Origin of the sequence: Streptomyces sp. NPDC013187 (assembly GCF_042899705.1) — a bacterium.
Classification (GTDB): domain Bacteria; phylum Actinomycetota; class Actinomycetes; order Streptomycetales; family Streptomycetaceae; genus Streptomyces; species Streptomyces hawaiiensis_A.
The window spans coordinates 392,585-447,716 of record NZ_JBIBAF010000008.1 but is presented as its reverse complement, the minus strand read 5'-3'; the positions used below and the strand labels follow the sequence as shown (position 1 = coordinate 447,716).

General features: G+C 71.5%; 52 protein-coding genes and 1 pseudogene (2 of these 53 cut by a window edge). 28 read left to right on the top strand and 25 right to left on the bottom strand.

Annotated elements, in window-relative coordinates; all coding sequences use genetic code 11:
• The 3 genes from ACFY5B_RS19840 to ACFY5B_RS19830 all read left to right on the top strand — a co-directional run.
• Positions 1-1,093: the 3' portion of an AI-2E family transporter gene (locus ACFY5B_RS19840; protein ID WP_389970781.1), read on the top strand. Its footprint begins 38 nt before the window's first position; the window shows 1,093 of its 1,131 coding nt (coding positions 39-1,131); the start codon falls outside the window, past its left edge; it ends in the stop codon at positions 1,091-1,093.
• A gap of 91 nt (positions 1,094-1,184) precedes the next feature.
• On the top strand, positions 1,185-1,871 hold the full coding sequence (locus tag ACFY5B_RS19835; protein WP_389970778.1) for a DUF4389 domain-containing protein: 687 nt from the start codon (positions 1,185-1,187) through the stop codon (positions 1,869-1,871).
• 82 nt (positions 1,872-1,953) lie between these two features.
• On the top strand, positions 1,954-2,883 hold the full coding sequence (locus ACFY5B_RS19830; RefSeq protein ID WP_389970865.1) for a DUF5829 family protein: 930 nt from the start codon (positions 1,954-1,956) through the stop codon (positions 2,881-2,883).
• A 130-nt stretch (positions 2,884-3,013) separates the two neighbouring features.
• Here the strand turns inward: ACFY5B_RS19830 and ACFY5B_RS19825 are convergent, their stop codons facing one another.
• The 3 genes from ACFY5B_RS19825 to ACFY5B_RS19815 form a co-directional block, all read right to left on the bottom strand.
• The gene (locus ACFY5B_RS19825) at positions 3,014-3,775 is read right to left on the bottom strand and encodes an SDR family oxidoreductase (protein WP_389970776.1); all 762 of its coding nucleotides are present in this window, start codon (positions 3,773-3,775) and stop codon (positions 3,014-3,016) included.
• 150 nt (positions 3,776-3,925) lie between these two features.
• On the bottom strand, positions 3,926-4,309 hold the full coding sequence (locus ACFY5B_RS19820; RefSeq protein ID WP_389970773.1) for a VOC family protein: 384 nt from the start codon (positions 4,307-4,309) through the stop codon (positions 3,926-3,928).
• A gap of 149 nt (positions 4,310-4,458) precedes the next feature.
• Positions 4,459-5,499 carry an NAD(P)-dependent alcohol dehydrogenase gene (locus tag ACFY5B_RS19815; protein ID WP_389970770.1) on the bottom strand — a complete coding sequence of 347 codons (1,041 nt, stop codon included), beginning with the start codon at positions 5,497-5,499 and terminating at the stop codon, positions 4,459-4,461.
• 180 nt (positions 5,500-5,679) lie between these two features.
• Here ACFY5B_RS19815 and ACFY5B_RS19810 point away from each other — a divergent pair, with 180 nt between their 5' ends.
• Entirely contained in the window at positions 5,680-6,594 is a 915-nt protein-coding gene (locus ACFY5B_RS19810; RefSeq protein ID WP_389970767.1) for a helix-turn-helix domain-containing protein, read from the top strand.
• Positions 6,595-6,763: 169 nt separating this feature from the next.
• On the opposite strand, the gene ACFY5B_RS19805 is transcribed toward ACFY5B_RS19810, so the two are convergent.
• The 5 genes from ACFY5B_RS19805 to ACFY5B_RS19785 form a co-directional block, all read right to left on the bottom strand.
• Positions 6,764-10,078 (bottom strand): S8 family serine peptidase, encoded by a 3,315-nt coding sequence (locus ACFY5B_RS19805; protein ID WP_389970862.1) that lies wholly within the window; start codon positions 10,076-10,078, stop codon positions 6,764-6,766.
• Positions 10,079-10,285: 207 nt separating this feature from the next.
• The gene (locus tag ACFY5B_RS19800) at positions 10,286-10,969 is read right to left on the bottom strand and encodes an ABC transporter ATP-binding protein (protein ID WP_389970764.1); all 684 of its coding nucleotides are present in this window, start codon (positions 10,967-10,969) and stop codon (positions 10,286-10,288) included.
• Between the two features lie 79 nt (positions 10,970-11,048).
• Positions 11,049-12,503, bottom strand: coding sequence for an ABC transporter permease (locus ACFY5B_RS19795; RefSeq protein WP_389970761.1), 1,455 nt, complete (start codon positions 12,501-12,503; stop codon positions 11,049-11,051).
• A 143-nt stretch (positions 12,504-12,646) separates the two neighbouring features.
• Positions 12,647-13,894 (bottom strand): Ig-like domain-containing protein, encoded by a 1,248-nt coding sequence (locus ACFY5B_RS19790; protein WP_389970758.1) that lies wholly within the window; start codon positions 13,892-13,894, stop codon positions 12,647-12,649.
• Between the two features lie 279 nt (positions 13,895-14,173).
• The gene (locus ACFY5B_RS19785) at positions 14,174-14,503 is read right to left on the bottom strand and encodes a hypothetical protein (RefSeq protein ID WP_389970755.1); all 330 of its coding nucleotides are present in this window, start codon (positions 14,501-14,503) and stop codon (positions 14,174-14,176) included.
• 109 nt (positions 14,504-14,612) lie between these two features.
• On the opposite strand from ACFY5B_RS19785, the gene ACFY5B_RS19780 reads away from it, so the two are divergent.
• A complete protein-coding gene (locus tag ACFY5B_RS19780) occupies positions 14,613-14,927 on the top strand; it encodes a hypothetical protein (RefSeq protein ID WP_389970752.1) in 315 nt (104 codons plus the stop codon).
• Positions 14,928-14,973: 46 nt separating this feature from the next.
• Here the strand turns inward: ACFY5B_RS19780 and hutH are convergent, their stop codons facing one another.
• The 3 genes from hutH to ACFY5B_RS19765 form a co-directional block, all read right to left on the bottom strand.
• Entirely contained in the window at positions 14,974-16,512 is a 1,539-nt protein-coding gene (gene hutH / locus ACFY5B_RS19775; RefSeq protein WP_389970859.1) for a histidine ammonia-lyase, read from the bottom strand.
• A 120-nt stretch (positions 16,513-16,632) separates the two neighbouring features.
• Entirely contained in the window at positions 16,633-17,781 is a 1,149-nt protein-coding gene (locus tag ACFY5B_RS19770) for a diguanylate cyclase domain-containing protein (RefSeq protein WP_389970749.1), read from the bottom strand.
• A gap of 87 nt (positions 17,782-17,868) precedes the next feature.
• Complete coding sequence (locus tag ACFY5B_RS19765; protein WP_389970746.1) at positions 17,869-18,669, bottom strand: enoyl-CoA hydratase/isomerase family protein; 801 nt, start codon at positions 18,667-18,669, stop codon at positions 17,869-17,871.
• Positions 18,670-18,900: 231 nt separating this feature from the next.
• Between ACFY5B_RS19765 and ACFY5B_RS19760 the strand changes: the two genes are divergently transcribed.
• A complete protein-coding gene (locus tag ACFY5B_RS19760) occupies positions 18,901-19,905 on the top strand; it encodes a hypothetical protein (RefSeq protein WP_389970743.1) in 1,005 nt (334 codons plus the stop codon).
• Positions 19,906-20,032: 127 nt separating this feature from the next.
• On the opposite strand, the gene ACFY5B_RS19755 is transcribed toward ACFY5B_RS19760, so the two are convergent.
• Together ACFY5B_RS19755 and ACFY5B_RS19750 are read right to left on the bottom strand one after the other, a co-directional pair.
• Entirely contained in the window at positions 20,033-21,139 is a 1,107-nt protein-coding gene (locus tag ACFY5B_RS19755; protein ID WP_389970740.1) for an adenylate/guanylate cyclase domain-containing protein, read from the bottom strand.
• A gap of 420 nt (positions 21,140-21,559) precedes the next feature.
• Entirely contained in the window at positions 21,560-22,426 is an 867-nt protein-coding gene (locus tag ACFY5B_RS19750) for a biotin--[acetyl-CoA-carboxylase] ligase (protein ID WP_389970737.1), read from the bottom strand.
• A 110-nt stretch (positions 22,427-22,536) separates the two neighbouring features.
• Between ACFY5B_RS19750 and ACFY5B_RS19745 the strand changes: the two genes are divergently transcribed.
• The 4 genes from ACFY5B_RS19745 to ACFY5B_RS19730 all read left to right on the top strand — a co-directional run bounded on the left by ACFY5B_RS19745 (position 22,537) and on the right by ACFY5B_RS19730 (position 25,317).
• Positions 22,537-24,141, top strand: a complete 1,605-nt coding sequence (locus ACFY5B_RS19745; protein WP_053675481.1) for an acyl-CoA carboxylase subunit beta — start codon at positions 22,537-22,539, stop codon at positions 24,139-24,141.
• A gap of 25 nt (positions 24,142-24,166) precedes the next feature.
• A complete protein-coding gene (locus ACFY5B_RS19740; protein WP_344458318.1) occupies positions 24,167-24,376 on the top strand; it encodes an acyl-CoA carboxylase epsilon subunit in 210 nt (69 codons plus the stop codon).
• Positions 24,377-24,535: 159 nt separating this feature from the next.
• Positions 24,536-24,664, top strand: a complete 129-nt coding sequence (gene mmpB / locus ACFY5B_RS19735; protein ID WP_142160211.1) for a morphogenic membrane protein MmpB — start codon at positions 24,536-24,538, stop codon at positions 24,662-24,664.
• A 32-nt stretch (positions 24,665-24,696) separates the two neighbouring features.
• Complete coding sequence (locus ACFY5B_RS19730) at positions 24,697-25,317, top strand: nucleoside triphosphate pyrophosphatase (RefSeq protein ID WP_389970732.1); 621 nt, start codon at positions 24,697-24,699, stop codon at positions 25,315-25,317.
• Here the strand turns inward: ACFY5B_RS19730 and ACFY5B_RS19725 are convergent.
• Positions 25,286-25,762, bottom strand: coding sequence for a hypothetical protein (locus ACFY5B_RS19725; RefSeq protein ID WP_389970729.1), 477 nt, complete (start codon positions 25,760-25,762; stop codon positions 25,286-25,288). The two genes, ACFY5B_RS19730 and ACFY5B_RS19725, sit on opposite strands and share 32 nt — an antisense overlap.
• 337 nt (positions 25,763-26,099) lie before the next feature.
• Here ACFY5B_RS19725 and ACFY5B_RS19720 point away from each other — a divergent pair, with 337 nt between their 5' ends.
• Positions 26,100-27,872: an acetyl/propionyl/methylcrotonyl-CoA carboxylase subunit alpha gene (locus ACFY5B_RS19720; protein WP_389970726.1), complete on the top strand. Its 1,773-nt coding sequence runs from the start codon at positions 26,100-26,102 to the stop codon at positions 27,870-27,872.
• 588 nt (positions 27,873-28,460) lie between these two features.
• Here the strand turns inward: ACFY5B_RS19720 and ACFY5B_RS19715 are convergent.
• On the bottom strand, positions 28,461-29,450 hold the full coding sequence (locus tag ACFY5B_RS19715; RefSeq protein ID WP_389970723.1) for a DeoR/GlpR family DNA-binding transcription regulator: 990 nt from the start codon (positions 29,448-29,450) through the stop codon (positions 28,461-28,463).
• A 165-nt stretch (positions 29,451-29,615) separates the two neighbouring features.
• Positions 29,616-31,073 (bottom strand): annotated as a pseudogene (locus tag ACFY5B_RS19710) (NAD(P)H-quinone dehydrogenase); the annotation flags it as partial.
• Positions 31,074-31,159: 86 nt separating this feature from the next.
• Between ACFY5B_RS19710 and ACFY5B_RS19705 the strand changes: the two are divergent.
• From ACFY5B_RS19705 to ACFY5B_RS19695, 3 genes are all read left to right on the top strand, one after another.
• Positions 31,160-31,597: a gamma-glutamylcyclotransferase gene (locus ACFY5B_RS19705; RefSeq protein ID WP_389970720.1), complete on the top strand. Its 438-nt coding sequence runs from the start codon at positions 31,160-31,162 to the stop codon at positions 31,595-31,597.
• Between the two features lie 107 nt (positions 31,598-31,704).
• Positions 31,705-32,529 carry a purine-nucleoside phosphorylase gene (locus ACFY5B_RS19700; protein ID WP_053675495.1) on the top strand — a complete coding sequence of 275 codons (825 nt, stop codon included), beginning with the start codon at positions 31,705-31,707 and terminating at the stop codon, positions 32,527-32,529.
• A 456-nt stretch (positions 32,530-32,985) separates the two neighbouring features.
• A complete protein-coding gene (locus ACFY5B_RS19695; RefSeq protein ID WP_389970717.1) occupies positions 32,986-34,638 on the top strand; it encodes a phospho-sugar mutase in 1,653 nt (550 codons plus the stop codon).
• Positions 34,639-34,694: 56 nt separating this feature from the next.
• On the opposite strand, the gene ACFY5B_RS19690 is transcribed toward ACFY5B_RS19695, so the two are convergent.
• Both ACFY5B_RS19690 and ACFY5B_RS19685 read right to left on the bottom strand, forming a co-directional pair.
• Positions 34,695-35,054, bottom strand: a complete 360-nt coding sequence (locus tag ACFY5B_RS19690) for a DUF6204 family protein (RefSeq protein WP_389970714.1) — start codon at positions 35,052-35,054, stop codon at positions 34,695-34,697.
• 148 nt (positions 35,055-35,202) lie between these two features.
• A complete protein-coding gene (locus tag ACFY5B_RS19685) occupies positions 35,203-35,907 on the bottom strand; it encodes a PH domain-containing protein (RefSeq protein WP_389970712.1) in 705 nt (234 codons plus the stop codon).
• 125 nt (positions 35,908-36,032) lie between these two features.
• Between ACFY5B_RS19685 and deoC the strand changes: the two genes are divergently transcribed.
• From deoC to ACFY5B_RS19670, 3 genes are read left to right on the top strand one after another with little or no spacing between them, the layout of a single operon-like run.
• Positions 36,033-36,995: a deoxyribose-phosphate aldolase gene (gene deoC / locus ACFY5B_RS19680; protein WP_104777909.1), complete on the top strand. Its 963-nt coding sequence runs from the start codon at positions 36,033-36,035 to the stop codon at positions 36,993-36,995.
• A 21-nt stretch (positions 36,996-37,016) separates the two neighbouring features.
• Positions 37,017-38,453 carry an aldehyde dehydrogenase family protein gene (locus ACFY5B_RS19675; RefSeq protein WP_389970709.1) on the top strand — a complete coding sequence of 479 codons (1,437 nt, stop codon included), beginning with the start codon at positions 37,017-37,019 and terminating at the stop codon, positions 38,451-38,453.
• Complete coding sequence (locus ACFY5B_RS19670) at positions 38,446-39,333, top strand: aldehyde dehydrogenase family protein (RefSeq protein WP_389970706.1); 888 nt, start codon at positions 38,446-38,448, stop codon at positions 39,331-39,333. The genes ACFY5B_RS19675 and ACFY5B_RS19670 overlap by 8 nt, the downstream gene beginning before the upstream one ends.
• 99 nt (positions 39,334-39,432) lie before the next feature.
• On the opposite strand, the gene ACFY5B_RS19665 is transcribed toward ACFY5B_RS19670, so the two are convergent.
• Positions 39,433-39,834, bottom strand: a complete 402-nt coding sequence (locus ACFY5B_RS19665; protein WP_389970703.1) for a hypothetical protein — start codon at positions 39,832-39,834, stop codon at positions 39,433-39,435.
• 57 nt (positions 39,835-39,891) lie between these two features.
• Here ACFY5B_RS19665 and ACFY5B_RS19660 point away from each other — a divergent pair, with 57 nt between their 5' ends.
• Positions 39,892-40,596 (top strand): uridine kinase, encoded by a 705-nt coding sequence (locus ACFY5B_RS19660; RefSeq protein ID WP_389970700.1) that lies wholly within the window; start codon positions 39,892-39,894, stop codon positions 40,594-40,596.
• A gap of 313 nt (positions 40,597-40,909) precedes the next feature.
• On the opposite strand, the gene ACFY5B_RS19655 is transcribed toward ACFY5B_RS19660, so the two are convergent.
• The gene (locus tag ACFY5B_RS19655) at positions 40,910-41,665 is read right to left on the bottom strand and encodes a SigE family RNA polymerase sigma factor (protein WP_389970697.1); all 756 of its coding nucleotides are present in this window, start codon (positions 41,663-41,665) and stop codon (positions 40,910-40,912) included.
• A gap of 238 nt (positions 41,666-41,903) precedes the next feature.
• Between ACFY5B_RS19655 and afsQ1 the strand changes: the two genes are divergently transcribed.
• From afsQ1 to ACFY5B_RS19630, 5 genes are all read left to right on the top strand, one after another.
• On the top strand, positions 41,904-42,581 hold the full coding sequence (gene afsQ1 / locus ACFY5B_RS19650; protein ID WP_053675520.1) for a two-component system response regulator AfsQ1: 678 nt from the start codon (positions 41,904-41,906) through the stop codon (positions 42,579-42,581).
• The gene (locus ACFY5B_RS19645; RefSeq protein ID WP_389970694.1) at positions 42,578-44,182 is read left to right on the top strand and encodes an ATP-binding protein; all 1,605 of its coding nucleotides are present in this window, start codon (positions 42,578-42,580) and stop codon (positions 44,180-44,182) included. The genes afsQ1 and ACFY5B_RS19645 overlap by 4 nt, the downstream gene beginning before the upstream one ends.
• The gene (locus ACFY5B_RS19640) at positions 44,179-44,799 is read left to right on the top strand and encodes a hypothetical protein (protein ID WP_389970691.1); all 621 of its coding nucleotides are present in this window, start codon (positions 44,179-44,181) and stop codon (positions 44,797-44,799) included. The genes ACFY5B_RS19645 and ACFY5B_RS19640 overlap by 4 nt, the downstream gene beginning before the upstream one ends.
• A gap of 86 nt (positions 44,800-44,885) precedes the next feature.
• On the top strand, positions 44,886-45,470 hold the full coding sequence (locus ACFY5B_RS19635; RefSeq protein WP_389970688.1) for a VanZ family protein: 585 nt from the start codon (positions 44,886-44,888) through the stop codon (positions 45,468-45,470).
• Between the two features lie 64 nt (positions 45,471-45,534).
• Positions 45,535-45,747, top strand: coding sequence for a PspC domain-containing protein (locus ACFY5B_RS19630; protein WP_389970686.1), 213 nt, complete (start codon positions 45,535-45,537; stop codon positions 45,745-45,747).
• An 80-nt stretch (positions 45,748-45,827) separates the two neighbouring features.
• On the opposite strand, the gene ACFY5B_RS19625 is transcribed toward ACFY5B_RS19630, so the two are convergent.
• Positions 45,828-46,169 carry an ATP-binding protein gene (locus tag ACFY5B_RS19625; RefSeq protein WP_389970683.1) on the bottom strand — a complete coding sequence of 114 codons (342 nt, stop codon included), beginning with the start codon at positions 46,167-46,169 and terminating at the stop codon, positions 45,828-45,830.
• A 144-nt stretch (positions 46,170-46,313) separates the two neighbouring features.
• Positions 46,314-47,465, bottom strand: a complete 1,152-nt coding sequence (locus ACFY5B_RS19620) for an adenosine deaminase (protein WP_389970680.1) — start codon at positions 47,463-47,465, stop codon at positions 46,314-46,316.
• Positions 47,466-47,588: 123 nt separating this feature from the next.
• Between ACFY5B_RS19620 and ACFY5B_RS19615 the strand changes: the two genes are divergently transcribed.
• Positions 47,589-48,347, top strand: a complete 759-nt coding sequence (locus ACFY5B_RS19615) for an alpha/beta hydrolase (RefSeq protein ID WP_389970677.1) — start codon at positions 47,589-47,591, stop codon at positions 48,345-48,347.
• 96 nt (positions 48,348-48,443) lie between these two features.
• On the opposite strand, the gene ACFY5B_RS19610 is transcribed toward ACFY5B_RS19615, so the two are convergent.
• A complete protein-coding gene (locus ACFY5B_RS19610) occupies positions 48,444-49,406 on the bottom strand; it encodes a LysR family transcriptional regulator (RefSeq protein ID WP_389970674.1) in 963 nt (320 codons plus the stop codon).
• Between the two features lie 63 nt (positions 49,407-49,469).
• On the opposite strand from ACFY5B_RS19610, the gene ACFY5B_RS19605 reads away from it, so the two are divergent.
• The 3 genes from ACFY5B_RS19605 to ACFY5B_RS19595 all read left to right on the top strand — a co-directional run bounded on the left by ACFY5B_RS19605 (position 49,470) and on the right by ACFY5B_RS19595 (position 53,224).
• On the top strand, positions 49,470-50,744 hold the full coding sequence (locus ACFY5B_RS19605; RefSeq protein ID WP_389970671.1) for an MFS transporter: 1,275 nt from the start codon (positions 49,470-49,472) through the stop codon (positions 50,742-50,744).
• A gap of 135 nt (positions 50,745-50,879) precedes the next feature.
• Positions 50,880-52,055: a DNA polymerase III subunit beta gene (gene dnaN, locus ACFY5B_RS19600; RefSeq protein WP_389970668.1), complete on the top strand. Its 1,176-nt coding sequence runs from the start codon at positions 50,880-50,882 to the stop codon at positions 52,053-52,055.
• A 152-nt stretch (positions 52,056-52,207) separates the two neighbouring features.
• Positions 52,208-53,224, top strand: coding sequence for a sigma-70 family RNA polymerase sigma factor (locus ACFY5B_RS19595; RefSeq protein WP_389970665.1), 1,017 nt, complete (start codon positions 52,208-52,210; stop codon positions 53,222-53,224).
• On the opposite strand, the gene ACFY5B_RS19590 is transcribed toward ACFY5B_RS19595, so the two are convergent.
• Positions 53,108-53,494 (bottom strand): STAS domain-containing protein, encoded by a 387-nt coding sequence (locus ACFY5B_RS19590; RefSeq protein ID WP_389970662.1) that lies wholly within the window; start codon positions 53,492-53,494, stop codon positions 53,108-53,110. The two genes, ACFY5B_RS19595 and ACFY5B_RS19590, sit on opposite strands and share 117 nt — an antisense overlap.
• Before the next feature lie 157 nt (positions 53,495-53,651).
• Here ACFY5B_RS19590 and ACFY5B_RS19585 point away from each other — a divergent pair, with 157 nt between their 5' ends.
• Positions 53,652-54,572, top strand: a complete 921-nt coding sequence (locus tag ACFY5B_RS19585; RefSeq protein WP_389970659.1) for an AEC family transporter — start codon at positions 53,652-53,654, stop codon at positions 54,570-54,572.
• Position 54,573: 1 nt separating this feature from the next.
• Here ACFY5B_RS19585 and ACFY5B_RS19580 read toward each other — a convergent pair whose 3' ends face one another.
• On the bottom strand, positions 54,574-55,132 hold the 3' portion of the coding sequence (locus ACFY5B_RS19580) for a Uma2 family endonuclease (RefSeq protein WP_389970656.1). It continues 26 nt past the right edge of the window; 559 of the gene's 585 nt are visible here — the last part of the coding sequence; its start codon lies beyond the right edge, outside the window — the gene reads right to left on this strand; its stop codon occupies positions 54,574-54,576.

The window sequence follows — 55,132 nt, the reverse complement described above, 5'->3', positions numbered from 1 at the left end:
GCTGCGGACATCCGCGCGGGTTTCCGCCGAGTTGCTGCTGGTGCTCGCCATGTCGGCCGTGGCGTTGTGGTTGCTGGGCCGGATGTGGTCGGTGGTGTGGCCGCTCGTGGTCGGGCTGCTGCTGACCACGCTGACCTGGCCCGCGGCCCGGTCGCTGCGCCGTCGCGGGTGGCCGCCCGCGCTGGCCGCGTCCGTGGTGACCGTGCTGTTCCTGCTGGTCGCCGGCGGTGTGGTGGCGTTGATCGCCGTGCCGGTGGCCTCCCAGTCCGGGGAGCTGACCGACGGTGTCGTGGAGGGGATCCAGCGACTGCGCGAGTGGGCCGCCGGGCCGCCGTTGAACATCGGGGACGCGCAGATCAACCAGGCCTTCGACAGCGCGGTCTCCCGCGCCCAGGAGGGCGTCGGCAGCATGGTGGGCGCCGTCGTCACCGGGGTGAGCACCGTGGTGAGCGGCGTCGTCACCGCCGTCCTCGCGCTCTTCCTGATGTTCTTCTTCCTGAAGGACGGCCCGCGGTTCCTGCCGTGGCTGTCCCGTCAGCTGCCCGGCCGGCTCGCCACCGACGTGCCGACCGTGTGCGCGCGGAGCTGGGACACCCTGGGCGCGTTCGTACGGTCCCAGGCGGCCGTCGGTCTGCTCGACGCCGTCCTGATCGGGCTCGGCCTGTGGATCCTGGGTGTCCCGCTGGTGCTTCCGCTCGCGGTGCTGACCTTCGTCTCGGCGTTCGTGCCGATCATCGGCGCCCTGTTCGCCGGCTTCGTGGCGGTGCTCATCGCGCTCGTGTCCAACGGTCTGACGGACGCGGTGATCGTGCTGGCGATCATCGTCGTGGTGCAGCAGCTGGAGGGCAACGTCTTCCAGCCCATGATCCAGAGCCGTGGTCTGGGTCTGCACGCGGCCGTCGTCCTGCTGGCGGTGACTCTGGGCGGCAACCTGGCCGGCATCGTGGGCAGCCTGCTCGCCGTGCCCGTGGCCGCGCTGATCGCGGTGGTGTGGAACTACGTGCGCGAGCAGCTCGTCGATCCGGCGGGGGAAGCGGCGGCCGACGAGCCGGGCACCGACGAGCCGGATGCCGGAGTGGCCGTCCCCTCGTAGCGGCCCGGGGGCACCGGCGCGCGAACGGCCCTGCCCGGGTCGCGGGGCTCTCCCTCGCTTGCGAGTCTGCAGGCGAGAGGAGAGCCGCCCCATGATTGCTGTCGCCGCGTCACCCGTGCGTCTGGAGGCGTCCGTCGATCCCCGCCTGTCCCGGTGGATGTGGCTGGTGAAATGGCTGCTCGCCATCCCGCACTACATCGTGCTGGTGTTCCTGTGGATCGCGTTCACCGTCGTGACCGTGATCGCCTTCTTCGCCATCCTGTTCACCGCCCGCTACCCGCGGCCCCTCTTCGACTTCAGCGTCGGCGTACTGCGCTGGAACTGGCGGGTCGGCTACTACGCGCACACCGCGCTGGGCACCGACCGGTACCCGCCCTTCACCCTCGCCGACGTGCCCGACTACCCGGCGCGCTTCGACGTCGCGTATCCCGGGCGGCTGTCGCGCGGACTGGTCCTGGTGAAGTGGTGGCTGCTGGCGATCCCGCAGTACATCGTGGTCGCGATGTTCGTCGGGGGCGGCTGGGGCGGGGACGACTGGCGGGGCGGCGGGCTGCTGCCCTTCCTCTCCCTGGTCGCCGTCGTCATCCTGCTCTTCACCGCCCGCTACCCGCGGCACCTCTTCGACTTCCTGATCGGCCTCGCCCGCTGGGCGGCCCGGGTGACGGCCTACGTCACCCTGCTGACGGACCAGTACCCGCCGTTCCGGCTCGACCAGGGCGGGCAGGAGCCGTCACCGGCGGCATCACCGCCACCTGCGGACCCACTGGCCAAGGCCTGACCCCGCCCAGGGAACAATCCGCAGCGGAATCGTTTCCTCCCGCCCTACGCTCCCTCGCATGGTTCTCAGACGAGCGTTACAGCTGATCATGGTCATCGCTCTGGCCCTCACGGGGGCGGTCCAGGGCGGCGTGAGCACGGCACGGGCGGCGGAGGACGGAACCTCGGACGGGCGGCAACTGCTGTTCTACAACCACGCCTACGGCGTCTTCGACCGGCAGACCGCGGACGCCATCGAGCACTCCTCCTATCTGCGGGACTTCGCGAACTTCCAGGTCCGCACCACGACCGGCTCCGGCGGGCAGACCTGGACCGGCCGCTATCTGATGGGGCGCGAGACCTACTTCGAGCTCTTCGGAGTGGGAGACGTACCGGGCAAGGACGGCACCCTCGGCGCCGCAGGCCTGGGCGTGTCCACCGAGCGCGCCGGCGACCTCCCCACGGTGGTCGAGCGGCTGCGGAAGGCCGGGGTCGGCGAACCGGTCGAGTTCCCGCAGACGCGCGATTTCGGCGACGGCGTCCCCGTGCCCTGGTTCGACGCGGTCTTCACCACCGGCGAGTACGACCTCTTCGGCGCCTGGGGCATGGAGTACCGGCCGGAGTACTTCGCCGACCCGCGCAGCAACACCGAGCCCGCCTCCCACCCGGGTGACGTGGGCCGCGAGCGCTACCTGTCCGACGCCTACCGCGACCACCTGATGCGGGACGTGACCGGCATCCGGCTCGCGGTGACCGCAGGCGACCTCGCCGCCACGGTGCCGCTGCTGAAGGCCGGCGGTTTCGCGGTCCGGTCCCTGCCGGACGGGGGCGTCCTCGCGAAGGGCGGCGGCACCACGATCCGGTTCGACTCGGTGCCCCTGGACCAGGTGGGCCTCAAACAGATCGACATGACGCTGAACCACCCGGTGTCGTACCGGCACGTGGAGCGGATCGGCCACTCGGCTCTCATGGTCGGCCCGGGGTCCCGGGCGGTGTGGACCTTCGAGGAGCAGGACCGGCCGGACGCCGGGTAGGGCCGGGGCCCCGGGGGCGTCTGGTGGATCTCGGCAAAGGAAGGAGCAGCTGCCGGTGCGTGCCAAAGGCGTGCGGCGAGCGTGCGTGCGTGCCGGGCGTCGTGACGCCGCGGAGGTCCATCAGCAGCCCCTAGCCCAGCCTCTCCGCCAGGAACTCCTCCCAGGTCCGCTTCCCCGCCTCCGCTCCCGCCGGTGTCAGGTTCTCCCCCGCCCGGTACGCCCGCCCCGCCTTCCCGGGGATGCGCACCGGCAGCATGGGGCGGCGCCTGCCGGTCAGGCGGAGGTAGGGGCGGGCCAGGGCGGCGAGGTCGTAGAGGTGCGGTCCGGCCAGGTCCGGGACCAGGCCGGAGGGGGCGCCGAGGGTCAGCTCCGCGAGGCGGGCGGCGACCTCGCGGGAGTCCACCGGCTGGAGCCGGAGGCCGCCGGGGACCGGGAAGACCGGCAACCTGGCCATCTTCTCGACCATGGTCAGCGTGAGGTCGTGGAACTGGGCCGCGCGCAGGGTCGTCCACGGGATGCCCGACTCGGCGACGGCCCGCTCCGACTCCAGCTTCGTCCGCATCCAGGCCAGCGGGACCCGGTCGGCGCCGACGACCGAGACGTAGACCAGGTGCCGTACACCGGCCCGGGCCGCGGCGGCCACCAGGGCCCGGGTCGCCTCGTCGTCGCCCTTGGGGCCGCCCGCCAGGTGCAGCACGGTCTCCACCCCGTCGACTGCGGCCTCGGCGCCCTCGCCCTTCAGCAGGTCCCCGGTGACGTGCTCGACGCCTTCCGCGGCGGGGCGGGCGCGCCGGGTGAGGATCCGCACCTCGTGGCCGGACGCGCGCAGCAGTGGGACGACGTGGGCTCCGAGGGTGCCCGTGCCGCCGGTGACCAGGATCGGTGCTGTCATGACTGCTCCCCAGCTCTTCGTCACTTGTCAGCTCTTCGTCAGCGAGCCGTCGGCGCTTCGTCGACGCCGTCGGTGTGTCGCCTTCGCCGGTATGACGGGCGGCGGCGCGACGATGTGACGAGCCGGGGTGCGGGCGGGGGCGCGGGCGGTTCAGCCCCCGCTGCCGTAGGGCCTCGTGATGATCTCCAGGCGGTGCCCGTCGGGGTCGTCGAAGTAGGCCCCGCGGCCGCCGTCGTTGTGGTTGATCTCCCCGGGGCGGCTGTGGAACGGATCCGCCCAGTAGGTCAGACCGGCCTCCTGGATGCGGCCGAAGATCTCGTCGAACTCGTCTTCCGAGACGAGGAAGGCGTAGTGCTGCGGCGTGATGGCGCCGGGGCTGTCCATGAAGTCGAGCGTCACGCCGTTGGGGATCTCGACCGGGAGGAACGGGCCGTAGGGCGGGCTGACGTCGAGACCCAGGAGGTCGGCGAGGAACCGGGCCGAGGCGCGCTTGTCGTGGGTCACGACGATGGTGTGGTTCAGCTGCACGGTCATGACGGGCCTCCCGTGACGCACCCGGCGAACCCCTGCGGTGCACTCCCCCACGTGTACCCCGCGTGCGGCCCGCCGTGCATCACGAAAGCCCTGAGGGCCCCGGCGGCACGCGGCCGGGGCCCTCAGGGCTGCTGCACACGGGTCCGAGGTCAGATCGTCGCCGTGTCGATCACGAACCGGTAGCGCACGTCGCTGCCCTGGACCCGCTCGTACGCCTCGTTGATCTGGTCGCCGCGGATCAGCTCGATCTCGGCGCCGAGACCGTGCTCGGCGCAGAAGTCCAGCATCTCCTGCGTCTCGGCGATACCGCCGATCATGGAACCGGCGAGGGTCTTGCCACCGCCGATCACCGAGAAGAGGTTGAGGGAGACGGGCTCCTCGGGGGCGCCCACGTTGGCCAGCGTGCCCTCGGTCTTCAGCAGGGACAGATAGGCGTTGAAGTCCAGCGGGGCGGACACCGTGGACACGATCAGGTCGAACGTGCCGGCCAGCTCCTCGAAGGTCTTCGGGTCGCTGGTGGCGTAGTAGTGGTCCGCACCGAGCCGCAGGCCGTCCTCCTGCTTGCGCAGGGACTGCGACAGCACGGTCACCTCGGCGCCGAGCGCGTGGGCGATCTTGACTCCCATGTGGCCGAGGCCGCCCAGGCCGACGATCGCGACCTTCTTGCCGGGGCCGGCGCCGAAGCGGCGGAGCGGGGAGTAGAGGGTGATGCCGGCGCAGAGCAGCGGGGCCGCGACATCGAGGGAGAGGCCGTCGGGGATGCGGACGACGAAGTTCTCGTCGACGACGACGCTGCGCGAGTAGCCGCCGTAGGTGGGCTCGCCGTCACGGCCGATGCCGTTGTACGTCGGGACGTTGCCCTGCACGCAGTACTGCTCGCGTCCGGCCTTGCAGTTCTCGCACTCGCGGCAGGAGTCGACCATGCAGCCGACGCCCACGCGGTCGCCGACGGCGAACTTCGTGACGCCCGGGCCGACCTCGGTGACGACACCGGCTATCTCGTGGCCGGGGACCATGGGGAAGATCGCCTCGCCCCAGCCCTCCTGGGCCTGGTGGATGTCCGAGTGACAGATGCCGGCGAACTTGATGTCGATCAGGACGTCGAACTCGCGGACCTCGCGGCGCTCGATGGTGGTGCGCTCCAGCGGAGCCTTGGGGGCGGGAGCGGCGTACGCAGCAACAGTGGTCATGCCGGGGGTTCTCCTAGCGGGGTTGTGCGCCCGGCTGCCTTCTGGATCTTGTGACCGGGCACGATCACCAGCGTGCCCGATTCGGGCGTGCTCACCCAGACCACGGTTTTGCGTACGCACACGGTGCGTACCACTGGCGGGGTCAGGCTGGTGTGCGTACGACCGTGAATACTGGACCGCATGGACGAACAGCCCGAACCCGCACGGACGGCCGGCGGCGGCCTGGACCGGCGCGCCGAGCTCAGCGAGTTCCTGCGCACCCGGCGGGCCCGGCTGAAGCCCGAGGACGTGGGGCTGCCCGACTTCGGGCGGCGGCGTGTGCCCGGGCTGCGCCGTGAGGAGCTCGCGCAGCTGGCCGGGGTGTCCGTGGCGTACTACACGCGGCTGGAGCAGGGCAACGGCCGCAACGTCTCGGCGGCGGTGCTGGACGCGATCGCGCGCGCCCTGCGGCTGAGCGACGCCGAGCACGCGCATCTGATGCATCTGGCGAAGCCGAAGCAGCACAAGAAGAAGCCGGTGGCTCGCAGCCAGCAGGTGCGGCCGACGCTGCGGCATCTGCTGGACTCGATCGAGGGCGTCCCGGCGTACATCGTCGGACGTCGCTCCGACATCCTGGCCTGGAACCGGATGGCGTCGGCCCTCTTCGGCGACTGGGCGGAGGTGCCGGCCCAGGAGCGGAACTGGGCACGGATGGTGTTCCTGCGGCCGGAGTACCGCGAGCTGTACCTGGAGTGGGAACAGAAGGCGGCCGACATGGTCGGCTACCTGCGCATGGACGCGGGCCGCCACCCGGACGACCCGCGGCTGTCGGCGCTGGTGGGCGAACTGTCGGTGAAGAGCGAGGACTTCCGCCGGCTGTGGGCCGCCCACGACGTCAAGGAGAAGAGCTACGGCGTCAAGCGCATGCGCCACCCCCTGGTCGGCGACCTGACCCTCTCCTTCGAGACGTTCCGCCTGGTCGACGACGCCGAGCAGTCCCTGATCACCTACCACGCGGAGCCGGACACCCCGTCGGCGGAGGCCCTGCGCCTGCTGGCGAGCTGGGGGGCGGACGCGACGCGCTCCGGGACCCGGGCTTCGACACCGTCGGAGTGAGCGGGCCGGCGTGTCAGTCCGGTACGCCGAGGACGCCCACCACGGCGGTGATCATGGCGGTCACTGCGGCGGTGATGCGAGGACCCTACTGACGCGACGGGCCCGCCGGAAGCCGAAGCTTCCGACGGGCCGTCGACGCGTGTGCGTCACTGCTTGCTTGCCCCGCGTGCTACTTGCCGTAGTACGCGTTGTAGATCGAGATCGTCGACTTGTTGCCCTTCTTGTCGGCGATCTTGGCGTGGAAGGAGATGCCCTTGCCCTTCGCCGGGTTCTTGACGCTCACCTTGCCGTCCTTGACGGTGAGCTTCTTCCAGGTCTTGCCGTAGTCGTACGAGGCGTAGACCGACAGCGACTTCAGGTTGCTGCCCTTGGCCGCGCCCTCGACGGTGACCGGGATCTTGACGGTCTTGTCGGCCGGGGCCTTGCTGTCCAGGCCCGTGGCCGCGAGGAAGCGAGCCGTGGAGACGGGCAGCTTGGTGATGCCGGTGGTCTTCTTCGAGCGGAACGTCCAGCTGGCGTCGACGCGGGTGGAGGCCGCGGCGACCTTGACGCTGCGCTTGACCGACGTCGTCAGCTTGTACTCGGCGTCAGCGGCCGGGACCTTGAACTGCTTGTCCCCGAACAGCGGGTCGTCGTTGCTGCCGACCTTGGTGCCGTTGCGGTACAGGGTCGTGTCGACCGCGGAGAACTTCGAGTAGCCCACGTTGCCCTTGCCGTCGGCGAACAGCGGAAGGGAACCGTAGATCTCGTTGCCCTCGCGGATGACACCGAAGTCGCCGGCCAGGCGAGGCCCGAAGACAGCCGTGTTGACGGTCTTGGAGTAGCTCTTGCCGGCGGCGAACTTGTGCGTGCCCATCGCGTAGGCGGCCTCGTCGACCGGGAAGCCGTCCGCGTCCACACCGCCGGACTGGGCGAACTCGAGCTGCCACTGCACGCCGCCCTGGGCGGACAGGTGGATCGTCCGGGTGCCGGGCAGGGCCTGCTGCATGCCGATCGAGGAGGCGCCGGAGCTCCACGGCATCCATCCCACCGCGTTGACCGAGCCCTTCTTGCCGCTCGCCGAGGCACCGAGGCCGGCCTTCACCGTGGCGAGCTCGCTCGCCTTGTAGTGCTTGGTGAAGCCGGTGGCGAGCTGCTTCACCTTGCCGCCGTCGACGGTGTTGTACTCCTCGTCGGCGCCCTTGGACCAGTGGCCGTCCCACTGCTGGGTCACCGAACCGTCGGTGATCTGCGGGCCGACGTGGGCGCTGCGGAAGCCGTCGTAGGAGTCCAGCCACCAGCCGAAGCCCCAGCTGCTGTCCCCGCTCTCCACCGTGTAGTCGGCCGAGGCGAACTCCGACTTGACGCCGGTGGCCGGGACGGTGATGTCCACCGGCTTGGCCTTGCGGGCGTCCAGCGTGACCGTCGTGTTCTTGGTGAGGTTCAGCTTGGGCTGAGCGAGCCAGTCCACGCCCTCGAACTTCTCCGGGTCGTCGCCCACGAAGATGCTCGTGTTGAGGATGTAGGTGCCCTTGGGGAGGCGGGCGGTGACCGTGCCGTCCGCGTCGTACGGCATGGCCCCCTTGCCCTTGCCCAGGCCGGCTATGCCGGTCAGGTCGGCGCTGTAGTTCTTCGCCGCCTTGCCGTCACGGTCGAGGAACTTCAGCGTCACGTCGTACGACTCGACCTCGCGCTGCACCGCCGCCGCCGTGCGGACGGTCTGGCCGTCGCCCGTCGCCGTCACGTACGCCGAGTACGCGCCGTCGACCGTGCCGCCCAGCTTGGTGTCGACGGTGAACGGCACGGAGGCCTTGCCGCCGGCCGGGACCGTCACCGAGGTGGCACCGAGCTTGAAGAAGCCGGCCGGGACGGCCTGGCCCTTCGGGTTGGTGGCCGTCGACGCCAGCTTCAGCGTGACGTCCTTCGTACCGAGGTTGCGGTACGTCAGCTCCTTGGTGACCGGCTTGTCGTCGGTGTGCGGCCACTGCTGCACACCGAAGCTCACCGAGGCCGGCTCGGCGATCACGGTCTGCTTGATGGCCTTGTCGACCTGGATGCGGCCCGAACCCTGCTGGAACGGGGTGTACTTGCCGCCCTTGGTGGAGCCGGTGAGGGCCCCCTTCAGCTCGCTGTACTTCCACTCCGGGTGCTGCTGCTTGAGGATCGCCGCCGCGCCCGCGACATGCGGGGTCGCCATCGACGTACCGGAGATCGTCATGTAGCCGGCCGGCTTCTCGCCGACCTCCTGGGCTATCTGGTTGCCCGGGGCGGAGGCCGCGGTGATGTCCACGCCGGGCGCGGTCACGTCGGGCTTGAGGGCGCCGTCCATGCCGGGGCCGCGGCTGGAGAAGTCGGCGAGCTTGTCCTTGTCGTCGACCGCGCCGACGGTGAGGGCCGCGGCGGCGCTGCCCGGGGAGCCGATGGTCTGCTCGCCGAAGTCGCCCTCGTTGCCGGCCGCGATGGCGAACAGGACGCCCTTCTCGTCGGACAGCTTGTTCACCGCCGCTTCCAGCGGGTCGATCGCGGGCGTGTCGCCGCCGCCCAGGCTCATGTTGATGACGTCGGCGCCCTCGGCGACGGCCCACTCCATGCCGGCGAGGATCTCGGAGTCGCTGCCGAATCCGCCGTCGTCGAGGACCTTGCCGTTGAGGATCTTCGCGCCGGGCGCGACACCCTTGTACTTGCCGCCGGACTTCTTGCCCGTGCCGGCCGCGATGGAGGCGACGTGCGTGCCGTGGCCGACCTTGTCGGTGGCGTCGGGCGAGGCGGTGAAGTTCTTGGCGCCGGCCACCTGACCCTTGAGGTCGTCGTGGGTGGCGTCCACACCGGTGTCCAGGACGGCGATCTTGGTGCCCTTGCCGTCGTAGCCGGCCGCCCAGGCCTTGGGCGCGCCGATCTGCGGGACGGACTTGTCGAGGCTGGCCTTGCGGACGCCGTCGAGCCAGACGTGCGCGATGCCGGAGGCGGTCTTCTCGCCGTTGGTGACCGCGTCCCAGAGCTCGGGCGTTTCGGCCTGAGGCGTCTGCACCGCGTCCGCGTTCACGGACTTCAGCGTGTGGCGCAGGGTGCCGGCCTCACGGACGTCGGCCTTGGTGGAGGCGGCGTTGCCCTGGTAGCCGACGATGACCTTCAGGCCCTTCTTCTGGGCCTTCCGGGTCGTGGACTTGTTGAGCTCGGTGACGTCGAAGAGCCGCTGGTCGAGCTTGCCGGTGGCGACCAGGCGGGCCGCGTCGGCCGGGATGACGAGGGTGTGGCCGTCGACCTTGCGGATCTGGACGGGTACGTTCTCGCGGCCCTTGGCGTGCTCCAGGCCGATGACACGGCCCTTGGCGTCCAGGACGACGCGGTCGCCGGTGATCAGTGTGATGCGGTGCTTGGCGGTAAGGGACGCCGGCTTGGCGGACGCTGCCGCCTGCTCGCCGTTGGCCGACGCCGGGCTGGTCATACCCGCCGCCAGGGCCACGGCGGCCGCTGTGGCGACCGTGGCCGCGCACGCCCTTTTCACTTGTCTGCGCAAGTTTCCCCCTTGCAGAAGAACCGGGTGAATTCCCCGTTCACCCGGCCGGGGGTGGTCTCGTACGCATGCACGTACACCCCCCGGAATACGCAGTATGCCGAGGGGTGATCAGGTGCTCAATAGATGAGAGGACGATAAGAAATCCGTCGGCCGACTGTTACACAGCCGTCGGAACTCCGTTACAGGGCTGCGTGGTTACGCACGCGCGTTCTCCTTGACAGTGATCCGGCCCTTGCGGATGGTCGCCAGGCGCGGGGCTTTCTGCGCTATCGCCGAGTCGTGCGTGACCATCACGAAGGTGAGGCCGAGCTCCTCCCACATGCGTTCGAGTACGTCCATGATCTCGTCGCGCATCGATTCGTCGAGATTGCCGGTGGGTTCGTCGGCGAGGAGCACCTTCGGCTGCTTCACCAGGGCCCGGGCGACGGCCACGCGTTGTTGCTGACCACCGGACATCTCGCCGGGCAGATGGGCGAGGCGCTCGCCGAGGCCGACCGACTTCAGTGCCTCGGCGGCCTGTTCGCGTCGCTGTTTCGGTTTCACGCCGAGCGGGACGAGGGCGGTCTCCACGTTTTCCTGCGCGGTGAGCGTCGGGATGAGGTTGAAGGACTGGAAGACGAAGCCGATGCTTTCGCTTCTGACCCGGGTCAGTCGTGCCTCCGGCAGCGCGGCGAGATCGGTGCCGTCCAGGACGACCTGTCCGGAGGTGGGGCGGTCCAGACCGCCGAGCATCTGCAGCAGGGTGGATTTGCCACCGCCGGTGGGGCCTTGAATGACCAGCCGGTCACCGTCGGGAATGGTCAGGTCTATGCCGTCCAGGGCTTGGACGGTGTCTTTGGAGCGGGTGTAGTGCTTGGTGACAGCTCTGAGGTCGTACATGGCCGGGCTCCTTGCATCGTCTTTTCGGGTGCGGGCCGTGGGGGCTGGTCGCGCAGTTCCCCGCGCCCCTGTAAGGCCACTACTCGACTCGGCGTAGTGCATCCGCAGGCCGGAGTCGCGAAGCCCTCCAGCCTCCGAAAGCACCGGCGATCAGACCGCCCGCAACGGCGAGCCCCACCGCGAGCGCGATCGTCGTCAGGGCGACCGGAGCAGTGAGGGCGACGTCGAGGGTCCTCCCCGCCGCCTCACGGCCCGGGCCGCCCCTGAAGTCCCCGAAGCCGCCACCGCCGGCCCCACCACCCCCGCCCAACTGCGCCTGCAGCGTGGGGCTGACGGCTGTCACGGCGTACGCTCCCGCCAGTCCCAGCGCGATCCCCAGCGCACCGCCCACCAGGCCGTTGACGACCGCCTCGCCGACCACCTGCCGTGTCACCCGGCTCGACTTCCAGCCCAGTGCCTTGAGCGTGCCGAACTCGCGGACCCGCCGGGAGACCGCCGAGGACGTCAGCAGGCCCGCGACGAGGAACGCGGCCGCGAGCACCGTGATCGAGAGCCACTTCCCGACACTCGCGGCGAGGGAGGAGGCCGTGGACAGGGAGCCGGAGACGGAGTCGGCCAGGTCGGCGGAGGTGGTGACCGTCGTGCCCGAGATGTTCTTCTGGATCTCCGACTTGACGCCGGCGATCCGCTGCGAGTCGGTGGCCTTGACGTAGATCGTGGTGACCTTGCCCTTGGCGCCGGCCAGGGTCTGCGCCTGCTTCAGCGGGACGTAGAGGTTCGCGGCCGCGTCCCCGCTGTCGGCCGTGGCGATGCCGATCACCTTGAACGTGCTGCCCTTGATGGTGACCGTGGAACCGGTCTTGAGCTTCTTCTCCTTGGCGTACGCCGAGTCCGCGACGGCGGCCTTCGCGTTCGTCTCGGCCGTCGTGAACGTACGACCGCTGGTGATCTTCGAGGAGGTCAGCGGGCCGAGGGCCGGCTTGGTGACGTCGGTGCCGTAGACCGAGTAGTTGTTGACGTCGAAGTCGGCGCCGCCCCCCTCGACCCGGCCCTGCGGCGAGGGCAGGGCCCCGCTCCGGCCGCGGCCCTGCCCGCCGACGCCCGCACCCTGCTCGAACCGGCCCCGCGTGAACGCACCGCTGACCTTGACGACCTGGAGGCTCAGCCCGCCCACGGCGTCGGCGACGCCGCTCTGCGCGTCGACCTTGCCCACCGTCGAACTCGCCAGCGTCTGCAAACCCCGCACCATGACGCGGTCGCTGCTCTGCGCACCGGTCGAGCCGTCGTCCTGGGCGTCGAAGCGGAAGCGCGGCCGCTCGGAGCTGCTCGCGGCCGGTGCCGCGGCCTTGGTGACGGTCATGTCCGTACCCAGTCCGTACAGCGACTGGAGGACCTTGTCCTGCGCCCTGCCCATACCGGCGGACACGGACGTGACGACGATGACCAGCGCGATACCCAGCGCCAGTCCGGAGGCGACGACGAGAGCCGCCCTGCTGCGGCGGCGCAACTCGCGCCTCAGGTAGGTGAAGAACATGGCCGCAAGCTAGGGACCCTCTGTGATGAGGGCTTGAGCCACGCATAAGAGGTGGATGAGAACAGCCGAAAGGCCGCTGCCCACCCCTCGTCCGGGGTGGGCAGCGGCCTTTCGTCAGCGGTGCGGTGCGAACCGGCGCGCCGTCAGACGGCCGAGCCGGCCTTCCAGTCGGCCCAGCTCATGTTCCAGCCGTTGAGGCCGTTGTCCGGCGCGATGGTCTTGTCGCCGGTGTTCTGGACGATCACCACGTCACCGAGCATCGAGTTGTTGAAGAACCACGCGCCCGGCGTGTTCGGGTCGTTGGCGCCCTTGGCGTCCTGCAGGCCGACGCAGCCGTGGCTGGTGTTCACGCTGCCGAAGATGGACTTCGCGCCCCAGTAGTTGCCGTGGATGAACGTGCCGGAGCTGGAGAGGCGGATGGCGTGCGGCACGTCCTTGATGTCGTACTCGCCCTTGCCGTCGTCGTCCGTGAAGCCCACGGTCGCGCCGTTCATGCGCGTCTCCTTGAACTTCTCGGACATCACCATGATGCCCTCGTAGGTCTTGTTCTCGGGCGAGCCGGCGGAGATCGGGATCGTGCGGACGGTCTTGCCGTCCTGCGTGATCTTCATCTTCTTGGTCTTCGCGTCGACGTACGAGACCTGGTTGCGGCCGATCTTGAAGGTGACCGTCTTCTGCTGGACGCCGAAGACGCCCTTGGCTCCCTCGACGCCGTCGAGCGCGAGCTTCAGCGTGACGGTGGAGCCTTCCTTCCAATAGTCCTCAGGCCGGCAGTCCATGCGGTTGGCGTTGAACCAGTGGCAGGCGACCTCCTGGCCGCTGGTCGTGCTGACCTTGACGCCCTTCTGGACCGCGGCCTTGTTGGTGATCGCCTTGTCGAAGTTGATCGAGACGGGCATGCCGACGCCGACGGTGGTGCCGTCGTCCGGCGTGAAGTTGCCGATGAAGCTGTTGGCCGGGGAGACCGTGGTGAACGAGGCGTTCTCGTGGGCGACGCGACCGTCGGAGTCCTTCGCCTCGGCCGACAGCTTGTAGGTGGTGGACCGCTCCAGCTGGGTGGTCGGCTTCCAGCTGGTCTTGTCGGCGGATATCTGGCCGCTCACCTCGGTGCCCTCGGACGTCGTCATCTTGACGTCCGTGAGCGTGCCCTTGCTCACCGTGACGGCGGCGGAGTTGTTGATGGAGGCGTTGTCCGAGCCGTCCTCGGGTGTGATCTTGATCTGGGCCTCGGAGGTCTTCTTCGCCGCGGCCTCGTCGACCTTCGACTGGGAGCTGTCGCCGCCGCCCCCGGAGGCGTCGTCGTCGCCACCCGAACACGCCGAGAGCACCAGCACTCCGCCGAGCAGTGCGGACGCGACCGTCAGGCCCTTGCGCCGCTTACTGACCGTCATCACACGCTTCTCCATCGTTGCCGATTTCCCCAAAACCCCGAGTGTCCCCGTCACCACCGAGTGCCCCGTCACCACTGAGTGCCCCCGCCGGAACTCGTGAGTCCTCATCCGGAACTTTCAACGCTACGGCCGGCTCGTCCGGTTCCCCAGGTCGCGCAGGTGTGGGGATCACCACGTCCACGACGGCGATGCCGGCGATACGGGTGCGGTCGGTGCGCCGCTTGAGACGCGAAAACCCGGGCGGCGGTTGCCACCCGGGGTCACGAATTCCCGGACGGTTCAGCCGTCGCTGTCCTCGCCATCATCCTCGTCGAGGTCCCAGTCCGGCGAATCGGGGTCGTAGTCGACCCGCTCGCTGCTCCACGAGGCCTGCTGGAGCTCCACCCCGGGCACCTCGCTGACCAGGTCGATCGGATCCACGAGGTAGGCGAGGGCCTCCGCGGTGTCTTCCGTCACAGCGCTCTCGGCGTGGGCCCGCTCCGCCGCGGGCAGCTCCGCCTCGTCGGCGATCCGGCGCAGCGCGGACTTGGTGACCGCGTCCGCGTCGTCGACCTCGAGAACGAGCTCCACCCGAAGCCGTACAAAACGTGATGTCTCTGGAGTGCTCATGTCGGGAGCGTACGTCCGGGCCCTCCCGTGACTTTCCCGTGACCCGCGACTTTCACTAACATCGCCCCACACGGCCAATTCGCCGACGTCACAAGGGGATCGATATTCCGTGTCATCCGCTCGCCGCCCGTTGCTGACCGCCACCGCCGCGGCGTCCCTGCTGGGCGCCATGTGGTTCGTCCCGTCCGCGAACGCGACGCCGGACTCCCCGGTGAGAGACGCGGTCTCGACGAGCCCGTCGCCGCAGGTCACTGAGCAGGCCCGGATCGCGGCCACGACCGCCGACGGCTCCGTCACCGGCGCCCGCCTCGCCGACACCGGCACGTTCGACAGCACGCCGTACGTGATCGGCGGGACCTTCTGCCTGACGCTGGGCGCCGGGTTCGTCGTGTACTCGGTACGCCGGGAACGCCTCGGATTCTGACGGTCGTTGAGGCGGGGCCCCGCCGGACGACGGGGCCCCTGCCGTCCTACTGGAGCGGCCCGGTGACCTTCTCCACAGCGGCCAGCAGCCGCCCGTCGCGCACGAACGCGTCCGCCGCGGCGAGGTCGGGCGCGAGGAACCGGTCCGGCCCGGCCCCCTCGACTCCGGCCTCCCGCGCGGCGTCGATGGCCGCCCGCGTCGCGGGCGCCGGGGTCAGCCCCTCGCGCAACTCCACCGCGCGCGCGGCGGCGTAGAACTCGATGGCGATCACGCGCGTGAGGTTGTCGACGGCCGTGCGCAGCTTGCGCGCCGCCGACCAGCCCATCGAGACGTGGTCCTCCTGCATGGCGGAGGACGGGATCGAGTCGGCGGACGCCGGTACGGCGAGCCGCTTCAGTTCGCTCACCAGCGCGGCCTGCGTGTACTGAGCGATCATCAGGCCCGAGTCCACACCGGCGTCGTCGGCGAGGAACGGCGGCAGGCCGTGGCTGCGGTTCTTGTCGAGCAGCCGGTCGGTGCGCCGCTCGGCGATGGAGCCGAGGTCGGCGGCGGCGATGGCCAGGAAGTCCAGGACGTAGGCGACGGGCGCCCCGTGGAAGTTGCCGTTGGACTCGACCCGGCCGTCGGGCAGGACGACGGGGTTGTCCACGGCGGAGGCCAGCTCGCGGTCGGCGACCAGCCGGGCGTGGGTCATGGTGTCCCGCCCCGCGCCGGCGACCTGCGGGGCGCAGCGCACCGAGTAGGCGTCCTGCACGCGCGGGGCGTCGTCCTGGTGGTGCCCGGTCAGGCCCGAGCCCTTCAGCACGGCCAGCATGTTGGCGGCGCTGGCGGCCTGCCCCGGGTGCGGCCGGATGGCGTGCAGCTCGGGCGCGAGGACCTTGTCGGTGCCGAGCAGGGCTTCCAGGGACAGGGCGGCGGTGACGTCGGCGGACCGGTAGAGCGTCTCCAGGTCGGCCAGGGCCATCACCAGCATGCCGAGCATGCCGTCGGTGCCGTTGAGGAGGGCGAGACCCTCCTTCTCGCGCAGTTCGACCGGCTGGATGCCGTGCGCGGCGAGGAGATCGGCGGCCGGGCGCACGACACCGTCGGGGCCCTCGGCGTCACCCTCGCCCATCAGCGCGAGGGCGCAGTGGGACAGCGGCGCGAGGTCGCCGGAGCAGCCGAGGGAGCCGTACTCGTGCACGACCGGGGTGATCCCGGCGTTGAGGAGGTCGGCCATGGTCTGCGCGACCTCGGGACGTACGCCGGTGTGACCGGAGCAGACGGTCTTCAGCCGCAGGAACATCAGGGCGCGGACGACTTCGCGCTCCACGGCCGGGCCCATCCCGGCGGCGTGCGAGCGGACGATGTTGCGCTGGAGCTGCGCGCGCAGTTCCGGGCTGATGTGCCGGGTCGCCAGGGCGCCGAAACCGGTGCTCACGCCGTACACGGGGTCCGGCTTGGCCGCCAGCGCGTCCACGATCTCGCGGGCCGCGGCGAGGGCGGCCACGGCCTCCTCGGAGAGCTCGACGCGAGCGCCGCCGCGCGCCACGGCGAGCACGTCGGACGCCGTCACCCCGGCCGTCCCCACCACCACAGTGTGCATATCCATATTCAGGAGCGTACGCAGTGAATTCGATGATGTCACCACTGGGGGCGGCGTTCACCCCTTACCGAATGCGTCACACCGCCCGTGCCCGAGCACGGCATGCCACCCGGACGGGGATCAGGGCGCGTGCCGGCCGCGGAACCGCCGGCGCTCTCCGCCCGCCTCCGTGGACGGTTGGTCCGCGAGCCGTACGACGGGGTCGTCCGGCCCGGCCCGGCCCGCGACGACCGGCCTGGCCGCCCGCTCGGCCTTGGCCCGGTACTGGGCGGCGTCGGCGAGCCGGAACAGCCGACGGGCGGAACGCACCGGCCCGATCGGGTCCTCGGTGGAGGCGACCCCGCAGGCCACCCCGTCCCCGAGCTCCAACTCGGCGGCTCTGCGGCACAGTTCGCCGGCCGCCTTCACGACCTGGTCGGCGGGCGGCCCGACCGCGAGCAGACAGAACTCGTCCCCGCCCAGCCGCGCGGCCAGCGCCCCCGGCAGCATGGCCCCGCACAGCGACAGCACCGACCCGAACCGCTCCAGGAGCCGGTCGCCGGCGGCGTGCCCATGGGTGTCGTTGACCCGCTTGAGCCCGTTCAGATCGCAGACGACGAGACTGACCACGGCGTCGTCCCGGCGGTGCCGCTCGATCGCCCGCTCCAGGCGTACGTCCACGGCGCGGCGGTTGGCGAGTCCGGTGAGGGAGTCGGTGAAGGCGAGCCGCCGGACCTCCTCCAGCCGCTCCGTCTGGGCGAGGCCGGCGGCCACGACGGAGGCCAGGACGGTGGCGAAGTCGGCGTCGTCCCGCCCGAAGACGGCCTCACCGGCCGGGCGGGCGACGTACAGCTCGCCCCAGGCCCGCCCGTGCAGCACGATGGGCGCGACCACGCAGCAGCCCCGGCCGCGGCGCCGCAGGGCGGCGACCCGCTGATGGCAGTACCCGGGCCGTCCGGCGGCGGGCCCCTGGGCGGTCTCCACCCATGCGTCGGGCTCCCCGCCACCGGCCCACTTCTCGTGCAGGAACTCGGTGATCTCGGCGAACTGGTGCACCGGGTAGGCCTCGTCCTCCGGGAACTCCTCCTCCCCCTCCGCCAGCTCGCCCACGTTCACCAGGACCCGCAGCCGCCCGAGCTCGCGCTCCCACACGGACAACGCGGCGAAACTCCCGCCCAGCGCCCGGCACGCCCCGGCGGCCGCGGCACGCCACGCCTCACGTGACCCGTGCGCGGCCGCCATCCCCTGAGCCAACGCGACGACGGCCGCGAGCCGTCTGTCCTCACCCATCCCTCCAGGCTAGGGAGTTTCCAGCCAGACTGACGTGTTTACGACGCGAACGGGGACGACTTGCGGCGCCCGGGCCCGCCCCGGCCACTACTCCCCCGGCCACTGCGGCTTGCGCCGCTCGTTGAAGGCCGCGACCCCCTCCGCCCGGTCACCCGAGAAGGCCGTCGCCCGCCACGCCGCGTCCTCGACCTCCAGCCCGGCCCGCAGGTCGAGCCCCTGCCCGAGCCGCAGGGCCCGCTTCGCCGCCCGCAGCCCCACCGGAGAGTTCCCGGCGATCCGCGCCGCCAGCGCCAACGCCTCCTCCCGGGCCCGCCCCTCCTCGACCAGCTGATCGACCAGCCCCAACTCGCCCGCCTCGACGGCCTCGACCCGCCGCGCGGAGAAGATCAGCTCGGCCGCCCGGGCCGCCCCGACGCGCCGCGGCAGCAACTGCGTGCCCCCACCCCCGGGGATCACCCCGACCGACACCTCCGGCAGCCCCACCACCGCCGTGCGGTCCGCCACGATCACGTCGCACGCCAGCGCCAGCTCGAACCCGCCGCCGAGCGCGAATCCGTGGACCGCCGCCACCGTCGGCACCGGCAGCTCCAGCACGCCGGTGTACGCCCCCCGCGTCACCGGCCGCTGCCGCAGCAGGTCCGCGTCACTGAAGGAGTTCCGCTCCTTCAGATCCGCCCCGACACAGAAGGCCCGCTCATGCGTCGAGGTCAGTACGACCGCCCGTACGTCCCGGTCCTCCGCCAGCGCCGTACAGGCCCCGGCGATGGACCGCGCCATCTGCGTCGACACCGCGTTCATGGCCTTGGGCCGGTCGAGGACGAGCTCCGCGACATGCCCCTGCTCATGCCGCCGCACCAGCACGAACTCCCCGAACCGTTCCTCACTCATGACACCCTCCGGTTAACGCGGGTTAACAAGGTCGACGCTCCGATCATCGCAGTCGCACCCCACCCGCGAAAGGGCGGACTCGCCCGGCTTCCGCTACGCCCCGTCCACCCGTTCGGGTGACATCACCCCAACTCCGACCCAACCACCCATGAGAGCGCATAGCGTGCATGCCCCGCGGCGCGCAGGGGGCGCATGCGCTGCGGGGAGGGACCGTTTCGGGGAGGGACCGTGATGACGACGAACACGCCGACGAGGCCACGAGGGGACACCAGAGCCCCCACGGCACCACACCGCCCCGAGGCCACGCCCGACCAGGCCGCCACGGCACCGCACCGAGGCGAGCCCTCGCCCCGCCAGCGCACGACGGCACCGCACGGGGGTGAGCCCTCGCCCCACCCGGCCGCCACGGCACCGCACCGACGTGAGCCCTCGCCACACCAGGGCACCACCACACCGCTCCGACGTGAGCCCTCGCCCCACCAGGGCACGACGGCACCGCACGGGGGTGAGCCCTCGCCCCACCAGCGCACGACGGCACCGCACGGGGGTGAGCCCTCGCCCCACCAGGGCACCACCACACCGCACCGACGTGAGCCCTCGCCACACCAGGGCACGACGGCGCCACACCGCCCCGAGCCGGGCCCGGCCGAGAGCGGCCCCTTCGCACCGCGGGTCCGGGGCCGTCACCGCAAGCCCCGCCCCCGCAAGGTCCTGCTCGCCGCCGGTGGCCTCGCCCTCGCCGCGGGCGCCCTGAGCCTCCTGCGCCTGAGCTCCGGCCCGGGCTCCGAGGCCGGCACCCTCGAGGCCGGACCCCGCCCGGACCCGGCCACCACCTCCACGGACTCTGCGGACGACGCCACCCGCACCTCCGCGAGCCTCCCGGCCGCCCCCGACGCGAGCCCCTCCTCGCCCACGGCCCTGGGCGGCCTGACCCCGTCACCGGTCACCAAGGGCGCCCGGCCCTCCCCGTCCGCCACGGCCCACACCCCGGGGACGGCCACGATCGCCGCCCCGGTACCCACCACCATCCCCGGCAGGCCGAACGCCCCCGCCTCCTCACCGACGGCACCGGAAGGCGACGACGCGCCGCGCCCGGCCCCTTCTCCGCCCGCACCGCCGACCCGGGCCACACCGGCCCCGGGCCCCGCACCCGAGGAGCCGAAGAAGCCCCATGACCCGGACCTGTGCGTGCCGGTCATCGGCCTGTGCGTGGACTCGCCGGTCGACAGCCCCTGACGAGCGAGGCGAGGCACCCCGGCCAGACATCCGACACCCCGGCACGGGGAGAGCCGGCACCCCGGCGCAGGAACCCGACACCCCGGCACGGGGACCCGACACCCCGGCACAGAGCTTCGACGAGCGGCTACGGTGTCCCGTCGCGCCGCGTGAGCAGCCACGGCTCCACGACGCCCAGCCCACGCACCGGCCGCTGCCACATCGGCTGCAGCCCGAACCGGTACGACGGGGGCTCCTCGCCCTCCTTCTCCGCCGCCGCGGCCTCCTCGGCCGCCTCCGCCTCCGAGGCCGGGGCGTCCTGCGTACGGATCAGCTCCTCGGCGAACGCGGTGTCGACGAGGACGGCGTCCTTGGGAGCTATCGAGGTGAGCCGGGAGGCCAGGTTCACGGTCGTACCGAACACATCACCCATACGGGTGGTCACCGTGCCGAACGCCATGCCGACGCGCAGTTCCGGCATCGTCTCGTCGTGCGCCATGGTCTCGATCAGCCGCAGCGCGATCTCCGCGGCCGTGCCGGCGTCGTCGGCGGCGTAGAGCACCTCGTCACCGAGGGTCTTGATCAGCCGCCCGCCGTTCGCGGCCACCAGGTCCGCGGCCGTCGTCTCGAAGGCCTCGACGAGCTCGCCGAGCTCCTCCTCCTCCATGCGGCGGGTCAGCCGCGTGAACCCGACCAGGTCGGCGAAGCCGACGGCCAGGCGCCGGTCGACCATCTCCTCGTCGTCGGCCGCCTGCACGACCCGTCCCGCCGAGGCGGCGAGCTGGCGACGCCAGACGTAGACCAGGAACTCCTCCAGCTCGGGCAGGAGCAGCTCGACGATCGGGTACGTCACCTCGGTGCGGGTCATGCCCGGCTCGGGCGGCTCGGTCAGCCCCTCCAGGAAGGAGTCGATCTGCCACTCGGCGAGCCGCGCGGTGGTCTGCCCGGTGGACCGGGCCACCTGCACGGCCATCGCCTCGCTCAGCAGCCCCGCCTCGACCAGGCCCGCGAGGCGCCGCAGCGCGAGTACGTCGGCCTCCGTGAGGGCCTTGGCCTGGCCGATGTCGGCGAAGCCCATGGCCCGCCAGAAGCGGGAGGCCAGTTCCATGGAGACACCGGCGCTGCGGGCCGCCTGAAACGGGGTGTAGCGGCGCTCGGCGCCCAGGATGAGCCCTTCGAGGCGCAGGGCGAGCGGATCCTCGCCGGAGTCGGCGCCCTGCGCGTCCTCGCCGGAACCCGAGTCGTCGACGGTCACGCGTGTTGCCCTTCCGATCTGTCACGGTCATGTATCGACCGGCCTCAACTCTACGGCAGGTGTGCGCCAGCTCACTCCGTCAGGTCCAGCCGAGGGGGGGAGGTGCCCGGCGTTCGGCTCGGTACTCGGCGTCGGTGCCGGGCCCCCTGGGGGCTGCCGCCCCCAGCCCCCCGCTTCGGCCTGAACGGCCTCGTCCTCAATCGCCGGACGGGCTGGAAGCACCTGGACCGCGGCCGGCTCAGCTCCGGCGCCTCTCCCTCAGAGCTGCGGGCAATCGTGCCGCTGGGGGCGACGGGGGGTCCCTCTGCTCGAGCGACGCCGAGAGTCTCTTTGGGGGGGTGGGAGTGGGGTCCCCCTGCGCCACCGAAGCCGAGAGCTCGGAGGAGGCATGCCGCTCCGCGGTCCCACCCCGACAGCGACTCACGCAGGCCGCAAGTGCACGATGTCCCCAGCACCCACCGGCTCCTGCACCCCGTCCTCCGTCGCCAGTACGAGCCGCCCGTCCCCGTCCACAGCCACCGCTTCCCCCACGATCGCCCGATCCCCCGGCAACTCCGCCCGCACCACCCGCCCGAGCGTCGCACAGCCCGCCGCATATGCCTCCTGCAACCCGCACACCCCCGGGTCGCCCTCGGCCGCACGCCACTTGCCGTACCAGTCCTCCAGGGAACGCAGCACCCCGCGCAGCAACGGATCGCGGTCGGTGCTCACTGCCCCGGCCAGCCCCAGGGAGCCCGCGGTCGGAACGGGCAGCTCGTCGTCCTTCAGCGAGACGTTGATGCCGACGCCGATGACGACCCCGCCGTCACCGGCCCCTTCGGCCAGAATGCCCCCGGCCTTGCGCTCCGCGCCCCCCACCGTGACCAGCAGGTCGTTCGGCCACTTCAGGGCCGTGTCCACACCCGCCGCCCGGGACAGCCCCGTCGCCACCGCCACACCCGTGAGCAGCGGCAGCCAGCCCCACCGCGCCACCGGCACCTCGCCCGGCGTGAGCAGGACCGAGAAGAAGAGACCGGACCTCGGCGGTGCCGTCCACTGCCGGTCCAGGCGCCCGCGCCCGGCCGACTGCTCCTCGGCGACCAGCACCGCGCCCTCGGTGGCCTCCCCCTTCGCCGCACGGGCCACCAGATCGGTGTTCGTGGAGCCGGTGCGCTGCACCACGTCCACCTCCGACCACAGCCCTCCCGGACGCACCAGACCACGGCGCAGGGCGGTGACGTTGAGGGGCGGACGGTCCAGGTCGGACCAACGGCTCCCGTTCGGCTCTGATGCATCTCGCGGCGTCATGCAAGCCACCCTAGGTGTGGTAAACGCCGCACTGCCGATGCGGAGGCACCCCACTAGTCTACGGATGAGTAACCGTCCCCCCTTTTGAGCAGGCAGGGAGCCGCATCCCGATGTCCGAGCCGGAAGAGCAGCAGCAGCCCGACATTCACACGACCGCGGGCAAGCTCGCGGATCTGAAGCGACGCATCGAGGAAGCGACACACGCCGGCTCCGCACGCGCCGTCGAAAAGCAGCACGCCAAGGGCAAGCTGACGGCCCGTGAGCGGATCGAGCTCCTGCTCGACGAGGGCTCCTTCGTCGAGCTCGACGAGTTCGCCCGGCACCGCTCCACGAACTTCGGCCTCGACAAGAACCGCCCCTACGGCGACGGCGTCGTCACCGGGTACGGCACCGTCGACGGCCGCCCGGTCGCCGTGTTCTCGCAGGACTTCACCGTCTTCGGCGGTGCCCTCGGCGAGGTCTACGGCCAGAAGATCGTCAAGGTCATGGACTTCGCCCTGAAGACCGGCTGCCCGGTCATCGGGATCAACGACTCCGGCGGGGCGAGGATCCAGGAGGGCGTCGCCTCGCTCGGCGCCTACGGCGAGATCTTCCGCCGCAACACCCACGCCTCCGGCGTCATCCCGCAGATCAGCCTGGTCGTCGGGCCGTGCGCGGGCGGCGCGGTCTACTCCCCGGCCATCACCGACTTCACGGTCATGGTCGACCAGACCTCGCACATGTTCATCACCGGCCCCGACGTCATCAAGACCGTCACCGGCGAGGACGTCGGCTTCGAGGAGCTGGGCGGTGCCCGGACCCACAACGCGACCTCCGGAGTCGCCCACCACATGGCGGGCGACGAGAAGGACGCCATCGAGTACATCAAGCAGCTGCTGTCCTACCTGCCGTCCAACAACCTCTCCGAGGCACCGGTCTTCCCCGAGGAGGCCGACCTGGAGGTCAGCGACGAGGACCGCGAGCTGGACGTGATCGTCCCGGACAGCGCGAACCAGCCGTACGACATGCACGCGGTGATCGAGCACGTCCTGGACGACGCCGAGTTCTTCGAGACGCAGCCGCTGTACGCGCCGAACATCGTCACCGGCTTCGGGCGGGTCGAGGGCCACCCGGTCGGCATCATCGCCAACCAGCCGACGCAGCTCGCCGGGTGCCTGGACATCAAGGCCAGCGAGAAGGCCGCCCGCTTCGTGCGGACCTGCGACGCCTTCAACGTCCCGGTGATCACGTTCGTCGACGTCCCCGGCTTCCTGCCCGGCGTCGGCCAGGAGCACGATGGCATCATCCGCCGCGGCGCCAAGCTGATCTACGCCTACGCCGAGGCGACCGTCCCGCTCATCACGATCATCACGCGCAAGGCCTTCGGCGGCGCCTACGACGTCATGGGCTCCAAGCACCTGGGCGCCGACCTCAACCTCGCCTGGCCCACCGCCCAGATCGCCGTCATGGGCGCCCAGGGCGCGGTCAACATCCTGCACCGCCGCACCATCGCGGAGGCCGAGGCGAACGGCGAGGACCTGGAGGCGGTCCGCGCCCGGCTGATCCAGGAGTACGAGGACGCCCTCCTCAACCCCTACGTCGCGGCGGAGCGCGGTTACATCGACGCTGTGATCATGCCGTCCGAGACCCGCCGGCACGTCGTACGGGGTCTGCGTCAACTGCGTACGAAGCGGGAATCCCTGCCTCCGAAGAAGCACGGCAACATCCCCCTCTAGCCCGCAGCGAGCCCAGGAGGCCCACATGACGATCAAGGTCGTACGGGGCAACCCGACCCCGGAGGAGCTGGCCGCCGCCCTGGCGGTGGTCAGGGCGCGCGCCGCGGCGGCGGCGGCCGCCCCGCCCGGCGCGCCGACATCCCGCGATTCCTGGTCCGACCCGTCCCGCATCGCGGCCCACCGCCTGCCCCAGCCGGGGCCGTCGGCGTGGGGCCGCACCTACTGGCCGGGCTAGACCTCCCGTCCCGACGGGCGCGGGGAACCGCGCACGGTGGAACGACGCGGGGCGCCGTCCCGACGGGCGCGGGGAACCGCGCACGGTGGAACGACGCGGGGCGCCGATTTGAGTACCGCTACTCAGGCGCCCCGCCCCGCCAGGCCGCACGCTGGTGGCATGCTGTGGTCCGACCCCGAGAACGAACCGCCCGAAGAACTGCGTGACATGCAGGACATGCTGCGGCGGCTGAGCGTTCTCCTGGCCCTGGCCATGGTGCTGGCGATGATCGTGATCGGCGTGAGGTGAGCCGCGCCCGGTGACGCCGATACGCTGAACGCATGACAGATCAGCCGCGCCGCCGACTCGTCCTCGCCTCCCAGTCCCCCGCCCGGCTCGGACTGCTCCGCCAGGCCGGCCTCGCCCCCGAGGTGATCGTGAGCGGCGTCGACGAGGAAGCCGTCACCGCTCCCACCCCGGCCGAGCTGGCGCTGGCCCTGGCCGAGGCGAAGGCGTCCGTCGTGGCGGCCCGGCCGGAGGTCAAGGGCGCGCTCGTGATCGGCTGCGACTCGGTGCTCGACCTGGACGGCGAGGCGCTCGGCAAGCCCGCGGACGCCGAGGAGGCCACCGCCCGCTGGAAGTCGATGCGCGGCCGCGCCGGCACCCTCCAGACCGGCCACTGCGTCTACGACACGCTCACCGGCCGCTACGTCTCCGCCACCGCCTCCACGGTCGTGCACTTCGGCGACCCCACCGACGAGGAGATCGCCGCCTACGTGGCCTCCGGCGAACCCCTCTACGTCGCCGGGGCGTTCACGCTGGACGGCCGTTCGGCCCCGTTCATCGACGGCATCGACGGTGACCACGGCAACGTCATCGGCCTCAGCCTCCCGCTCCTGCGGCGGCTGCTGGCCGACCTGGGCGTCGGCATCACGGAGTTGTGGGCGCCGGCGGAGAGGTGACCGGGGACCCGTCGCCGCTCTGTCCGCCCCCGGGCGCGGCGTCGGCGGGCTCCGCCGGGCGGTCGTAGGTCATCAGCAGCAGCACGATCAGGGCGAACACCAGCTCCATGAAAAGGAACGCGGGCCAGCCGACGGGGCCCCGGGTGAACGCGCCCAGCAGTGCGTGCACGACGGCCGCGCTGATCAGCAGCACGCGTCCGAAGCCCGCCGGGGACCGGTCCCTGAGCGCCACCAGCAGGGCGACCAGGCCGCACAGGGCGAAGTAGAGGCCGAAGGCGATCCCGCCGATCTTCGACGACACCGACATCACGTGCGGGTCCAGGCCGGCCAGCGACATGTCCTGCCGGTCGACGACCATCCCCAGGAACCAGTTGAGCGCCGCGACGCCGAACGCCTCCGCGAACAGCACCACCGCCACGACCCACGCCACCGGCCTGCGTATCACCGGGCCCACCCTCTTCCCTCTGAAGACATCGCGAACGCTACTAACCGGTAAACCGGGGGACAAGGGTCCGGCAGCGGGCAAAGAATCATTGGGCCATTCGTAGGGACTCGACAAAGAAACCAAGTGGCCCGCAGCACGTGGTGACAGAGACCTTGACCACAGGAGGCGGCTAGGGTTTCCCGCAGGAGTACTGCGTACCGCGGTGCGACAAGGGATTTCGCGGGTCGAGCGAGCCACGCATCACGCTCCGTGTGGGCAAGCTCACCACAGGGGACGGGTCGAAGTGTCGTGTCGGCTGTCCCTAAACTCGGCTTGTTTCAAGGAGGGAGCCTCAATCGTGCGCAAGGTGCTCATCGCCAACCGTGGCGAAATCGCTGTCCGCGTGGCCCGGGCCTGCCGGGATGCCGGTATCGCGAGCGTGGCCGTCTACGCCGACCCGGACCGGGACGCTCTGCATGTCCGCGCCGCGGATGAGGCGTTCGCCCTGGGCGGTGACACGCCGGGCACCAGCTACCTCGACATCGAGAAGGTGCTGGGCGCCGCCCGCGAGTCGGGCGCGGACGCGATCCACCCCGGATACGGCTTCCTCTCCGAGAACGCCGAGTTCGCTCAGGCGGTCCTGGACGCGGGCCTGATCTGGATCGGCCCGCCGCCGCAGGCGATCCGCGACCTCGGTGACAAGGTCGCCGCCCGGCACATCGCGCAGCGCGCGGGCGCCCCGCTGGTGGCCGGCACGCCCGACCCGGTGTCCGGTGCCGACGAGGTCGTCGCGTTCGCCGAGGAGCACGGCCTGCCGATCGCGATCAAGGCCGCGTTCGGTGGTGGCGGTCGTGGTCTGAAGGTCGCCCGCACCCTCGAAGAGGTACCGGAGCTGTACGACTCGGCGGTCCGTGAGGCCGTCGCCGCGTTCGGCCGGGGCGAGTGCTTCGTCGAGCGGTACCTGGACAAGCCGCGGCACGTGGAAACGCAGTGCCTGGCCGACCAGCACGGCAACGTGGTCGTCGTCTCCACCCGTGACTGCTCGCTGCAGCGTCGTCACCAGAAGCTGGTGGAGGAGGCCCCCGCCCCCTTCCTGTCCGACGCGCAGATGGAGGAGCTGTACTCCGCCTCCAAGGCGATCCTGAAGGAGGCCGGTTACGTCGGCGCGGGCACGGTCGAGTTCCTCGTCGGCCTGGACGGCACGATCTCCTTCCTGGAGGTCAACACCCGCCTCCAGGTGGAGCACCCGGTCACCGAGGAGGTCGCCGGCATCGACCTGGTGCGCGAGATGTTCCGTATCGCCGACGGTGAGGAGCTCGGCTACGGCGACCCGGAGCTGCGCGGCCACTCCTTCGAGTTCCGCATCAACGGCGAGGACCCGGGCCGCAACTTCCTCCCGGCTCCCGGCACGGTCACGACGTTCGCCCCGCCGTCCGGCCCGGGTGTCCGTCTGGACGCGGGTGTGGAGTCCGGCTCGGTCATCGGCCCGGCGTGGGACTCCCTGCTGGCCAAGCTGATCGTCACCGGCCGCACGCGCAAGGAGGCGCTGCAGCGGGCCGCCCGTGCGCTGGAGGAGTTCCAGGTCGAGGGCATGGCTACGGCCATCCCGTTCCACCGCGCGGTGGTGAAGGACCCGGCGTTCGCTCCGGAGCTCACGGACTCGTCCGACCCGTTCACGGTGCACACCCGGTGGATCGAGACGGAGTTCGTCAACGAGATCAAGCCGTTCACCGCTCCGGCGGATGCCGAGGCGGACGAGGAGCCGGGCCGCGAGACGGTCGTCGTCGAGGTCGGCGGCAAGCGCCTCGAGGTCTCCCTGCCGTCGTCGCTGGGCATGTCGCTGGCCCGTACGGGGCTCGCGGCCGGCGCCAAGCCGAAGCGCCGCGCGGCGAAGAAGTCGGGCCCCGTGGCGTCCGGCGACACCCTCGCCTCCCCGATGCAGGGCACCATCGTCAAGGTCGCCGTCGAGGAGGGCCAGGAGGTCAAGGAGGGCGACCTGGTCGTCGTCCTGGAGGCCATGAAGATGGAGCAGCCCCTGAACGCGCACCGGTCGGGCACGATCAAGGGCCTGAGTGCGGAGATCGGTGCGTCGGTGACGTCGGGCGCGGCGATCTGCGAGATCAAGGACTGACGTCCCGCAGGCCTGAAGTTCCACCCCTGGCACGGCGCCTACCCCTCCGGGGGCCGGGGCCGCGCCGGGTGGGTGGACAAGCGCCTACGGTTCCGCCCCGGGTCGGGGCCGCGCCGGGGGGGGTGGACAAGCGCCTACGGTGCCGCCCCGAGCCAGGGCCGCGCCGGGGGGTGTCCGTCCTCGGAACGGCGCGATGGGCCCGATCACCGACTGACTGGCGTTGACGCGCCAACCGCTGCGGGCGGACACCCCCCGACACGTCCCCTTCTCGCGGCAGGCGGGTGCGGGCACGTCGTGGCTCGCGCCTTCGCCGCCCCCAGCTCCGGGCACCCGCCAGCTGCGGCTACAAACACCCGTGCCACTCAGCTCCAGGCACCGTCCCGCCTGGCTCCGGGCACCCGCCCCACTCGGCTGCGGGCACCCGCCCAGCCACGGGCACAGGCCCCACATAGCTGCGGGCAATCGTGCCGCCAAGGGCGGCACGGGTGGGCGCAGCGGCACCCCGCTTCGCCGGGTTGCGGACCCACACGAGCCCAGCCACTACGCCGGGTACCGGAAAGCAAACCGCGGCGCAGCCCACCGTCGGCGTCAACGCCGCCGCAGATCAGCCACCCGCGCCCGCTCCGCCCCCTGCTCACCCAGCATCGATGCGGAGGCAGAAGCAGACCTCAACTGCCCCCCACCGCCCGGCACCTGCCGCCGAGGCCCGGGCAACGGCACGTCTCGGCGCTGCTGACGCGCCGGAACGGAATCACCCCCCGGGCCCCCCGCGCCCGCCCCGGCCGACGAACCCCCCGGCCCCCCGGCCACGGCAATCTGCACGCCCTGGTCGGCCAGCGCCTGGAGTTCCGTGGCCGCACGGTCGTCATGGGCGGGCGGCTCGTCCGTCACGAGGCGCGTGATGAGGTCCGTGGGCACGGTCTGGAACATGGTGTCGGTGCCGAGCTTCGTGTGGTCGGCGAGCACCACCACCTCCGCCGCGGCCTGCACCAACGCCCGGTCGACGGAAGCCGACAGCATGTTGGACGTGGACAGCCCGCGCTCGGCGGTCAACCCGGCCCCGGACAGGAACGCCCGCGACACCCGCAGCCCGTGCAGGGACTGCTCCGCCCCGCTCCCGACCAGCGCGTAGTTCGAACCGCGGAGCGTACCGCCGGTCATCACGACCTCGACCCGGTTGGCATGGGCCAGCGCCTGGGCGACGAGGAGGGAGTTGGTGACGACGGTGAGCCCGGGCACCCGGGCGAGCCGGCGGGCCAGCTCCTGGGTCGTCGTACCCGCCCCGACCACGATCGCCTCTCCCTCTTCCACGAAATTCGCGGCGAGGTCGGCGATGGCGGTCTTTTCGGCGGTCGCGAGATGAGACTTCTGCGGAAAGCCGGACTCCCGCGTGAAACCGCCCGGCAGTACCGCACCGCCGTGCCGGCGGTCGAGGAGTCCTTCTGCCTCCAGCGCGCGCACGTCCCGCCGTACGGTCACTTCGGAGGTCTGGACGACGCGGGCGAGCTCACGGAGCGACACGGCCCCGTTCGCTCGCACCATTTCGAGGATCAATTGGCGACGTTCTGCAGCGAACACGAAACTGACAGTAACGCCAGCGACCGTCTGCTTTCAGCAGTTTGCGCTGAATAGCAGAAGATGTTCGCACCCAGCAACGGGAAGTGGTATAGGGCCTAGTCCCGCCGCCTATGCCGTACGAATGATCGAACACTCCCCGTGACCAGCGAGGAGTCGGTTTCGGACTCAGCCCTCGCCGTTCTCCTTGCGCGTGTGCAACTGCCGTGCCACCTCGGCGATCGAGCCCGACAGGGAGGGATAGACGGTGAAGGCGTTCGCGATCTGTTCGACGGTCAGATTGTTGTCGACCGCGATCGAGATGGGGTGGATCAGTTCCGAAGCGCGCGGCGCCACGACGACACCGCCGACCACGATGCCCGTGCCCGGCCGGCAGAAGATCTTGACGAAGCCGTCCCGGATGCCCTGCATCTTCGCTCGCGGGTTGCGCAGCAGCGGCAGCTTCACGACCCGGGCGTCGATCTTCCCGCCGTCGACGTCGGCCTGGGTGTAGCCGACGGTGGCGATCTCCGGGTCGGTGAAGACGTTCGAGGAGACCGTCTTCAGGTTCAGCGGGGCCACGGCGTCACCCAGGAAGTGGTACATCGCGATGCGTCCCTGCATGGCGGCCACGGACGCGAGGGCGAACACGCCGGTCACGTCACCGGCCGCGTACACGCCGGGAGCGGTCGTACGGGACACCCTGTCGGTCCAGATGTGGCCGGACTCGCGCAGCCGGACACCGGCGTCCTCCAGCCCCATGCCCGCGCTGTTGGGCACGGCACCTACGGCCATCAGACAGTGCGACCCGGTGATGACGCGCCCGTCGGCGAGGGTCACCTCGACCCGGTCCCCCACCCGCTTGGCGGACTGCGCGCGGGAACGCCCCATGACGTTCATGCCGCGCCGCCGGAAGACGTCCTCCAGCACGGCCGCCGCGTCCGGGTCCTCGCCGGGCAGCACGCGGTCGCGCGACGACACGAGCGTCACCCGGGAACCCAGCGCCTGGTAGGCACCGGCGAACTCGGCGCCGGTCACACCGGACCCGACCACGATCAGCTCCTCGGGGAGCTCGTCGAGGTCGTACACCTGGGTCCAGTTCAGGATCCGCTCGCCGTCCGGCTGGGCGTCGGGCAGCTCACGGGGGTGCCCACCGGTCGCGATGAGCACGGCGTCCGCGGTCAGGGTCTCCTCACTGCCGTCGGCGGCGCGCACCACCACCTTCCGCGACCCGTCGAGCGCCTGCATGCCCTCCAGCCGCCCACGGCCGCGCATGACACGCGCCCCGGCACGCGTCACGGAGGCCGTGATGTCGTGCGACTGGGCGAGCGCGAGCCGCTTCACACGCCGGTTGACCTTGCCCAGGTCGACGCCCACCACCCGGGCGGCCTGCTCCATCGGCGGGGTGTCGTCGGCGACGATGATCCCCAGCTCCTCGTACGAGGAGTCGAAGGTGGTCATCACCTCGGCCGTGGCGATCAGAGTCTTCGACGGCACGCAGTCGGTGAGCACCGACGCCCCGCCCAGACCGTCGCAGTCGACGACGGTCACCTCCGCGCCGAGTTGAGCGGCCACCAGCGCCGCTTCGTATCCGCCGGGTCCGCCACCGATGATCACGATCCGAGTCACGTACTCCATTGTCCCGCACGCAACAACGTGACACCGCCCGGGGGCCCGCCCACACGCCTGTCGTTACACGAGTGACGCCGGAGCGCCTGCCGTACCCTTCCCCCATGTCGCTCTACGCCGCGTACGCCGGCAACCTCGACGCGCGGCTGATGTCCCGCCGCGCCCCGCACTCGCCGCTGCGCGCCACCGGCTGGCTGAACGGATGGCGACTGGCCTTCGGCGGCGAGCACATGGGCTGGGAGGGCGCCCTGCCGACGATCGTGGAGGACCCCCTCTCCCAGGTCTTCGTCTCCCTGTACGACATCGCCCCCATGGACGAGGAGTCGCTCGACCGCTGGGAGGGCGTGGGGCTCGACATCTACCGCCGTACGCGCGTGCGGGTCCACACCCTGGACGGTGAGGACACCGCCTGGGCCTTCGCCCTGAACGCCTACGAGGGCGGCCTGCCGTCCGCGCGCTACCTGGGCGAGATCGCCGACGCGGCCGAGTCGGCCGGCGCCCCCCACGACTACGTGATGGAGCTCCGCAAGCGCCCCTGCTGAGGGGCCGCCCGCGAGAGGCCACTCGTCGGAAACGACAAGACAACGATCGCCACCCCGTGAGCTCTGCCATCTACGCGCGTAGGCAAACAGCGGCTACCCTCTTCCGCGTGAACGCATCTCTTCTTCCGGACGACATCCAGGGCGACCCCCACGCGGCCGCCGACGCCGCCGCGGCCCGCCTGCGCGAACTGACGGGTGCCGAGACCCACGACGTCGCCCTCGTGATGGGCTCCGGCTGGGCCCCGGCCGTGGACGCGCTGGGCGCCCCCGAGGCCGAGTTCCAGGTCACCGAGCTCCCCGGTTTCCCGCCGCCGGCGGTGGAGGGCCACGGGGGCAAGATCCGCTCGTACCGGATCGGCAACAAGCGCGCCCTGGTCTTCCTGGGCCGTACGCACTACTACGAGGGCCGCGGGGTGGCGGCGGTCGCCCACGGCGTCCGCACCGCGGTCTCGGCCGGCTGCAAGACGGTCGTCCTCACCAACGGCTGCGGCGGCCTGCGCGAGGGCATGCGCCCCGGCCAGCCGGTCCTCATCAGCGACCACATCAACCTCACCGCCACCTCCCCCATCGTCGGCGCGAACTTCGTCGACCTCACCGACCTGTACTCCCCGCGCCTGCGGGCCCTGTGCAAGGAGGTCGACGCCACGTTGGAGGAGGGCGTCTACGCCCAGTTCCCCGGCCCGCACTACGAGACTCCGGCCGAGATCCGCATGGCCCGGGTCATCGGTGCGGACCTGGTGGGCATGTCGACGGTCCTCGAGGCGATCGCCGCGCGCGAAGCGGGCGCCGAGGTCCTGGGAATCTCCCTCGTCACCAACCTCGCCGCGGGCATGACGGGCGAACCCCTGAACCACGAGGAGGTCCTCCAGGCGGGCCGCGACTCGGCTACCCGGATGGGCTCCCTGCTCGCGCAGGTCCTGGGCCGCCTGTAAGAAGGCTTCTAAGAAGGCTTCGCGGCCGACAAAGCCACGCCTGTAGTCCGGCGGCTGCGGGTCCGTGGTGGCTGGTCGCGCAGTTCCCCGCGCCCCTGGGGGGGTTGCAGTCGGCCTGCGCGAGAAGGTGGCCGCGACGGCCCACAGCCGCAAGGGGACAGGACCGCCACCACCCGCAGGCGGCGGGGGGACGCACGCGCACCCGCGTACGGCGAGGAGGGGACGTGTCGGGGGTGTCCGCCCGCAGCGGTTGGCGCGTCAACGGACGGTTAGTCGGTACGCAACCCCATCGCGCCGTTCCATCGCGCCGTTCCGAGGACGGACACCCCCCGGCGCGGCCCCGACCCACACCCGGCACCAGGCGAGACGCGCACCCCCACCACCTCACGCGCACAGCCGCAGGCCACCGCAGACCGCCGCACACCCACACCACACCGGAGAGGCTGACCCCACACCGTGCACGAAGAACTCATCGCACAGGCCCAGGCGTGGCTCACCGAGGACCCCGACCCGGACACCCGCACCGAGCTGGCCCGCCTCATCGACGCCCGGGACCACACCGAACTCGCCGCCCGCTTCAGCGGCACGCTCCAGTTCGGCACCGCCGGCCTCCGCGGCGAACTCGGCGCCGGCCCCATGCGCATGAACCGCTCGGTCGTCATCCGCGCCGCCGCCGGCCTCGCCGCGTACCTCAAGAAGCAGGGTCCCCCCGCCGGGGAAGGGGAAGCCGGCCTCGTCGTCATCGGCTACGACGCCCGCCACAAGTCCCACGACTTCGCCCAGGACACCGCCGCCGTGATGACCGGAGCGGGCCTGCGCGCGGCCGTCCTCCCCCGCCCCCTCCCGACCCCCGTGCTCGCCTTCGCGATAAGGCACCTCGGCGCGGTCGCGGGCGTGGAGGTCACCGCCAGCCACAACCCGCCCCGCGACAACGGCTACAAGGTGTACCTCGGCGACGGCTCGCAGATCGTCCCCCCGGCGGACATCGACATCGCGGCGGAGATCGCCGCCGTCCCGTCCCTCACCACCGTCCGGCGCCCTACCGAAGGCTGGGACACCCTCGACGACAGCGTCCTCGACGCCTACCTCGCCCGCACGGACGCCGTCCTGTCCGAGGGCTCCCCCCGCACGGCCCGCACGGTGTACACGGCGATGCACGGCGTCGGCAAGGACGTCCTCCTGGCCGCCTTCGCCCGCGCCGGCTTCCCGGAACCGGTCCTCGTCACGGAGCAGGCCGAGCCCGACCCGGAGTTCCCGACCGTCGCGTTCCCCAACCCCGAGGAACCCGGCGCGATGGACCTGGCCTTCGCGACGGCCCGCGCCTGCGAGACCGCCCCGGACCTGATCATCGCCAACGACCCGGACGCGGACCGCTGCGCCGTCGCCGTACAGGACGGCAGCGACTGGCGCATGCTGCGCGGTGACGAGGTCGGCGCGCTGCTCGCCGCCCATCTGGTCCGGCGCGGAGCGACCGGCACCTTCGCGGAGTCGATCGTCTCGTCGTCCCTCCTCGGCCGGATCGCCGAGAAGGCGGGCCTCCCCCACGTCGAGACCCTCACCGGCTTCAAGTGGATCGCCCGCGCCGAGGGCCTGCGCTTCGGCTACGAGGAGGCCCTCGGCTACTGCGTGGACCCCGACGGCGTACGCGACAAGGACGGCATCACCGCCGCGCTGCTGATCACGGAACTGGCCTCACAACTCAAGGAGGAGGGCCGCACCCTCCTCGACCTGCTGGACGACCTGGCGGTGGAGCACGGCCTGCACGCGACGGACCAGCTCTCGGTCCGCGTGGAGGACCTCTCCCTCATCGCCGCCGCGATGCGCCGCCTGCGCGAGCAGCCCCCGACGGAACTGGCCGGCCTGCGGATCACCCGTACCGACGACCTCACCCAGGGCACGGCCGAGCTCCCGCCCACGGACGGACTGCGCTACACCCTGGACGGCGCGCGGGTGATCGTCCGCCCGAGCGGCACGGAGCCGAAGCTGAAGTGCTACCTGGAGGTCGTGATCCCGGTCGGGTCGCACAAGGAGCTCCCGGAGGCCCGCGCGAAGGCGACGGCCCTGCTGGAGTCGATCAAGCGCGACCTGTCGGCGGCGGCGGGCATCTGAGACCGAGGGCCCGCACCACCTCCGCCGAGGTCCCGCACCACCGCCCCGCCAAGGCCTCAGGACCCCTTCCGGGCGGCCTCCCGCCGCTGCCGCTTGCCGAGAGGCGCCTGGGAGAGGTCCTCGGCCGTGGACCTCAGGTTCTTGTAGCCGTACCCGCGCTGCTCCAGCCACGCGCGCGCCGACGCCTCGGCCCGCTCGGTGGCCTCCAGGATGTCCTCCTCGGCCTCCCCCGAGTCCAGGAAGCGGAAGGTGAACGCGGGCCTCACGGCCACGTCGTAGGTGAGGCTCCCCTCGGGCGTGAAGGCCGCGCGCAGCACATCGTGCTCCGCGGCCCGATTGAGCAGCTCGGCCCGCTGCTCGGCGCTCAGCCCGTCGAAAACGCCTCGCACGGTGACACGGAAGGTACGGGTACTCATGCCGCGAACCTAGGCTCGGGCAGGCACCTACTCCACCGGTTTTCACAGGGACCGGTTTCCGGGCACGCGCGGAGCAGCAAGGACACGCGCGGAGCAGCAAGCGCACGGGCAGAGCGGCCGGCACACCGGGCGAAGGCCGGGAGCCGGATCAGCCCATCGCCACCAGGATCAGCACCAGCACGGCCCCGGCGACCGCCGGCGCCAGCACCTCATAGGCCCACCGCACGGTCACCTCACCCCGCGCCGACTCCGCCTGGCGACGCGCCTCGTGCAGTCCGCGCAGCTCGTCCATGATCCGGTCGGTCTCGGCCCGTACGGGCCCCTCGGAGACGGAATCCCCGCCGAGGCCGTCACCCAGGCCCGCCCGCATCCCGAGCGCACTGCCGCGGCCCTCGTCCCGGCCCATCTCCCGGCGCGCCTGTGCCGTCGCCCGCATCTCGCGCCGCGCGGCCTTCTTGCGCGCACGCAGCGAGACGGGCACGGCCCACAGCTGGTATTTCGTACCCGACTCGGTGAGGACCTCGTTCGAGTAGGCGGAGCGCAGCGAGGCGACCTGCCCCCAGGGCACGACGACGAGCCGGAAGGGGTTGCGGATCCGCAGCCGGTCGTCGCCGGCGTACACGGCCGGCCGCAGGGTGAAGGCGACGACCAGCGGCGCGACGAGGAGCAGCACGGCGAGCGCGAGCCACGGCGTGCGCCCCTCCCCGGAGAGGATCGCGTCGATACCGAGCCACCCGGCGATGGCGAGCAGCAGCACGCCACCGGCGATGGCCGGGACCGACCGGTACACCCGGTCCTTGGACTCGGGTTCCGAGGGCTGCGGCGCCGGCCGCTGGGGTTCTGGGCTCGTCATGTCTCGATTCTGCCGGACCCTTCCGCGGGTCCCTCATCCGCCCGCGGGCAAGCGTCGGATCCGCCCGGGAGAGAACCGGGGGACTGTACAGCCGCTACGCGCGTAGATATGCTCGTCTGGTGACCATGCCCAGTTCTGCACTCACCGCAGCTCACCCCCTCAAGGACGTCGCCGCGTCCGACAGCGCGCTGCGCCGCTTCCTCCACGGGCTCCCCGGCGTCGACGCGGTCGGACTCGAGGGCCGCGCGGCCTCCCTCGGCACCCGTTCGATCAAGACGACCGCGAAGGCGTACGCCATCGACCTCGCCATCTCGATGGTCGACCTGACGACGCTGGAAGGCGCGGACACCCCGGGCAAGGTCCGGGCGCTCGGCGCGAAGGCGGTCAAGCCCGACCCGACGGACCGTACGACGCCCGCCACCGCGGCGGTCTGCGTCTACCCCGACATGGTGGCCGTGGCCAAGGAGGCCGTGGCGGGCTCCGGCGTGAAGGTCGCCTCGGTGGCCACGGCGTTCCCGGCAGGACGTGCCGCGCTCGACGTCAAGCTGGCCGACGTGCGCGACGCGGTCGCCGCCGGTGCCGACGAGATCGACATGGTCATCGACCGCGGGGCGTTCCTCGCGGGTCGATACTTGAAGGTGTACGACGAGATCACCGCCGTGAAGGAGGCCTGCGGCACCTCAGCGCGCCTGAAGGTCATCTTCGAGACCGGCGAGCTCTCGACGTACGACAACATCCGCCGCGCGAGCTGGCTCGGCATGCTGGCGGGCGCGGACTTCATCAAGACCTCCACCGGAAAGGTCGCCGTCAACGCGACCCCGGCCAACACACTGCTCATGCTGGAGGCGGTGCGGGACTTCCGCGCGGAGACCGGCATCCAGGTCGGTGTGAAGCCGGCCGGCGGCATCCGCACCTCGAAGGACGCCATCAAGTTCCTCGTGCTGGTCAACGAGACCGCGGGCGCGGACTGGCTGGACAACCACTGGTTCCGCTTCGGCGCCTCCTCGCTGCTGAACGACCTGCTGATGCAGCGCCAGAAGCTGGCCACCGGCCGCTACTCCGGTCCCGACTACGTGACGGTGGACTGAGACCCCATGACTATGGAAAACGTGTCTTCGGTATTCGCATACGCCCCGGCCCCCGAGTCGCGCGCGATCGCCGACATCGCTCCCTCGTACGGCCTGTTCATCGACGGCGAGTTCGTCGAAGCCGCGGACGGCAAGGTCTTCAAGACCGTCTCCCCGTCCACGGAGGAGGTCCTCTCCGAGATCGCCCAGGCCGGTTCCGAGGACGTCGACCGCGCGGTGAAGGCCGCGCGCAGGGCCTTCGAGAAGTGGTCGGCGCTGCCGGGCTCGGAGCGCGCCAAGTACCTGTTCCGCATCGCGCGGATCATCCAGGAGCGTTCCCGCGAGCTCGCCGTCCTCGAAACCCTCGACAACGGCAAGCCGATCAAGGAGACCCGCGACGCGGACCTCCCCCTGGTCGCGGCGCACTTCTTCTACTACGCGGGCTGGGCCGACAAGCTCGACCACGCCGGCTTCGGCGCGAACCCGAGGCCCCTCGGTGTCGCGGGCCAGGTCATCCCCTGGAACTTCCCTCTCCTGATGCTGGCGTGGAAGATCGCCCCGGCGCTCGCGACCGGCAACACGGTCGTGCTGAAGCCGGCCGAGACCACCCCCCTCTCGGCGCTGTTCTTCGCGGACATCTGCCGCCAGGCGGGCCTGCCCAAGGGCGTCGTCAACATCCTCCCGGGCTACGGCGACGCGGGCGCGGCGCTGATCGCCCACCCGGACGTGAACAAGGTCGCCTTCACCGGCTCCACGGCCGTCGGCAAGGAGATCGCCCGCACGGTCGCCGGGACCAAGAAGAAGGTCACGCTCGAACTGGGCGGCAAGGGCGCCAACATCGTCTTCGACGACGCCCCCATCGACCAGGCCGTCGAGGGCATCGTCAACGGCATCTTCTTCAACCAGGGCCAGGTCTGCTGCGCGGGCAGCCGCCTGCTGGTGCAGGAGTCGATCCAGGAGGAGCTGCTCGACTCCCTCAAGCGCCGTCTGTCGACGCTCCGCCTCGGCGACCCGCTGGACAAGAACACCGACATCGGCGCGATCAACTCCGAGGAGCAGCTCACCCGCATCACCTCGCTCGTCGAGCAGGGCGAGGCGGAGGGCGCCGAGCGCTGGTCGCCGGCGTGCGAACTGCCGGAGAGCGGCTACTGGTTCGCCCCGACGCTGTTCACGAACGTCACCCAGGCGCACCGGATCGCCCGCGACGAGATCTTCGGCCCGGTGCTGTCGGTGCTGACGTTCCGCACGCCGGACGAGGCGGTTGCCAAGGCCAACAACACGCCGTACGGCCTGTCCGCCGGCATCTGGACGGAGAAGGGCTCGCGCATCCTGGCGGTCGCGAACAAGCTCCGCGCGGGGGTCGTCTGGTCCAACACGTTCAACAAGTTCGACCCGACGTCGCCGTTCGGCGGTTACAAGGAGTCGGGCTTCGGCCGCGAGGGCGGCCGTCACGGCCTGGAGGCGTACCTCGATGTCTGACACGCGACTCAGTGTCCTCAAGACCTACAAGCTGTACGTGGGCGGCAAGTTCCCGCGTTCCGAGAGCGGCCGGGTGTACGAGGTGACCGACTCGAAGGGCAAGTGGCTGGCGAACGCGCCGCTGTCGTCCCGCAAGGACGCCCGTGACGCGGTGGTCGCGGCCCGCAAGGCGTTCGGCGGCTGGTCCGGGGCGACGGCGTACAACCGCGGCCAGGTCCTTTACCGCGTCGCCGAGATGCTGGAGGGCCGTCGCGACCAGTTCACCCGTGAGGTGGCCGACGCGGAGGGCCTGTCGAAGTCCAAGGCGGCCGCGGTCGTGGACGCGACGATCGACCGCTGGGTCTGGTACGCCGGGTGGACCGACAAGATCGCCCAGGTGGTCGGCGGCGGGAACCCGGTCGCGGGTCCGTTCTTCAATCTGTCCTCGCCCGAGCCGACGGGCGTGGTCGCGGTGCTGGCGCCGCAGGAGTCGTCGTTCCTGGGACTGGTGTCGGTGCTCGCCCCGGTGATCGCGACGGGCAACACGGCGGTCGTGGTGGCGAGCGAGAAGTCCCCGCTGCCCGCCCTGTCCCTGGCCGAGGTCCTGGCGACCTCGGACGTCCCCGGCGGCGTGGTCAACGTCCTGTCGGGCCGTACGGCTGAGATCGCGACCCCGCTGGCGGCCCACCAGGACGTCAACGCGATCGACCTCGCGGGGGCCGACGAGGTGCTGGCGAAGGAACTGGAGATCGCGGCGGCCGACAACCTGAAGCGGGTCGTCCGTCCACAGCCTGTGGATTACGCGGAGACACCCGGGACCGACCGCCTGACGGCGTTCCTGGAGACCAAAACGGTCTGGCACCCCACGGGGTCACTGGGCGCGTCGGGTTCCTCGTACTAGCCCGCCCCCTCGATACGGAAGCCCCGGCCCTCCTCCGTCCAGGAGGCCCGGGGCTTCTCCGCGCCCGAACGGCTGCGGGACCTGCCTGGTTCCGGTGAATCAGCCCGAGACCAGCTTGGTGACCTGGCCCAGCACCAGGGTGTCGCCGACCGACGGCGCCTGGGCCACCGGCCCCGTCACCTCCCGGGACGACATCGGCTTGAAGTCGGCGACCTCGGTGCCGACGCCGTTGTCGAGCGGGTCGACTCCCGTGCCGGCGAGGGGGTTGGGCTTGAGGCCCGTGATCGTGCCGGTGGTGTAGGCGAGGGTGTCGCTCGCCGCCCGGAGGCCGGCCCGGGGGTCGGTCTTCCCCACAGAGGTGTGGACCACATCCAGGACCGAGCCGGTGCCCGCCGCGGCCGCCGCCGCACCCGCACCCGCTCCCAGTGCCATGCCGGCGGTCGCGAGGACGGCCAGAGCACGCTGGGCGGTCGGCTTCATGGGTGAGTCGTGTCGGGCCATCACTGCCACCTTTTTGACGCTGTGGGTAATCAGAACGACACGAAGGGTAGTTGAGATGTGACGCGCGCATCAAAGCCGACCCGCGGGGTCGTACGGCCCCCGGTCGATGCCTCACACTGGTGTCCCGTGAGTTCTCCTCTGCCCATACCGACGCGAGTCGTGCTGCTCTGCGGCCCTTCCGGCTCCGGCAAGTCCCTCCTCTCGGCCCGCTCCGGCCTCCCGGTGCTGCGGCTCGACGACTTCTACAAGGAGGGCGACGACCCGACACTGCCCCTGGTGGCGGGGAGCTCCGACATCGACTGGGACCACCCGGACTCCTGGGACGCGGACACGGCCGTCACCGCGATCGCCGACCTGTGCCGCACGGGCCGTACGGAGGTTCCCGTCTACGACCTCTCGCTCAGCGCCCGCACCGGCGACGAGACGGTCGACATCGGACGGACCCCGCTGTTCATCGCGGAGGGTGTCTTCGCCGCGGAGATCGTCACGCGCTGCCGTGAACTCGGTGTCCTCGCCGACGCGCTGTGCCTGAGCCGGGGCCCCGTGAAGACGTTCCGCCGCCGCTTCCTGCGGGACCTGAAGGAGGGCCGCAAGTCGGTGCCGTTCCTGCTGCGCCGCGGCTGGCGGCTGATGCGGCAGGAACGCACCATCGTCGCCCGCCAGACCGCGTTGGGCGCGTACGCCTGCGACCGAGACGAGGCGATGGGCCGGCTGGCGGCAGCGGCGGCAGGCCGGTGCGAGAGCCTCCGCACCGCGGCCTAGACGGAAGGCGGCCGAGACGGCAGGTGGCCTGGGCGGCGGAGTGACCTGGGCTGCAGGCGGCCTGGGCGGCGGGGTGGCCTGAGCATCAGGCGGCCTGGGCGGCGGAGTGACCTGGGCATCAGGTGGCCGAGGGCGCCTGCCGGTCCAGGCGGTCAGGGCACAAAGAAAGCGGGACTGGACGGACCCCCCGGCCCTCCAGTCCCGCTTCCCTGCTCCCCCGTTGTCCTCCCCCGAGTCCCCACTCTCCTGCGAAGACGCCCCCCGGCGTCCCTGCAGTTCCCCCGTGGGCCCCCTTGTGGTGCTCCCCCCGGCCTCAGGCGACGAGCTCGCCGAAGGCGTCCTCCTCGTCACGGCCGAAGCTGAGGACCTCGTCCTCGCGCAGCCGGCGAAGCGACCGCCAGATGCTGGACTTCACCGTGCCGACACTGATGTCGAGGATCTCCGCGATCTCCGGGTCCGTGCGGCCCTCGTAGTAGCGCAGGACCAGCATGGTGCGCTGGAGTTCGGGCAGCCGGGCCAGCGCCTGCCACAGGACCGCGCGCAGCTCGGTGCCGCGCATCGCGTCCGTGTCACCGGGCGTCTCCGGCAGTTCCTCGGTCGGGTACTCGTTGAGCTTGCGGCGCCGCCAGGCGCTGATGTGCAGGTTGGTCATGGTGCGGCGGAGGTATCCGCCGACCGCCGCCTTGTCACTGATCCGGTCCCACGCCCGGTAGGTCGAGAACAGCGCGCTCTGCAGCAGGTCCTCGGCCTCGAAGCGGTCGCCGGTCAGGTGGTAGGCGGTTGCGTACAGGGAGGCGCGGCGCTCCTGGACGTAGGCGGTGAACTCCGCCTCCGCCATTGAGCGGCGCTCCCCCGAGCCCTCCCCGTACGCGGCTCCCCCGTGAGCCTCCCCCGTCCCCTTGTTCTCCCCCGTGGGTGCGTCAACCACCGTCATGAACCCGGTGTGCTGACGCCCGGTGCCGCGAGCGCACCCCCGCCCGCTCACGGCACCGGACTTCTCGGAACCCCGGTGCACGTCGTGCAGACGCGTGACAACTGCGCTGGTGCTGATGCCGTGCAGCGTGTTCATCTCGCGCCCCCCGTCGTGGACTTCCGATGTGCGGCCCGCCTGTTCGGGCGGGCTTCCTTGCCTGTGCCGAGAAGCTTGCCGCGGCACTTTCATGGCCGTGTCCGCCGACTGTCACAGGCCTGTCACAGGGGTCGGCCACAGGCCGGCCACAGCTCGCGCACACGCGTCGGCGGTACCGGCGGCACCGAGTGGGCCCCACCGGTCGAAGCCCGGCCCCTCCATGGGCCAGAATGAGCGCGTGCCTTCCCTGTTGCTGATCGAGGACGACGACGCCATCCGGACGGCCCTGGAGCTCTCACTGACGCGCCAGGGTCATCGCGTGGCGACCGCTGCCAGCGGTGAGGACGGTCTGAAGCTCCTGCGCGAGCAGCGGCCGGATCTGATCGTGCTGGACGTGATGCTGCCCGGCATCGACGGGTTCGAGGTGTGCCGGCGCATCCGGCGCACGGACCAGTTGCCGATCATCCTGCTGACCGCGCGCAGCGACGACATCGACGTGGTGGTCGGGCTGGAGTCCGGCGCCGACGACTATGTCGTCAAACCGGTGCAGGGGCGGGTGCTCGACGCCCGGATCCGGGCCGTGCTGCGGCGCGGCGAGCGGGAGTCGAACGACGCGGCGAGCTTCGGCAGCCTCGTCATCGACCGCTCGGCGATGACCGTGACGAAGAACGGCGAGGACCTCCAGCTCACGCCGACCGAGCTGCGGCTGCTGCTGGAGCTGAGCCGGCGGCCGGGCCAGGCGCTGTCCCGGCAGCAGCTGCTGCGGCTGGTGTGGGAGCACGACTACCTGGGCGACTCGCGTCTCGTGGACGCCTGTGTCCAGCGGCTGCGTGCCAAGGTCGAGGACGTGCCGTCGTCCCCGACGCTGATCCGTACCGTGCGGGGTGTCGGCTACCGGCTGGACGCGCCTCAGTGACCCAGGCGCACCAAGGGGGGGCCCACGGCTGGACCGGGGCGCGCAAGGGAGTTCTGTCGGGGCTGCGCTTCACCAGCCTGCGGCTGCGGCTGGTCGTCGTCTTCGGACTGGTGGCCCTGACGGCCGCCGTGTCCGCGTCCGCGATCGCGTACTGGCTCAACCGCGAGGCCGTGCTCACCCGCACCCAGGACGCCGTGCTGCGCGATTTCGAGCAGGAGATGCAGAACCGGGCGGGCGCGCTGCCCGAGCGTCCCACGCAGGACGAGCTGCAGCACACCGCGGGCCAGATGGCGGGCAGCGACCAGCGCTTCAGCGTGCTGCTGGTCGGCCGCGACGCCGAGGGCAGGACCGTCTACGGCAGCTCCGGCGGACTGAACGGCTTCTCGCTGCAGGACGTGCCGAAGTCGCTGCGCACGGCGGTGAACAAGACACAGAAGCTCGACGGGGCCAACAAGCACCCGTACCACCTGTACTGGCAGCGGATAGTCGATCACGACACCCCGTACCTGGTGGCCGGTACGCGGGTGATCGGCGGCGGTCCGACCGGTTACATGCTCAAGTCGCTGGAGCCGGAGGCCAAGGACCTCAACTCGCTGGCCTGGTCGCTGGGCATCGCCACGGGCCTCGCGCTGATCGGCTCGGCGCTGCTCGCGCAGGCCGCGGCGACGACGGTGCTGAAGCCGGTGCAGCGGCTCGGGGCGGCCGCGCGGCGGCTCGGCGAGGGCAAGCTGGACACCCGGCTGCGCGTGTCCGGGACCGATGAACTCGCCGATCTGTCCCGGACGTTCAACAACGCGGCCGAGGCGCTGGAGAAGCGGGTCGCCGACATGGCCGCCCGGGACGAGGCGTCCCGGCGGTTCGTGGCCGACATGAGCCATGAGCTGCGCACGCCGCTCACCGCGATCACCGCCGTGACGGAGGTGCTCGAGGAGGAGCTGGAGGCGGAGACCGGCAGCATGGACCCGATGATCGAGCCGGCCGTCCGGCTGGTGGTCAGCGAGACGCGACGGCTGAACGACCTGGTCGAGAACCTGATGGAGGTCACCCGCTTCGACGCGGGCACCGCGCGGCTCGTCCTGGACGACGTCGACCTCGCCGACCAGATCACCGCCTGTATCGACGCCAGGGCCTGGCTGGACGCGGTCGAGCTGGACGCCGAGCGTGGCCTGCACGCCCGGCTGGACCCGCGCCGTCTGGACGTCATCCTGGCCAACCTCATCGGCAACGCGCTCAAGCACGGCGGCTCCCCGGTGCGGGTGTCCGTGCGGGAGGCGGACGACTCGATCGTCATCGAGGTCCAGGACCACGGGCCCGGCATCCCGGAGGACGTCCTGCCGCACGTCTTCGACCGCTTCTACAAGGCCAGCGCCTCGCGGCCGCGCTCCGAGGGCAGTGGCCTCGGGCTGTCCATCGCGCTGGAGAACGCCCACATCCACGGCGGTGAGATCACCGCGGCCAACTCGCCCGACTCGGGTGCGGTGTTCACCCTGCGGCTGCCGCGCGGCACGTCCCCCGCGGAGGAGCAGCCCGCCGAGGACGAGCTGGGGCAGGAGAGCGGAACCGACCGGCCGCAGGGCGAGGACTCGAAGGGGGACGCATGATGACCGCACGTCTGGCGGCCGTGTCCCGGCTGCTCGCCGTTCCGGCGCTCGCCGTGCTGCTGGCCGGCTGCGGGATCCGGGCCACGGAGGTGCCGACGAACTTCGGGCCCGCGCCCTCACGGGTGCAGTGCTCCCTCTCCGAGTCGGACGTCTCCACCCAGGCCGCGCGGGGGCTGCCGGTGCAGGTGTTCCTGTTGTGCGGGTCCTCGCTGGTGACCGTCGACCGGACCGTGCGGGTCCCGGACGGCGCGGCCGACTCCGAGCGGCGCATCCTCGTCGCGCAGGGCCTGCTGGACCAGCTCGCCACACCGCCGTCCACCGCCGAGAAGGAAGCCGGCTACAGCACGGACGTCCGCGGCGGCATCACGGTCGGCGGGCCGCGCCCGGGCGACCCGGACGACACGCTGCGGCTGAGCACGGCACCAACCGGCCTCACCTCGTACGCCCTCGCGCAGATCGTGTGCACCTTCTCCGACTCGGCCGCGGCCGAGGGCGACGGCTCGGTGGTCCTGGGCGGCCCGGGCGCCGAGAGCCCGCGCCGCTACGAGTGCACCGACGAGGTGCGGGCCAGGCCAGGCAGCACGGAACCGCCGTCGAAGGACGCCGCCGGGGAGTGATCCGGCCGGGGCTGTGGCGTATGCCTCACAGGGCCGACGGGGCCCGTCCCGGAACCGAAGGCGCCGGAGGCCGCGTCTTGGGGGTCGTGCAGCGTCAAGGCTCCATCGGCGGCAGCGCCGCGTTCCGCATCCGTGTGACAGGAGGTGTCCTCCTCGTCGCACACCTGGCGTTCGTCGCCTGGTTCACGCTGCGGCCACTGGACGTGCCCTGGGTGATGCCCGCCAATCTCCGGCCGTTCGCCGGTATCCGGGCCGATCTCGCCCTGGGCTGGCCCGAGGCGGCCCGCCGGATCGGGGAGGGGCTGGCCCTGCTCGCCCCGCTGGGTGTCCTGCTGCCGCTGGCGGGCGGCAGGCTGGTCGTCTCGCCGCTGGCGTCCCTGCTGCGCACCGTCGCGGCCGGGGCGCTGCTCTCCTGGGGCATCGAACTGCTGCAGACCGGCGTGCCCGGTCAGGTCGTCGACGTCGACTCGCTGTTCCTGAACACCGTGGGCGTGGCCCTCGCGCACGTCGCGCTGGTCCCGGCGGGCCGCTCCTGGCTGCGCCGCCGTACCGCCGCCCCGCTGCTGCGCACGCCCCACCCTCCGGAGGAGCCGGCTCAGGGTCGGACCCCGACGATTCCCAGGGTCGGGATCGCCCCGTGGAGCGACGCTTTGCCCCCTTCGTCTCCGTAGCGTGGAGGGCAGATGGGGTACTCGCCATGAGAGGCCTCACGCACCGACGCTGAAGGAGTCGCACATGTCCCGCCTCGCCCGCCCCACCCACGGCCGCATGATCGGCGGAGTGTGCGCCGCACTGGCCCGGCGCTTCGGCACCTCCGCGACGACGATGCGCGTGATCTTCCTCGTCTCGTGCCTGCTGCCCGGCCCGCAGTTCCTGCTGTACATCGCGCTGTGGATCCTGCTGCCCGCGGAGGACAAGACGCACGGCAAGGCCAGGACGGCCTGGTAACGCCCGTGTGCGAGAACGCCGATGGGGCGCACCCCGTGCGGGTGCGCCCCATCGGCTGTGTGCCCGCCTCGACGGGAGGGTCAGACGGCCGGCACGCCGTTCACCGGCAGACCCTTGGCGGGGAGCCCGCCGAGCAGCTTGGCGGCCGGGCCGGTCGGGCCCTGGGCGAGCAGCTGCCCGGCGACCGGCTGGGCGGCGGCGAGACCGGTACCGGCCAGGGCCTGCCCCTGGCCCACCGCCTCACCCGAGCCCGCCGGCAGCGTCTGGGAGAGCTGCTCCGCCGGGAGCACCGCGGTGACGGTCTCCAGCGTCTGGGCGGAGTCCGGGAGGGCCGGGGCGGCGTTGGCGGCACCCGCACCGGCGGCGGCGAAGGCGGCACCGAGAGCGGCGACACCGAGGGTCTTGGCAGCAGACTGCTTCATGAAATGCGTCCTCGTTACGGGATGACGGGTGTGAGCGGTTCAGCGACCGTAATCAGGCCGCACCGTCCGCCGCAAACATCGAAATGCGGACGGCTGGTGAACACCGCCCGCATTCGCTGTGCGCCGAATACCCCTGAATCAGCCCTACGAGGCGTCAGAACCGCTGGTGGAGGCGGTCTGACGGAACAGCCATTCGGATTTCAGCTCGGCATATCCAGGCTTGATCACGTCATTGATCATGGCCAGCCGTTCATCGAAAGGAATGAAAGATGATTTCATCGCATTGACGGAGAACCATTGCATGTCGTCGAGCGTGTAACCGAACGCCTCGACAAGGTGCTCGAATTCCCGGCTCATGCTGGTGTGGGACATCAGGCGGTTGTCCGTGTTGACCGTGGCCCGGAAGTGCAGCCGGCGCAGCAGACCGATGGGGTGCTCGGCGTACGAGGACGCGGCCCCGGTCTGGAGGTTGGAGCTCGGGCACAGCTCCAGCGGGATGCGCTTGTCCCGGACGTAGGAGGCGAGCCGCCCGAGTTCGACCCGGCCGTCCTCGTGGACCCGGATGTCGTCGATGATCCGCACACCGTGGCCGAGCCGGTCGGCGCCGCACCACTGGAGGGCCTGCCAGATGGACGGCAGCCCGAAGGCCTCGCCGGCGTGGATGGTGAAGTGGTTGTTCTCGCGCTTGAGGTACTCGAAGGCGTCCAGGTGCCGGGTGGGCGGGTAGCCGGCCTCGGCACCCGCGATGTCGAAGCCGACGACACCCAGGTCCCGGTGCCGGTTGGCGAGTTCGGCGATCTCCAGGGCGCGGGCCGCGTGCCGCATGGCGGTGAGCAGCGCGCCCACGCGGATGCGCTGACCGTTCTCCCGGGCGCGCCGCTCCCCTTCCCGGAAGCCCTCGTTGACGGCCTCGACGACCTCTTCGAGGCTGAGGCCGCCCTCCAGGTGCTGCTCGGGGGCGTAGCGCACCTCGGCGTAGACGACGCCGTCCGCGGCCAGGTCCTCGGCGCACTCGGCGGCGACCCGGACCAGGGCGTCGCGGGTCTGCATGACGCCGACGGTGTGCGAGAACGTCTCCAAGTACCGCTCCAGGGAACCGGAGTCGGCGGCCTCGCGGAACCAGACGCCGAGTTTCTCGGGGTCGGTGTCGGGGAGCTGGGTGTAGCCGCCGGCCCGGGCGAGTTCCACGATCGTGCCGGGGCGCAGACCGCCGTCGAGGTGGTCGTGCAGCAGAACCTTGGGTGCCCGGCGGATCTGGTCCGGTGTCGGGGTGTTCGCAATGGTCTGGCTCGTCATTTCCGCACTGTAACTCCTACGCGCGTAGACGGCGCGCTCCCGGACGCTTGACGTTTTCGTCGATACGTAACGGTGACCCCGAGGACGGGCCGCGTACACCCGCGCTTCTGACACTGTTCTGTCATGGCACACCAAGCGACGCCGGTTCGCAGGGCCCGGCTGGGCAGGGCACTCGGTCCGGAACCGACGGCGGTGAGCGGCGTGGTGCTGCTGCTCCCTGGCGGCGACGAGGTCAGCGGCCGCAGACCGTCGCCCCTGCTGGCGGCCGCTTCCGTGCATGCCGTCGGCCGCCGCCTGGCCCGCGCGGGCCGGGACGAGGGTCTCGCCGCGCACGTCGTGCACTACCGCTGCCGCGGCTGGAACGGTGACGAGGCCAATCTCGCGCAGGACGCCACCTGGGCGGCCGACGAGGTCGTCCGGCGATACGGGGACGTCCCGGTCTGCCTCGTCGGTCTCGGGATGGGCGGCCGGGCCGGGCTGCGGGCGGGCGGTCACGAGGCCGTCAACTCCGTGCTCGCACTCGCCCCTTGGCTGCCGGAGGAGGACGTCGCCGCGCCACCCGAACCGGTGAAGCAGCTGGTCGGGCGTCAGGTGCTGATCGTGCACGGCACGAACGACGGGCGGACGGATCCCGAGCTGTCGTTCCGGCTGGCGGCGCGGGCGAAGAAGGCGAACCGGGACGTGTGCCGGTTCGAAGTGCACTCGGACGGGCACGGGTTGCATCAGTACCGGGACGAAGTGCTGGCTCTGGCCGAGGACTTCGTGATGGGGGCGTTGTTCGGGCGGGCGCTGTCGCGGCCCGTGCGGGACGCGTTCGCCGCGCCGCCGCCGTTGGGGTTGCGGATGCCGTTGGCTGCGGGGTTCAGTCCTTCGAGGCGGTAGCGCCTTCGGGGCAGTTGTTGTGTTCGCGCTGCGGGTCTGTTGTGGCTGATCGCGCCCACGCGGCGGAGCCGCAGATCGATACAGCCCCGCGCCCCTTCAGGTTGGCAACAAGCTGCCCCTTCTTGAGAGAAGGAACTTCTTGAAGGCCGCTACCGGGGGTGTGTCCGGGTGGCCTTCCAGCCAGGCGACCCCGATTTCGCGGACGGCACGTGGGGCGGTCACCGTCAGTTCGACGACTCCCGGGCGGGGGACGGCCGGTGGGGGCAGGAGGGCCACGCCGAGGCCCGCCGCCACCAGACCCCTCAGTGTTTCCGCCTCTTCTCCCTCGAAGGCGATGCGGGGCTTGAAGCCCGCCTCCTTGCAGAGGTCGTCGGTGATGCGGCGCAGGCCGTAGCCGGGTTCCAGGGTGACGAAGGTTTCGTCCGCGGCCTCGGCGAGGCGGATGCGGCGGCGGCCGGCGAGGGAGTGGTCGGCGGGGACGACCAGGCGCAGCTTCTGCTCGTCCAGGCGGCGGGCCACCAGGTCGGGGGCGTCCGGCACGGGGGAGGTCAGGCACAGGTCGAGCTCGCCCGCGCGCAGGCGTTCCAGCATGGCCTCGCCGTAGTTCTGGACCAGGCTGAAGCGGACGCGGGGGTGGTCGGCGCGGAAGGCGTGCAGGAGGCCCGGGACGGTCTCGGCGCCCATGGTGTGCAGGAAGCCGAAGGCGACCTTGCCGGTGGTCGGGTCGGCGTCGGCGCGCACCTCCTCGGCGGCGCGCTCCACCTCGGCCAGGGCACGCTCCACGGAGGCGAGGAAGGTGCGGCCGGCCGGGGTGAGGGAGACCGTGCGGCCGTGCCGGGCGAACAGGTCGACGCCCAGGTCCTGCTCCAGGCGGGCCATGGAGCGGGACAGGGTCGACTGGGGGACGTTCATCTCCTGGGCGGCCCGGGTGACGTGCTCGGTGCGGGCGACGCCCGCGAAGTAGGCGAGGCGCGGCGCCAGCACCTTCGACATCTCTGCCATGTCTTCTGTGTCACTGCTTGGTGACAGGCGACCCTGTGAGCTCTGTTGATGCACCATGGGAACGATTATGACCGTTCCATGCATTGGACGGATGAGTACCGGCGTCCGTAGGTTCGAGGCATGTCTCCCGCCAGTACCGGGGCGTCCACCGTCGTGGGCGCCGATGCCTCTGTTCCCACTGCCGACTCACGTGTGTCCCCGGGCGGCCCCGGCTATCGCCGGATGAGCTTCGCCCTCTTCCTCGCGGGTGTCGCGACCTTCGCGCTGCTGTACTCCACCCAGGCGCTGCTCCCGCTGATCTCCGGCGAGTTCGGGGTGGCGGCGAGCGACGCGAGCTGGACGGTGGCCGCCGCGACGGGCGGGCTGGCGCTGTTCGTGCTGCCGATGAGCGCCCTGTCGGAGCGCTTCGGACGCCGGGCGGTCATGACCGTGTCGCTGGCCGTGGCGGTCACACTCGGGCTGCTGGTGCCCTTCGCCCCCTCCCTCGGGGTGCTGATCGCGCTGCGGGCCCTGCAGGGCGCCGCCCTGGCCGGGCTGCCGGCGTCGGCGACCGCGTACCTCGCGGAGGAGGTCACCCCCAAGGCTCTGGTCACCGCCATCGGCCTGTTCGTCGCCGGCAACAGCGTCGGCGGGATGAGCGGCCGGGTCATCACCGGCTGGGTCGCGCAGGAGTGGGGCTGGCGGGTCGCCGTCGGGGCCATCGGTGTGATCGCGGTGGCGTGCGCGGTGGCTTTCCGACTGCTGCTCCCCGCCCCGCGGCACTTCAGGGCCGGTTCGCTGCGACCGCGCGTCCTGGCCCGGACGGTCCGAGACCACCTGTCCAACCCGCTGCTGTGCCGGCTGTACGCGATCGGCGCGCTGTTCATGACGGTGTTCGGCGGCGTGTACACCGTCATCGGCTACCGGCTGACCGAGGCCCCGTTCTCCCTGCCGCAGGGCATCATCGGCTCCATCTTCCTGGTGTACCTGGTCGGCACGGTGTCGGCGTCGACCGCGGGCCGGCTGGTCGGCCGGCTGGGCCGCCGGGGCGCGCTGTACGCGGGCGGCGGCACGACCGCTGCGGGCCTGCTGCTGTCCCTGGCGGGCACCCTCCCGCTGGTCCTGCTGGGCCTGGTCCTCATCACGGCGGGCTTCTTCGCGGGCCACGCGGTCGCCTCCTCGGCGGTCAGCAAGACGGCCACGCACGGCCGCGCCCAGGCCTCGGCGCTGTACCAGTCCGCCTACTACATCGGCTCCAGCGCGGGCAGCACGGTCGGCGCGATCGCGTTCCACGCCGGCGGCTGGGCCGGGACGGTCGGGGTCGGGCTCCTGGCGGTCCTGGGTGTCGTGACGATCACCGTCTTCGGGACCCGGGCGGCCCGACTGCAGCGCCGCCACCTGGCCGCTGCGGCCTGAGCTTCGAGCAGCGCCGCCACCTGACCCCGCGGCTGCCTGAGCTTCGACGTGGATCCCCCTGTCCGGGGCCGGTTGTCAGTGGGTGCGGATACCGTCCGCGTCGGCTGACCACCGGACCGAGCAGGGGGATGTGTCATGGAGTTCCGGATCGACCGTACGGAGTTCGCCGACGCCGTGGGCCGGGCGGCACGGGCGCTGCCCGGGCGGACGCCGGTGCCGGTGCTGGGCGGGCTGCTGCTGGAGGCGGGCGCGGGGCGGCTGGCCGTCACGGGGTTCGACTTCGAGGCGGCGGTGCGGGTGGAGGCCGATGCGGAGGCGGCCGGGCCCGGGCGGGTGCTCGTCCCGGGGCGGCGGCTGGTCGACGTCTGCCGAGTGCTGCCGGACGGGCCGGTGAGCTGCGCGCTGGAGGCCTCGCGGTTCACGGTGGAGGCGGACGGCACACGCTTCGGGCTGTCGACGCTGCCGCTCGCGGAGTACCCGTCCCTGCCCGCGCCGCCCGCGCCCTACGGCACCGTCGACGCCGCCGCGTTCGCGACCGCCGTCGCCCAGGTCGCGGTCGCCGCCGGACGGGACGACACCCTGCCCCTGCTGACGGGCGTCCAACTGCGTCTCGACGGCGGGGAGATGACCCTGGCCGCCTCGGACCGCTACCGGTACGCGGTGCGCCGGCTGGAGTGGAAGCCGGAGGCCGCCGCCGGAGACGGGGTCGTGGAGACTCTGCTGCCCGCGCGGCGGCTGCTGGACGTGGCGCGGTCGCTGGGGCGGTGCGGGGACGTGCGGATCGGGTGGGAGCCGGGCGGGGGCGGCGGGCTGGTCGGCTTCGAGGGCGGGCGGACCCGCACCGCGCTGCGGCTGCTGGACGGGCGGCTGCCGGCGTACACGTCGCTGTTCGACATGGCGGGGGCCGCGGTCGCCGAGGTGCAGCGCGAGGACCTCACGGAGGCGGTGCGGCGGGTCGCGGTGGTGGCGGAGGCGAACAGCCCCGTGCGGCTGGACTTCTCGGCCGGCGGATCCGTACGGCTGCGCGCCGGCTACGGCGACGACATGGCGGCCCAGCGGCTGCCCGCCACGCTGAGCGGTGCCGACGAGATGCCGGTCGCGTTCAACCCGGCCTACCTGCTGGACGCCCTGACGTCCTTCGAGAGCCCGCGGGTGCGGCTGGAACTGCTCGGGGCGGGGCAGCGGGCGCTGCTGCACGCGGTGCCGGGCGGCGGGGAGGAGGGTGCGGGCGGGGCGGCCGGGGAGGAGGGTGCCGGCGGGGCGGCCGGGGAGCACCGGCATCTGCTCATGTCGGTCAAGGAGCTCGTGTGAAGACCCTGCGGGCCGGTCCGGCCGGTCTTGGATCACCTGCTTCCACCTGCGCCTTTGTGCGCTCGGGGGGCCGTTGTCAGTGGGCTGCGGTAGCTTCCGAAGTGCTGGAGCGCGAAGGCGCGTGAACAGAACGTCCACAGGGGTGGCTGGAGATGGCGAACGGCACGGCGGCACCGACGGATCTGGACACCAGGCTGGAGGCACACCGGACGGAGCTGACGGGGTACTGCTACCGGATGCTCGGCTCCTCCTTCGAGGCGGAGGACGCGGTGCAGGACACGATGGTCCGCGCCTGGCGCAGTTACGACAAGTTCGAGGGCCGCTCCAGCCTGCGCTCCTGGCTCTACCGCATCGCGACCAACGTGTGCCTGGACATGCTGACCGCGGGCAACAAGCGCGCCCGGCCCATGGACCTGACGGACTCCACCCCGCTCGCCCAGGCCGCCCTCTCCCCCCGACCGGACAACACCTGGCTGGAGCCCATGCCGGACGCCCGTGTGCTGCCGACCACCGGTGACCCGGCGGAGGCGGCGATCGCCAAGGAGTCCGTGCGGCTCGCGTTCATGGCCGCCCTGCAGCAGCTCCCGGCCAAGCAGCGGGCCGTGCTGATCCTGCGCGAGGTCCTGGCCTGGAAGGCCAGTGAGGTCGCCGAGCTGCTGGACACCTCGGTGGCGTCGGTGAACAGCGCCCTCCAGCGGGCCCGCGCCACCCTCGCCGAGCGGCAGGAGCCGGGCGCCGAGGCGGCCGTCTCCGACCCGCTGGACGAGAACCAGCAGAAGCTGCTGGACCGCTATGTGGCGGCCTTCGAGGGCTACGACATGACGGCACTGACGGCCCTGCTGCACGAGGACGCGGTCATGACGATGCCGCCCTTCGACCTGTGGCTGACCGGCACGCGCGACATCACCGGCTTCATGACCACCCTCGGCGCGCCCTGCGCGGGCTCCCGGCTGGTGCCCGTCGAGGTCAACGGGCTGCCGGGGTTCGCCCAGTACAAGCCGGACCCCGAGAAGGGCGGCTTCATGCCGTGGGCGGTCCAGGTGCTGGAGATCTCAGACGGCCGGATCACCGGGTTCCACTGCTTCCTCGACACCCAGCGCTGGTTCCCGCTCTTCGACCTCCCCCTCCACCTCGAAGCGGAGACCGACCAGGTCGAGCAGGGCGCGTAGGGCCGGGTCGGGGTCGCGCAGCCGGATCCGTCCCCCGGCCCGGCGGGCGGCCAGCTGAAGCCTCGCCAGCAGGTCGACGGCAGCGAGGCCCGGCGGCCCCAGGCCCGCGACATCGCACACCACGACCCGGGCACCGCTGCCGTGCAGCAGTGCCCGCACCTCGTCGCCGAGCCCCCTCACCTCGTCCCGGGTGACGGGGCCGGGCAGTACGAGCACGGGCGGTGTCATGGCGTCCACGATCGGTAGACCGGGCGGGCGGCGGTAACTCATCGCGACTGTCCGTCCTGCCGGGCCGTCTCAGCGGCCTGTCGGCGCCGTAAAGATCACATTGACCCGGGGACGACTCTCCCCGGAGTGTTGGCTGTATGCCCCAACCATCTGCCCCTGCCGCGCTGCCCGATGCCTTCCTCACCGGTGGGGAGCTTCCGTGCGGGGGGTGCTGAGCGGGTTCGCGGTCATCGCCGTCGTCATCGGCGTCGGCTATCTGATCGGCCGCCGGGGGTATCTGGGCGACGGCGGCCGGGAGGTCCTCACCAAGCTCGCCTTCCACGTGGCGTCTCCGGCGCTGCTCTTCACGACCCTCGCGCAGGCCGACCTGTCGGTGATCTTCTCCGACCGGCTGCTGGTCACGGCGATGAGCACGGCGGCGGCCGCGGGTGTCTTCGTGTCGGTGGGTGTGGCGCGGGGCTGGGGTGTGGGCCGGACGACGATCGGCGCGCTGTGCTCCAGCTACGTCAACTCCGGGAACCTGGGCATCCCGATCGCCGTGTACGTGCTGGGCGACGCTTCGCTGGTCGCGCCGGTGCTGCTGTTCCAGCTGGTCGGGGTGACGCCGGTGGCGCTGACAATCCTGGACCTGGCGAGCGGTGGGGAGAAGCGGCCACTGTGGCAGCGGCTGCTCACGCCCCTGCGCAATCCGATAGCGCTGGGTTCCCTGGCCGGGGTGGCGGTCTCGGCGTCAGGCCTCAGGGTGCCGGGCCCTCTGCTGGACCCCCTCACCCTGATCGGGAACATGTCGGTCCCGGCGGTCCTGCTGGCCTTCGGCATCTCCCTGCGCGGCAGCAGTCTGCCCCTGCGCGGCGCGGAACGGGCCCCCGTCCTCCTCGCGGTGACCCTCAAGTCGGCCGTGCAGCCCCTGGCCGCCTGGGCCTTCGCGGCGGGCCTCTTCGGCCTCCGCGGGGCGTCCCTGCTCGACGTGGTGGTGACCTCGGCGCTGCCGGCCGCCCAGAACCTCTTCACGTACGCGAGCAGCTACCGGGTGGGCGAGGTGCTGGCGAGGGAGGCGATCCTGCTGTCCACGGTGCTGGCGGTGCCGGTGCTGGTGGGGGTGGCGGCGGTGTTGGGGTGACTCAGCTCTCCGGGAACTCGCCGGTGTCGATGACAAGGTCGAGGGGAGCCGGCAGCTTGATCGACTCGCCGAACTTCGCAGTGCCGAGGGGGCGGTAGACATCGCCCTTGGGCTCGCCGTAGAGCGTCACGGTGGGGCCGTCGGCAGCCCAGCGGTCTACGAGGAGGTAGAGCGGAATACCGGCAGTGGCGTAGGCGGCCGGCTTGCTCACCCGGTCGTGGCGAGCGTTGGACTTGGACGTGACCTCGACGACGAGTTCGGCGAGGGCGGCCGGGATGTGGGTGTCCGTGTCAGCGTCCTCCCGTACGGGGGCCACCACGAGATCCGGGATGAGCATGCCGAGACGTGACGGCACGGCGATCGCCAGTGTCTGGAAAATCTCCCAGTCCTCGGGGATCACGGAATAGAGGCGACGCTGGATGCGGGCCGCGATCACATTGTGACGGTAAGCGGGAGCAGGTGACACGGTGATGATCCCCTCGATGATCTCCACCTTGCTGCCCTCAGGCCATTCCATCTCCTCCCAGAACCGGACAAGGTCGTCCCAGCTCTGCTCGGGG

Excerpts from the sequence above, each read along its gene's own strand:
- ACFY5B_RS19690 (WP_389970714.1), bottom strand. The coding sequence starts at position 35,054 with ATGAGTACCCGTACCTTCCGTGTCACCGTGCGAGGCGTTTTCGACGGG.
- ACFY5B_RS19665 (WP_389970703.1), bottom strand. The coding sequence starts at position 39,834 with ATGGCCCGACACGACTCACCCATGAAGCCGACCGCCCAGCGTGCTCTG.
- ACFY5B_RS19595 (WP_389970665.1), top strand. The coding sequence starts at position 52,208 with ATGGCGAACGGCACGGCGGCACCGACGGATCTGGACACCAGGCTGGAG.
- ACFY5B_RS19590 (WP_389970662.1), bottom strand. The coding sequence starts at position 53,494 with ATGAGTTACCGCCGCCCGCCCGGTCTACCGATCGTGGACGCCATGACA.
- ACFY5B_RS19790 (WP_389970758.1), bottom strand. The coding sequence starts at position 13,894 with ATGACGGTCAGTAAGCGGCGCAAGGGCCTGACGGTCGCGTCCGCACTG.
- ACFY5B_RS19810 (WP_389970767.1), top strand. The coding sequence starts at position 5,680 with ATGGACGAACAGCCCGAACCCGCACGGACGGCCGGCGGCGGCCTGGAC.
- ACFY5B_RS19620 (WP_389970680.1), bottom strand. The coding sequence starts at position 47,465 with ATGACGAGCCAGACCATTGCGAACACCCCGACACCGGACCAGATCCGC.
- ACFY5B_RS19655 (WP_389970697.1), bottom strand. The coding sequence starts at position 41,665 with ATGAACACGCTGCACGGCATCAGCACCAGCGCAGTTGTCACGCGTCTG.
- ACFY5B_RS19705 (WP_389970720.1), top strand. The coding sequence starts at position 31,160 with ATGTCGCTCTACGCCGCGTACGCCGGCAACCTCGACGCGCGGCTGATG.
- ACFY5B_RS19750 (WP_389970737.1), bottom strand. The coding sequence starts at position 22,426 with ATGACGCCGCGAGATGCATCAGAGCCGAACGGGAGCCGTTGGTCCGAC.
- dnaN (WP_389970668.1), top strand. The coding sequence starts at position 50,880 with ATGGAGTTCCGGATCGACCGTACGGAGTTCGCCGACGCCGTGGGCCGG.
- ACFY5B_RS19785 (WP_389970755.1), bottom strand. The coding sequence starts at position 14,503 with ATGAGCACTCCAGAGACATCACGTTTTGTACGGCTTCGGGTGGAGCTC.
- ACFY5B_RS19615 (WP_389970677.1), top strand. The coding sequence starts at position 47,589 with ATGGCACACCAAGCGACGCCGGTTCGCAGGGCCCGGCTGGGCAGGGCA.
- ACFY5B_RS19800 (WP_389970764.1), bottom strand. The coding sequence starts at position 10,969 with ATGTACGACCTCAGAGCTGTCACCAAGCACTACACCCGCTCCAAAGAC.
- ACFY5B_RS19625 (WP_389970683.1), bottom strand. The coding sequence starts at position 46,169 with ATGAAGCAGTCTGCTGCCAAGACCCTCGGTGTCGCCGCTCTCGGTGCC.
- ACFY5B_RS19745 (WP_053675481.1), top strand. The coding sequence starts at position 22,537 with ATGTCCGAGCCGGAAGAGCAGCAGCAGCCCGACATTCACACGACCGCG.
- ACFY5B_RS19630 (WP_389970686.1), top strand. The coding sequence starts at position 45,535 with ATGTCCCGCCTCGCCCGCCCCACCCACGGCCGCATGATCGGCGGAGTG.
- ACFY5B_RS19835 (WP_389970778.1), top strand. The coding sequence starts at position 1,185 with ATGATTGCTGTCGCCGCGTCACCCGTGCGTCTGGAGGCGTCCGTCGAT.
- ACFY5B_RS19770 (WP_389970749.1), bottom strand. The coding sequence starts at position 17,781 with ATGGGTGAGGACAGACGGCTCGCGGCCGTCGTCGCGTTGGCTCAGGGG.
- hutH (WP_389970859.1), bottom strand. The coding sequence starts at position 16,512 with ATGCACACTGTGGTGGTGGGGACGGCCGGGGTGACGGCGTCCGACGTG.
- ACFY5B_RS19765 (WP_389970746.1), bottom strand. The coding sequence starts at position 18,669 with ATGAGTGAGGAACGGTTCGGGGAGTTCGTGCTGGTGCGGCGGCATGAG.
- ACFY5B_RS19730 (WP_389970732.1), top strand. The coding sequence starts at position 24,697 with ATGACAGATCAGCCGCGCCGCCGACTCGTCCTCGCCTCCCAGTCCCCC.
- ACFY5B_RS19740 (WP_344458318.1), top strand. The coding sequence starts at position 24,167 with ATGACGATCAAGGTCGTACGGGGCAACCCGACCCCGGAGGAGCTGGCC.
- ACFY5B_RS19610 (WP_389970674.1), bottom strand. The coding sequence starts at position 49,406 with ATGGTGCATCAACAGAGCTCACAGGGTCGCCTGTCACCAAGCAGTGAC.
- ACFY5B_RS19605 (WP_389970671.1), top strand. The coding sequence starts at position 49,470 with ATGTCTCCCGCCAGTACCGGGGCGTCCACCGTCGTGGGCGCCGATGCC.
- deoC (WP_104777909.1), top strand. The coding sequence starts at position 36,033 with ATGCCCAGTTCTGCACTCACCGCAGCTCACCCCCTCAAGGACGTCGCC.
- ACFY5B_RS19760 (WP_389970743.1), top strand. The coding sequence starts at position 18,901 with ATGACGACGAACACGCCGACGAGGCCACGAGGGGACACCAGAGCCCCC.
- ACFY5B_RS19820 (WP_389970773.1), bottom strand. The coding sequence starts at position 4,309 with ATGACCGTGCAGCTGAACCACACCATCGTCGTGACCCACGACAAGCGC.
- ACFY5B_RS19815 (WP_389970770.1), bottom strand. The coding sequence starts at position 5,499 with ATGACCACTGTTGCTGCGTACGCCGCTCCCGCCCCCAAGGCTCCGCTG.
- ACFY5B_RS19825 (WP_389970776.1), bottom strand. The coding sequence starts at position 3,775 with ATGACAGCACCGATCCTGGTCACCGGCGGCACGGGCACCCTCGGAGCC.
- ACFY5B_RS19795 (WP_389970761.1), bottom strand. The coding sequence starts at position 12,503 with ATGTTCTTCACCTACCTGAGGCGCGAGTTGCGCCGCCGCAGCAGGGCG.
- ACFY5B_RS19670 (WP_389970706.1), top strand. The coding sequence starts at position 38,446 with ATGTCTGACACGCGACTCAGTGTCCTCAAGACCTACAAGCTGTACGTG.
- ACFY5B_RS19640 (WP_389970691.1), top strand. The coding sequence starts at position 44,179 with ATGATGACCGCACGTCTGGCGGCCGTGTCCCGGCTGCTCGCCGTTCCG.
- ACFY5B_RS19685 (WP_389970712.1), bottom strand. The coding sequence starts at position 35,907 with ATGACGAGCCCAGAACCCCAGCGGCCGGCGCCGCAGCCCTCGGAACCC.
- mmpB (WP_142160211.1), top strand. The coding sequence starts at position 24,536 with ATGCTGTGGTCCGACCCCGAGAACGAACCGCCCGAAGAACTGCGTGAC.